Here is a 57,671-nt window from a genome sequence, read left to right as displayed (position 1 = left end):
CAGCAAGATTGTTTATAGCCACGTCTGTTTCTTCGAACGACCCTTCACCAGATAAGAATTTTTCCGCGATAAACCTGGCAAGAGAGTCAACAAGTTCTGATTTTTCTGCAATTGAATAGACATCGATCACTTTCGAAAATCGGTTAATGAGCTCGTCATCTGGTCTGGGGTGCAGGCAGATTTTGTAAAGAGTATCGAGGATGTTCGTCATGCTGCCTAACGCCTGAGTTAGGTTGCCACTCATGGAATGATCTTGAAAGAATTGCTGGTCATGCGCTCTACGGGAACTTGTGGTGAGCGGATGTCAGCGCTTTGATGGACTCCTCCGACCAGTGCTGTGTACCGCACGGTCGTGTCTAATTCCGGAGAGCCATCACTAAGTTCCACGACAAAGCTAAGTGTCGCTTTGGCTGGAATGATGATGCTTTGGGATAAGCAACCATTCGACACGCCGCCCCAAGAAATGTGCGGCGCGCCGACCGCACGCAACGAAACAACGACATGTTCATTGCAGTTGACGATGTACAGACTCTCGTCCCTTGCAGTGACCGAGATCTTCACCTTTCTCCCTGGCAATGGCTCGGCCAGGACGTTTGTAGCCGATTGGAAAGCGGTCTCGCTTTTGGAAGGAGGCGAGCAGGGCGATGGCGAGTCATAACGTGAGCATCCGGCGAGGATTGCTATAACGATGACGACAAGAAACTTCATGGCAACCTAACGCTCAAGTTCACCGGACTGGCGAAGCCAGTTCCGGTGCAACGCCTTGTTAGATGACATCTAAAACTCAGTATGAACTGTATTGTTGCCACCAAGATGTTTGGCCTGATACATAGCGGCATCGGCTTTTCTAGTAAACAAAGATGGAGTCGAGCGTGCTGGAGGAACGCCTGTGCAAACACCAAGACTAACTGTTACACACTCTGAAACTTTTGATTTCTCATGTTTAATTGCCAAATCATAAATAGCTTGGCGCATTTTTTCAGCCCGTTCAATAAATGGCGGCGCGTCGTTTTGTAAAGATGATACAATTACAAATTCTTCTCCGCCATAACGCGCAACAATGTCGGAATCACGGGAGAAAAAGCTGCTAATTTTTTGTGCAACTAATCTCAATGCTGTATCACCTTCAAGATGGCCATAATGATCGTTATAAAGTTTGAAACAGTCGATGTCAATAAACGCGACGGCAATTTTTGCTTTTAATCTTTCATGCACTGACCATGAGCGATTCAGATGCTCTTCAAAATACCGTCTGTTGTGTAGCTGTGTCAGTGGGTCACGAACAATAAGTTCTTCAAGTTGTTTATTTTTCTCTATGAGAAGTTGATTCTGACGCTCGATATGTTGCTCGTGACGGACACGTTCAGTTACATCTTTTTGAATTCCGATAAAGTGAGTAACAGCATGGTTTTCATCAAAAACAGGTGAGAGGCTTAGCTCGTTCCAAAAGGGCTCTCCATTTTTTTTGCGATTGGGCTTTGTTGCACAAAGCTGTTCTTAAGGACTCCTTCGGCAATATAATTTCCAAATGAAGAAGCCTACACACAAAATCTACCGCACAACCAATTGGCCCGCATATAACCGAGCTCTCATTAATCGTGGGAATATTGCCATTTGGTTCGATCCAAAAACACAATGGTATGCAGAACCTCAAGGCAAACAAGGTCGAAGTCAAACCTACTCCGACATAGCGATTCAATGCTGTTTGATGATCAAATCTCTATTTAGACTCACTTTACGCATGGTTACTGGTTTTGTTCAAAGCTTAATTAAACTTTGCGGATTAGATTGGACAGCACCAGACTTCACGACGCTTTGTAGAAGACAAAAGTATATTGATATTCAAATTAACTACCAGAAAAGTCGTGATGGGTTACATCTACTCGTCGACTCTACGGGTTTAAAATTTTTAGGTGAAGGCGAATGGAAGCGTAAGAAGCATCAGCCTGAATACCGTCGGCAATGGCGTAAACTGCATATTGGTATAGATGCTGAAACACTGCAAATACGTGCCGTTCAGCTTACGACAAATAATGTCAGTGATTCACAAGTACTTGGTGATTTACTCGATCAGATTCCTCAAGATGAGCATATTGACTCCGTTTATACCGATGGTGCTTATGACACAAAGCGGTGTCGCCAGTTGATCACAGATCGAAATGCCCATGCGATTATTCCACCCAGAAAAAATGCGAAGCCTTGGAAAGATACAAAAGTTCATTCGCTAGAGCGAAATGAATTACTTCGCACTGTTAAACGTTTAGGCAGGACACTATGGAAAAAATGGTCGGGCTACCATCAGCGAAGTCTGGTAGAAACCAAGATGCACTGCATCAAATTATTAGGCGATAAGCTCAGTGCTCGGAATTTTGATAGCCAAGTCAACGAGATTCATGCACGTGTGGCCATCTTAAATAAGTTTACGGAGCTCGGCCGACCTCACACCCAAGTTGTCACTTAAATTTAAACAACTTAGGAAAGCTCTATCTTTAAAATCTTTATGCAACAAAGCCGATAGAAAGTGCCAATTTAGGTCGAATGACTGAGGCTTTAAATATTGCAGATAATTATTTATTCAATGAACTCTTTTATGATTCACCTCTTGAAAAAGAAAATATCTGTGAAAAAGTTTCTGAAGTATCTGTATTCACAAAGATTCCTAAAAACTCAATTCGTATTCCTATAGCAGGTGGTGGAAGCTATTCTCCAGACTTTGCCTATATTGTTGAGTATGAAAGTGGAAAGAAAACTTTGAATTTGTTGATTGAAACGAAAGATAAGGCAAACTACACCTTATCCGAAGAAGAGCAGCGTAAAATTAAACATGCAGAACTTTTATTTCAAAATGTCAGAGATGATGTAGACGTTGTTTTTAAAACTCAATTTGAAAGTGAAAAAGTCGTTGAAATTATTAAAAATGTTATTGGTAAAAAGGCTAGTAAAGGTTAGATTAAAGGCAATATTAATGTTGGCTTGATAAGCAAGTTGAGGGGATACATGAAGTTGGTTCATATTGTTGATAAAGATCAAAATATGTGGATTGATGTGAATGTATTCTTTCAACAGTCTGAAATGGAGCTGACTCAATGGCGTAGTCAAATAAGGGAGCGATATAAACGGGATAAAAACAAGCCTCATTTTACTTGCGCTTGGTGCCAATCCCCAGTGACCCTTGCCAGACGTACAGATCACATGGAGATCAATTCCTCGGCAACATTTTTTTTTAAACATATTCCTGAGTTGGAAAATAATCCAAACTTCCAATGTCCTGTAAAGCATATCAAACAGTTATCAGAGCAAGAAAAAACTGCTCTAAAGTATCAAATTGCGAAAGAAACTCAACAACATAAATTGCTGAAAGAGAACATATATAAAAGCCTTCAAGTAGATGAAGCTTTTAGTGATATTCATATTGAGCAAGTTCGTAAAAGTATTGATCTAAAGCAATGGCGTAGACCAGATGTATCTTCATTATATAAAAAGCAATTAGTTGTTTTTGAAGGACAACTTTCTACAACTTTTTTGAATGTGATTATTGATCGTAAGATTTTTTATCAAGATAACAATGCTTGCTTACTGTGGATTTTTAATCATTTTGAACCAACAGAAAAAGCGAAGAAGCAGTCAATGCAAGATATTTACTACAACAATAATGCAAATGCCTTTGTAGTGAATGATTCTACAGTCGCTCAATCAATTAAAACAAAAGTTTTTACTTTAGAGTGTCATTATTTAAAGCCTGAAATAAAGAATAATCAAATCATTAATCAGTGGAATACTGAGTTCGTCGAATTCCAAAACTTAGTCCAGAACGAAGCTACAAAGCAAATATACTTTTTTGATTATGAAGCTGAATATCAAAAGCTAAAGCAAAAATTAGGCTTACGTCATAGTTATTTACAAGAGAGTAAGAATCAAAAAGATAAACTAAAAGTTCAGAAATATATCGAATCACTAGAACAGGTTGATCTTGATACAAAAGTTCCATCAAAAACTAAATCTGAATTATTGGTCGAGTTTACTAAACTATGGATAAAAACTCATTACCTTACCGATAGTCAATTCAACTTTCAGTGGTTTTCCATCCGTAAAGAGCTTGAGCTAATGGGTATTAGTACACCTAAATACATTTTACATGCACCCTATAAAACAGTGGTCAACTCAATTTTAAGTGCAAAATTTGGTTACGTTGTAGGTAACAATATTAATGATATGGTGAGTGTAGCTCATAACTTGATGGAACATCATCCAGCTTACATTAAGCATTTGATGCTTACTTTAAAAGTAACAGGCAAACCCGATTTATTAAACGAGAGAGATAGTTCGGGTAAATGGAAAGAGCGTTATAAAAAATATGTTCAACAGCCAGAAGAGTTTAAAATTTATAAACATGATTTAAATCAATTTATTGAATTTTTAGTTCCTGAGTTTGAAGGACGCTTAATTGCTTGGGGTGAAAGCTGTGAACTTCATTCAAAAATAAATTTACCAAAGTAGGTCTATTATGAAATACCAACCGCCTTATACCATCACCTCAAAAATCATTCATCTGATTGCTCAGATCAGTGAAAATATAGGGCGTTTGACTGTTTTAGAGGAAATTCAGGACAGCTTAAAACTCAGAAAAGCCAATCGTATCCGTACTATTCAAGGTTCTCTTGCAATAGAGGGGAATACGTTAAGTACAGAACAAATCACGGCGATTCTAAATGGTAAGACTGTGATTGCACCTCCGAAAGAAGTTCAGGAAGTACGTAATGCCATTAAAGCCTATGAAGCATTTCAGCAGTGGCAACCAAGCCAAGAAAAAGACCTATTACAAGCGCACCAAATTTTAATGACAGGCTTAATTGATGAAGTCGGTCAGTATCGTCATGGTGGTGTCGGTGTAATGTCAGGTGATCGAGTAGTGCATATGGCTCCACCTGCGAATCAGATTAACCGTTTGATGGCTGATTTACTTAATTGGTTGAATGACAGCGATATACATCCACTGATTCAAAGTTCAGTATTCCATTATGAGTTTGAGTTTATTCATCCATTCGCAGATGGTAATGGTCGAATGGGGAGGTTGTGGCAGACATTGATTTTAAGTAGATGGAATCCAATCTTTGCCAATATTCCAGTTGAAAGCTTGATTTACCAAAATCAAAAAGCTTATTACGAAGCGTTGCAAGCAAGTACAGATCGTACTGATTCAGCCCCGTTTATAGAATTCATCTTACACATGATTTTAGATGCCATTCTTAGTTCAACTGATACCGCTCAAGATAGCGATCATGTTACCGCTCAAGTTAACGTACAAGTGAGCGACCAAGTTCAGCGTTTACTTTCGGCAATGAAGCAAGAAGATTATACTTTAGCTGAATTGATGCAATTGGTTGGATTAACTCATCGAGCAACATTCCAAAGGAATTACTTAAATCCTGCAATAGAAGCTGGTCTGATTAAACGCACCATTCCTGATAAGCCGAAAAGTCCGAAGCAAAGATATAGATTAAAAAGATAACAATACTTTCAATTGTGGATAAATCAAGACATATCCGCAATCAGTAAAATCCTATTCAAATCTGCTACAATTACGCCAATTTTGAATTCCCACTTTTTCAGTTTTAGTACATATTTAGAAATGTGTACATAACTGTGTACATATTGTAGATTTTTCTCATGTTTAAAGATCAATTAGCTAGAGAGGTAAAGGCTCGTAGAACCTTTGCTATTATTTCCCACCCCGATGCCGGTAAAACCACCATGACAGAAAAACTGCTGTTATGGGGTCAGGCCATTCAGGTTGCAGGTATGGTGAAAAGCCGTAAATCGGATCGTGCAGCCACTTCTGACTGGATGGAAATGGAAAAAGAGCGTGGGATTTCGATCACCACGTCCGTCATGCAGTTCCCGTTCAAGGACAAGATGATTAACCTGCTGGATACCCCGGGGCATGAAGATTTCTCGGAAGATACTTACCGTACCCTCACTGCGGTAGACTCAGCGCTGATGGTGATTGACGGTGCAAAAGGTGTCGAGGAACGTACCATCAAATTGATGGAAGTGTGTCGTATGCGTGACACTCCTATCATTTCTTTCGTCAACAAAATGGACCGTGAAATCCGTGAGCCTTTAGAGCTGCTGGATGAGATCGAAAATGTCCTGAAAATTAAATGTGTCCCGATTACCTGGCCACTCGGTACAGGACGTGACTTCGCTGGTGTCTATAATCTGCTCGAAGAAAAGTTCTATGTCTATAAAGCCGGTTTTGGTTCAGTGATTACTGATATCGAAGTTCGTGATGGCTATGACCACGCTGATTTACGTGAAAAAGTCGGTGAGCTGGCTTGGGCGGCATTTGAAGAATCATTGGAACTGGTACAAATGGCCAATGAGCCATTAGATCGTGAAGAATTCCTGGCAGGCCGTCAAACTCCAGTGCTGTTCGGTACAGCTTTAGGTAACTTCGGTGTCGACCATGTTCTGGATACATTTAGCGAATATGCACCGCCTCCCAAAGCGCATCCAACTCAAGACCGTAAAGTAGAGGCAGATGAAGAAGGTTTTACAGGCTTTATCTTCAAGATTCAGGCCAATATGGACCCGAAACACCGTGACCGTATCGCTTTCATGCGAATCTGTTCAGGTAAGTATGAAAAAGGCATGAAAATGAAGCATGTGCGTATCGATAAAGATATCCGCATTAGCGATGCCTTGACCTTCCTGGCTGGTGACCGTCAGCATCTGGAAGAAGCATGGCCGGGTGATATTATCGGTCTGCATAACCACGGTACCATCCAGATCGGTGATACTTTCACTTCAGGTGAAAAACTGCAATTTACCGGTATTCCGCACTTTGCACCGGAAATGTTCCGCCGTGTCCGTCTGAAAGATCCGTTGAAGTCAAAACAGCTGCAAAAAGGTCTGAAAGAGCTGTCTGAAGAAGGTGCAACTCAGGTCTTCATGCCACAAAACAGCAATGACCTGATTGTTGGTGCTGTGGGTGTGCTGCAGTTCGAAGTGGTGGCGTATCGTCTGAAAGAAGAGTACAAGGTGGACTGTATTTATGAGCCGGTGAGCATCAATACAGTACGTTGGGTATCTTGCGAAGATGAGAAGAAATTTAATGAATTCAAGAAAAAAGCCCATGACCAGTTATCTGTTGATGGTGGTGGTCATTTGACTTATCTTGCACCAAGCCGAGTGAACTTACAGCTGATGCAGGAACGTTATCCGGATATCGTATTCCGTAACACACGCGAACACTAAGCCTTCAGGCTTGGAAAATGTTAAACAGCTTCTCCGGAAGCTGTTTTATTTTGTGCTACATTTAGACGACTCATTACTTATATCTCTAAAAAATCATGAAGTTTAGTAAGGAAATCCTGCTCGGTTCAGTCATTGGCTGCAGTTTGTTACTTGGTGCATGTGATAAAAATGAAAAAGAACAGCCAGTGACGGAACAGAAAAAATCTGCAGCAGTCACCCCTGAAGAAAAAGCCAAAGTTTTGCCTTATCTGAATATCCAGGAGAAATCGGCCGATATTGCTTTGCCATTTTGTGAAACTAAAAACTGTATTAATCTGGATATTCAAACCTTAAAGACAGCTGATTCCTGGCTAAACCAGTCTATTGAAAAGCAGCAAGCAAAAGTCATTCAGGATCAGATTGGCCTAAAGCAGGATATGAGTCTGCAGCAGGCGGTTAATGCGTATGTAAAAAAATCAGATGCCTGGCAAGCCCAGCTCAAACTGAATAAAGCCTATGAGTTATCGCTGTATACCCGTATTCCTTATCAGCGCAATCAATTTGTGTTAATGCAAATTGGGGTAGACAGCACTCAGGAAAATATCCGCGTCAATGAACGCTATTATTTCTTTGTGGCTGACCGTGTGCAGCAAAAAATACTCAGTCCGCTAGATATTATCAATCCTGAGCAGCAATTGCAGATGGATCAGATTGTGCAGCAGGCTTACCAAAAATGGTTAAAGGACAATAATGCAGAAGTCCAGCAGAAAGCACCAAAAAAACTGTACTGGGGGCAGGCGGACTGGTTCTTCGATCAGGAAGGAATTGGCTTACATTATCGTAGTCAGGAAATTAGCAAAGATGCCAAACAACTGGACATCTATTTAACCAAAGAACAAACACAACAAGTCTTGAAAGTGGATATTTATCAGAATATGTTCTAACAGGTAGGTCCTGCAAGGATAAATAATGATGTTGAACAAAGGTTAATGCATGTCAAATTATAAGAATGTTTTATGTCTGTCAGTATTGGCATCAGCGGTTTTGCTGAGTGCCTGCCAGCCTAAGGAAAAAGAGCCGAAAGAGCCTGCTGCGCCTGAAGTGGTACAGGCTCAGCCTGAAGTGCTGAAGCTGAGTGGTGATACTGAGAAGCTGAAACTGGCCTTGCCTGAATGTGAAGGAAAAAACTGTCCTGAGATTTCTATCGAGAGATTGAAAAGCAATCAGCCATTTATCGATGAATGGATAGATCAGCAGATTCTGCAGCAGCTACAGGGCATTTTGTCTATTGATGCGATTGAACCGGCGAAAGCATCTGCAGCAAGTGAAGCTGAAGCCGCTGCTTCCGAACCAAAAACTGCATTAGCCAATGTCAAAACTCCAAAACAGCAGCTTGAACAGCAGATTCAGCCGCATATGCAGACTTTCCTGAATCTGGATAAGGAGTTGAAAGCACTCAGTGCCAGCCATAGTATCAGCTTGATGATCAAACCGAGAATTCTACAATCTGGTGATCCACTCGCGACTGTGGTCTTAAACAGTACCCATTATCTCGGTGGTGCGCATGGCGCTTCTGCTCAAACCTACTACAATTTTGATCTTGAGCAGAAAAAGCTGATTAAGCTGGATGATATCATTCTGCCTAAACAAAAGGCTCAGCTCGAAGCCAAAGCTTATGAGGCTTTTAAAATCTGGGTGATGGAATCCAAACTGGCCAATGATGTAGCTGAATATGAACAGGCCTGGAAATTTAAGCTGACAGATAATTTTTACCTGTCTAAACAGGGACTGGCGCTGCAATATGCCGAATATGAGATTGGTCCTTATGTGGTGGGTTTGCCACGTCTGGTCATTCCTTATGAACAGCTGAATGGCATTCTGAAACCTGAATATCTGCCTCAAACAGAGAACGCTGCTTCAGAAGCCGAGCCTGCAACTCCTGCCAAAGCACGCTGATGGTTTCGTTATTTGATACCCATACCCATTTTGATGTTCCCGATTTCGATCATGATCGGGAACAGCTGGCTTATGCATCCAAAGCAGCAGGGGTGGAGCATCTGGTCTTAATTGGTTTTTTACAGAGCCGGTTTAAGGATTTATTGCAGACGCATCATTTTATTAATCAGTTAGACAATGCGCCTCAAAGTCATCTGGCACCCGGCCTGCATCCATTTTATATTGAGCAGCATCAACCTGAGCATTTACAGGATCTGGAGCAGTTATTAAGCACAGAGCCTTGTATTGCCATTGGTGAAATTGGTCTGGATACTTTCGATAAACGGCATAAACAGCCGGAACTTTTTCAGAAACAGAAAGATTTTTTTGCTGCACAGCTGGAACTGGCGCAGCAGTTTGATAAACCTGTGTTACTGCATATCCGTAAATCTCATGCCGATGTTTTACAGATTCTAAAACAGCATCAGTTTAAACAGGGCGGTATTGCCCATGCCTTTGGTGGCGGGATTGAAGAAGCCAAAGCCTTTATCAAGCTGGGCTTCAAGCTTGGAATAACAGGACAAATCACCAATCCGAATGCTAAAAAACTGCATCAGGTGGTACAACAGGTAGGGCCGGAATATCTGGTGCTTGAAACCGATTGTCCGGACATGACGCCTTTATGTTGCCAGCATTCTACTGAGCAGCGAACTCGCAATACGCCTGCCAATCTGCCTTATGTCCTGCAAGGCCTGGCCAAGAGTCTGCACATGGATCAAGATGAACTAGCACAGCAGCTCTGGAAAAATACCCATCAGGCTTTACATCTGGCGATTTAAGATAAAACCCTACATCGGTCGGAAACTGGATTCCAATTTATGATCCAGTGAAAAAAGGCGCATTATGCAATTTCTAAAATGCTTTAGACTTGGCATCATGCATATAAATTATTTTGAGTGAGATTCACATGGCACAAGGACTATTGGCGGGTAAGCGCTTCTTGATCGCAGGTATTGCAAGTAAATTATCAATTGCTTTTGGTATTGCTCAGGCATTACATCGTGAAGGTGCAGAACTCGCTTTTACTTATCCAAATGAAAAGCTGAAAAAACGTGTAGATGATTTTGCTGCACAATTCGGTTCTGAATTGGTTTTTCCTTGTGATGTGGCAGTAGATGCAGAAATTGACAATGCATTTGCAGAACTGGCAAAACACTGGGATGGTCTGGATGGCGTCGTACATTCAATCGGTTTTGCGCCAGCACATACCCTAGATGGTGACTTTACTGATGTAACCGACCGTGAAGGTTTCAAGATTGCCCATGACATCAGTGCGTACAGCTTTATCGCGATGGCACGTGCTGCGAAGCCATTACTGGCTGTACGTCAAGGCTGCCTGTTAACGCTGACTTATCAAGGTTCTGAGCGTGTGATGCCAAACTACAACGTGATGGGTCTGGCGAAGGCCTCTTTAGAAGCAGGTGTACGTTACCTGGCATCTAGCCTGGGTGCAGAAGGTATCCGTGTGAATGCGATCTCAGCAGGTCCAATCCGTACATTGGCGGCGTCTGGCATTAAATCATTCCGTAAAATGCTGGATCTGAATGAAAAAGTGGCTCCACTAAAACGCAATGTGACCATTGAAGATGTCGGTAATGCAGCCTTGTTCCTGTGCTCACCATGGGCAAACGGGATCACTGGTGAAATCATGTATGTCGATGCGGGTTATAACACAGTAGGCATGAGTGCTGAACTGATGCTGGATGCAGAATAAGTCTTTTTAAAAGATCAATTTTCAGCAAAGAAAACCCCTCATTATTGAGGGGTTTTTATTTTTAACTTTAATTGTTAATGATGTAAGTCTGATGACAAGGGATACAAGAATTCGGATCAAAATAATTTATCTTTCAGGACTTTCCCACTAAGATGTTTAATATAAAAACAATACAGGATAATAAGGATGTTTAAAAATTTTTTAATCAGCATGATTTTTGTGATGGGCACAGTGGGGATCACCACGTCGAGCATGGCAGAAGACAGTCACTATCATGACAATATGCATGAACTCGACCATCATTTAAAAAATTTCAAATCTGCCAAAGATAGCAAAGAGGCGCGGGCAGCATTGCAAGGTATGCAAAAATCTGTGGAAGTTTGCCAGAAAAATTTACCATCAGGTCTGCAAAAGCTAAAATCCAAAGATGCGAAAGTTACGGCTTATCAGGGATTGTTAACTGACTTATTGAAAGAGATTAAACAAGCTGAACAATTTGTTGCAGCCAATCAGCTAACCAAAGCCCAAACTCTCACAGTGAAAATGGATCAGATTAAAAAGCAGGGGCATCAAGCCTTTAAATAAGCCATAAAAAAGACCGCTATTGCGGTCTTTTTTAACTTCAAGATCAAGTGATTAAGCTTGACCTTCAACAGCAGCAGCTTGCGCACGTTGCATGTTCGCTTCAAATTCAGCATCGAAGTTGATTGGTGTAAGCAGTAATTGCGGGAAGCTGCCTTTAGTCACCATATCATTCACCGCTTCACGAAGGAACGGGAACAGGATGTTCGGGCAGTAAGCACCAAGAATGTATGGCAGACGCTCTTCTTCAACGCCATCAATCAGGAAAATCCCTGCTTGAGTCACGTCAACGATAAACGCTGTATCACCTTCATTGGTCGCTTGAACCACAACTTTTAAAGCCACTTCAAAATGAGTCGGATCAATTTTTTCTGCAGAAGAAGAAAGGTTGATGTTTAACTCAGGTTGCCATTGCTTGGTAAAAACTTGTGCCCCAGGAACTTCAAAAGAAATATCTTTAGTGTAAATACGCTCTAATGCCAATTGTGGTTGAGCTTGTTGTTCTTCACTCATTCTTTAATCCTTGATATGAGGTAGGTTTTAGTAGATTAAGCCAATAATTCGTCTAGTTTGCCTTCACGCTCTAGGGCATAAAGTTGATCAAAACCACCGATAAATTGTTCATTAATAAAAATCTGTGGCACGGTACGATGATTGGTGCGTTGCATCAATTCAAGACGCACTTCAGGGGCTTCATTCGATAAATTAATTTCTTTGTATGCAACACCTTTGCGCTCAAGGAGCTGTTTTGCACGGATACAATACGGACATACTGTCGTCGAATAGATAGTAACTTCAGCCATGATCAATCTCCTGTTCGCAGATTATTTGCTTTTCACCAAAGGTAAACCTTGAGCTTTCCAGTTTGTAATGCCGCCATCCAGACGGTAGGCATCTGCATGACCTACCTGTTGAAGCGCAGAACCTGCAACTTGCCCAAGATTACAAATGAACACCAACGGGCGATCAGATGCTTTTAACTCATCAACGTGTTTTGTAATTTGGCTATATGGAATGTTACGGCTACCACTGATGTGACCTTCACGGAAGTCTTTAGCATCACGTAAATCAATCAGCATGGCATTTTTTGCTTTAACTAAAATTCCCAGCGATTGCGGAGAGATTTTGCGACCATTACGTTGACCTTCGATGATGAAGAATACAACCACGAGTACCGCGAGTGTTCCAAACAAGAAGGGGTGATTCCCCATAAACTCGAACCAACGTTCCACAATTCACCTAATTACAATTTTAAAATTGCCAAGAGTATAGCTCATAAATATGGTGATCAAAATCACCGCTTCAAGGGCTAAGCCTTAAGAAAATTAATTTTTTTGCTGCGCTTCGTTAATTTCGTCAATTAAACGTAAATAGCTGTCCAGTCGGCGCGGCAAAATTTCCCCTGTTGATGCTGCCTGACGTAAGGCACACTGCTTTTCATGTTTATGGGTGCAGTTACGGAATTGGCAGTGACCGAGCAGATTTTCAATTTCCGGAAAACCGCTTTGGACTTTGTCCAAGGTCAGATGCCAGAGACCAAATTCACGGATTCCCGGTGAGTCGATGAGAGCAGCGCCATCACCAAAGGAAATCAGACGTGTGGAGGTCGTGGTATGTTGCCCCAGTGCTGAGTTTTCAGAAATGACATTGGTTTTCTGTGCAGCATCCGGGACGATCGCATTAATCAGCGTGCTTTTACCGACACCTGACTGACCGACAAACGCTACAGTTTCCTCATTCAGACGAGCGGACAGTTCTGTCAGATCGCCATCGGACTGGGTTTGCATCACTTCATAACCCAGATCTTTATATTCTTTAAGCAAATCCAGAATTGGATCATTTTCCTTAAGCAAATCTGATTTATTCAGAACTAAAAGCGCTGGAATCTCTGCATCTGCGCAAGCCACCAGATAACGGTCAATCAGACCCGGAGCTGGTTCAGGCAATGGCGCAAACACAATCACAATCAGGGAAATATTGGCGGCAACCGGTTTAACCTTGTGGTAACGGTCAGGACGGGTCAGCAAAGAAGTGCGCGGATGAATCGCCGTAATAATGCCGAGTCCGGTATTTGGATCAGCCTGCCATCTGACTCGGTCGCCTGTTACCAGCAATTCCAGGTTGGTTCGGGTATGGCAGCGCCAGACACTACCCAGTTCAATCGGCTTCCAGAAGGGCTCAGGTTCGCCTTCAGCCACGACCGGTTTTTCAGGATGCTGTTCAGGTACGGACAAGGCCTGGACTTCAAGCTGGCGGCCATAATGCTGCACGACCAGCCCTTCCAGGTCTTGAGAGGTATCGATCTCTTCCTGACGCGTTTTATGCTGTTTTTGAATACGACGTTGTTGTTGTTCAGTTAAACGACGTTTACGTATTAAAGCCATTCAAATCCTAAAAAACCATGGGAGCGAGATGGCAAAAATAGCATGAAGCGGGGTGTCAGTTACAGCATCGACGTAATAAATTTGCTACTATAAATGTTTTATAGCCTAATAAGATTGCACATTTATGAGCAGCACCCCGGATAGCCGCCTGATTTGGATTGACCTGGAAATGACAGGTCTGGATACAGACAATGACCAGATTATTGAAGTTGCCACGATTGTAACGGACGATAACCTAAATATTCTTGCCGAAGGGCCCGTGCTAGCTGTGCATCAATCTGACCGTATCCTGAATGCGATGGACGAGTGGAATACTCGCCAGCATGGTCAGTCTGGCCTGATTGAGCGCGTACGCCGCAGTAAATTGACTGCTCAGGATGCAGAACGTGAAACCATTGAATTCCTGAAAAAATGGGTGAATCCAAAAGTATCGCCTATGTGTGGTAACTCGATCTGTCAGGATCGTCGCTTTCTGCACCGTTTAATGCCTGAACTGGAACAGTATTTCCATTACCGTAATCTGGACGTATCTTCAGTAAAAGAGTTGGCAAAACGCTGGCGTCCTGAAATCATGAGTGGCCTGAAGAAAAATGCTTCGCATCTAGCCATGGATGACATTCGTGATTCGATTGCTGAACTGAAATATTATCGTGAATATTTCTTCATTATGAATAAATAATCCGAACAGTGAAAAAGAGGCGAAAGCCTCTTTTTTATTTGCTCGCAGAAAGTTTCTTGCGATAAAAGTTTTCACTACTCTCAAACAGTACCCAGGTCAGAAGCACCAGAGCAAGATGGGTCTGGGTTTCATATTGATCCAAAATAATCAAGGCAAATAATCCCAAAGTCAGGATACGGATCATGATACTAAGATAATAGTTTTTCTGCTTTTTAAAGGTTAAACCGTAAAGATAGAGCAGGAACAGTAAAACCATCAGGGCAAAAAGGGCGTTAAATAGCATGCTGATCTGACTCCCTTTAAGGTAATCCTAATTGAAATATTGTGAAGTTTATTATGGTTGTAATTTGATCGATTTTACGTGTTTTAGCGATGGCGCAAGAAGGCTTTTTTGACTGATTTTGTATCTGGATTTTAGTGGCAGTAAAGTGCCCATGATTTTGCTAAAATACTCTGGTGTTTTTCTTGCTATTGATGACCTATGACTGATCTGCTTCAAGATGATGAGTATGACCGCCGCTTTGCGGGTGTAGCCAAAATTTATGGTGACGATAGCTTTCATCATTATGAAAACAGTCATGTGATGGTGATCGGAATTGGTGGTGTTGGTTCATGGGCAGTCGAAGCACTGGCACGTACCGGGATTGGCGAGCTCACACTGGTCGATATGGATGTGGTCGCAGCATCGAATATTAACCGTCAGTTACCAGCCATGACCGCAACACTGGGATGTGAAAAAATCGAGATCATGGCAGAACGCTGCCGCTCGATTAATCCTCGAATTAAAATCAATCTGATTGATGATTATCTGACGCCAGAAAATGTGAAAGAAATTCTGTCAGGAAATCCTGACATCATTCTGGACTGTATCGATGACGTCAAAGCAAAGTTTGCCTTGATGCTGCATTGCCGTTTTAACAAGATTCCATTGATTGTATCCGGTGGAGCAGGCGGTAAACTGGATCCGTTAAAAATCCGGGTAGCCGATTTATCCAGAACCGAACAGGATCCAATGCTTGCAAAATTACGTGCGCAATTACGTGCTAAAGGCATCCGTAAAAAGCCAAAAGAAAAATTTGGGATCACTTGCGTCTACTCTATCGATAATCCATTCTCGAGTGCAGATGTTTGTGCAAGCGCAGGCTTGCGCTGTGGTGGTTATGGTTCTGCAGTGGTAGTGACTTCTAGCTTCGCCATGGTTGCGGTATCGGAAGTATTGAAAAAGCTTGATAGCAAAAGACTGAAAGCCTAATTGAGTCAACAAAAAAAGCACACAATTTGTGCTTTTTTTTATGCTAAGTTTAAAATGAATTTTTATACATATAACAAAAACAATCTTTTGGTTTTGGAGCAGCTATGTGGTTTTTGCTAGTGCTGGTTTTGGGGATTGGGGCTTTAGCAATCTGGATGTGGAAACGTCCTGATCCGGTGAAACGTGATCAGGCCAAAGCCGTGCATCATGATCTATGGATTGAGCAGATTGATGCTCAATTGAAATATGCAACCCGTCTAAGTACGGATCCACATTATCCGGATTATGAACGCGCCTATCAAATTTATCAGGGGCTGGCCCAGCAGCAGGAATTGCCACAGGCTTATGTGGGTATGGCCTTGATGCATTTAAACGGACAGGGGCGTGAGCAGAGCACGGAAAAAGCGATTAGCTTTCTTGAAAAAGCTTATAGTTTAGGTGGGGAAGATGCAGCCTATCATTTAGGTCAGATCTATGATGGTCATCAATACCAATTAAATAATCCTGAAAAAGCCTTGTACTGGTATCGGTATGCGGTCGCGCGCGGTCATCTGGATGCGCAGTATCGCATCACTGAGCTGTCCGAATCTGATCATGACACTGCAGAACAGCAACGTCTGCAACTGTTAATTCGAAATGCCGAGCAGGGACATGCCAATTCACAGTATCAGTTAGCCCAATATTATTTGGCAGATGGTGCAGCGCAAGATTTAAGTTTGGGGATCCATTATCTGTTTCTGGCAGCACAGCAGGATCACTTGGCAGCCAATCAGGATATTGCCGAAGCCTATGCAAATGGCAAAATCTTGCCCAAAGATCAACAGCAGGCTTTGAGTTTCATTAAACGCTGTATTCATCTTGGTGATCAGAGTGGTTTATATGATTACTATGCTGGCGTGTTACTCGGCACTATTGATCCTGATCAACGTCAACGGGTGTTTCAGCATCTATTACAGCAGTCTAAAGAACATAAAGATGCACAGGCCAAAACTCTGATCGGTCTGGCCTATTTTCATGGTTGGTATGTGCAAAAAAATGAAACCATGGCATTTCGTTACTGGTCTGAAGCAGCACAAACTCAGCATCCTCAGGCCTTGAGTCTGATTGCCGCACTATATTTTGAATCCTATCTGGTCGCACATGAACCGGAGAAAGCATTTGAACTCTATCAACATGCCTTGCAAAGCGATCCTGGTCATCGATTTAGTCATATGGGTCGGGCACTCTGCTATTTAAACGGAGTGGGGGTAGCCAAAGATACGACTAAAGCTACCCAAATGATTCAGGCAATCGCACAGCAAGAGCAACTTGCAGCACAGTCTGAAGCTGATCTGATTTATATAGTGGGACGTTTTTATGGCTTGCCTGAATATCCACTACCGACACGAGAAAAAGCAATTCAATATTTGAATCAGGCGGTGGCGAAAGGTTCAAGTAAGGCTGCCTGGTATTTGTATCAGGCTTATAGTGATTTTTATCCAGTCTTTGCAGTGAATGAGGAACAGGCCAAACGTTATCTGCATCAGGCAGCTCAATTGGGAAATGCACAAGCACAGGCCGAATTGGGCATGATGCATTTAAAGGGCAAGAAGGTGGAGCAAGATACGGCTTTAGGACTGAAGTATCTGCAACAGGCTGCGAGCCAGCATAATGGTCTCGCACTAAATGCTTTAGGTGAAGCTTTGGAACAAGGAATTGGTATTGAAGCCAATTTGGATCAGGCAATCCAGTGCTATCGTAAAGCGGCTGCGCAGGTGAATGCCGATGCTTATAGTCATCTGGGGTGCTTATATACCAAAGGCATTGGTGTAGAACGTGATATTGCAATTGCCCGTCAATGGCTGGAAAAAGGCAGTCTGTTAGGACATGAGCCTTCTATTGAACAGCTCAACAATGTAAATGCTTATCTGCATATGTAAACTTCAAAAAAAGCCGCTGACTAACAGCGGTTTTTTATTGAGTTAAATGTATTGCTTAAGGCAGTTGCTTGATCGGGCTACCCCCCAAAGCTTGCATCAGGGTCACATAAGCATTGTATTGGCTTTGTCGGGTTTGCACCAAAGACAGACGGGCATTACGTGTAGTCTCTTGTGCATCCAGCAGATTTTTCAATGCCACTGCACCATTACGATAACGCACTTCAGTCAAACGTTCTGTACGTTCAGCCAGTTCAACATTACGTTGTTGTAACGCAACCTGTTTGGTGAGTTCAGTGCGATTAGACAGGGCATTCTCTACATCGGCAAAAGCTTCGTACATGGTCTGACGATACTGGATAATTGCCTTTTCGTATTCCAGTTCATTCACCTGTAAATCACGTTTCATATCATTCCATTGCAGGAATGGCAGGCTGAGTCCTGCGCCTAAGGTCGCCACCGGATTTTTAAGTGCATCTGACAATGATGAACTGGTGCCTACGCCAGTACTTAGGCTGCCAGTCAGGCTGATCGAAGGATAATAACTGGCCTTGTTGGCATCCTTGTTGGCCAAGGCTTTACGCAAACGCAGTTCAGTGGCTCTCAAGTCAGGACGGCGGGAGAGAAGGCTAGCAGGCAAGCCAGCTTCAATCGACGGTAAGGCAATATTCGGTAAACGTTGAGGTTCCTGAATCGAAAGCTGTTGCACAGGCATATTCATGAGTACTGCCAGTGCCGTACGTGTTTCCACACGCTGCTGTTCAATTTGGCTTAAGGTCGCTTGCTGGCTTTGAATGGCCTGTTCAGCTTGAGTCAGATCGAGACCAGACACTGCACCGGCACGATACTGGACATTGACCAGATCATACGTACGCTGTGCAGTCGCCAGGTTTTGTTGAACCACGCTATAACGTTCATTTAGATAACCCAGCTGCCAGTACAGTTGAGCAGTCGTACCAATCAGACTTTGTGCAGTCGCCTGTAAGTCCTCTTCAGATGCCAGGGCCTCCCAACGCGCTGCTTCAGTCTGATTGGCCAGTTTACCGAACAGATCCAGTTCATAGCTTAAGCCAGGGAAATTAACCCCAAAACCGGATGAACTGCTGCCATCTTCCAGATCAAAGCTTCTACGTGTGGTTAAACCAGCATCACTGATACGTACACCTTGCTGGCTTTGTGTCTGTCTGGCTTGAATACGGGCTTGCTGCAAATTGATCCCGGCCACGGCCAGATCACTATTGGCTGCCAGTACGTCATTCACCAGACTATTTAATTGGGGATCTTTAAATAGAGTCCACCATTGATCTGCGAGAATATCAGCATGAATTTGCTGACTTACAGCTTTACTGTTTTGAAAGTTATTAGGTACCTGTACAGCAGGTTGTTCATACGGCGTTTTCACCACGGCCGCACAGCCGACCAATGAACTCCCTAGAATCAGGGCACTGGCAAGTTTGGTAAGAGTATGCATATCAGATTCCTTATTCTCGAGAAAGTGCATCGACCGGATTCAAACGGGCTGCATTACGTGCCGGGATAAAGCCGAACACAATACCGATCAGACTTGAGCAGACAAAGGCCGCGACAATCGATGTGGTTGAGTATGCCATCTGGAAGGTTCCTTCAGCAAAATGGGTAATCAGCTGACCGATACCGAGTGACAGCAATACGCCTAAGATACCGCCCAGAATACAAACCAGAACAGCTTCAATCAGGAATTGCTGCAGAATGTCACTTTGGCGCGCACCGACCGCCATCCGTACCCCGATTTCTTGCGTACGTTCAGTCACCGAAACCAGCATAATGTTCATCACACCAATACCACCGACCACTAGGGAAATGACGGCGATAGCCGAAACCAGAAGCGTCATGGTCTGAGTGGTTTCTTGAATGGTTTCACGAATACTGTCGGAGTTTTGCGTAAACACATCTTGAGCACCATGGCGTTGTACCAATAGGCTTAAAATGGCATTTTCCGCAGCCGCACTTGGGTATTCATCTTTAATACGCACAATGATACTGCGTACATTGGATTGTCCCAGCATACGGCTCATGACGGTTGAATAAGGCAAATACACATTCAGGCTGTCTGAGTTGCCCATCATGCTTTTTTGTTCTTCAATGACGCCAATCACCCGACTCGGTACACTACCCAATAGAATGACTTGACCGACAGGATTAGTGCCATCCGCAAAGAAAGTGTTTTTGGTATTGCTATCAATCACCACGTCCTGAGCTTGTTCGGTCACACTTTCTTTATCAAAGGGCTGACCTGACTCGAAGTTCATACCTTTGACATAGAAGAAGTCTTCACTGACACCGTTGACCGTGGTCGATGCTTCGATCTCTTTGAAGCGTCCGGTGACACTACTGTTGACCGATGGACTGACACCATCGACATAAGGTTGTTCCGATAGGGCAGTAGCATCATCAGGAATCAAGGTTTTCACTTGTGCAGTTCGGGAATTATCCCCAAAGCCCCGGCCTTGGAACACGGTAATGGTATTGGTCCCAAGACTGCTGATATTTTCCAGAATCTGCTTTTGTGAGCCATTACCGAGGGCAACGACTGAAACCACCGACGCGATCCCGATAATGATGCCGAGCATGGTCAGGAAGGTCCGCATCCGGTGTGCATTCATGGCCAATAAGGCCATACGGAAAGCTTCACCGAGACGGTCTACTGCAGAACGCCAGCTCGAGATTTTCTTTTGTTCATTTCGAACCAGATTTTCTTTCTCGAAACCATCATCAACTTCAGGCACATTCGGTTTGTCTGAAATGATATTCCCGTCTGAAATTTCGATAATGCGCGTGGCATTTTTAGCAACGTTATGATCATGGGTAACCAAAATAATGGTATGACCTTTGGCATTCAGTTCACGCAAAATGCGCATGACCTCAATACCACTGTTTTTGTCCAATGCCCCGGTGGGTTCATCGGCCAAGATCACATCACCACCATTCATTAAGGCACGAGCAATCGATACACGTTGTTGCTGACCACCAGACAGTTGGCTCGGACGGTTTTGGGTTTTGTCTCCCAGTCCTAGATCGGTCAGTAATTGCTTGGCACGAGCATTACGCTCGGTCGCATCGGCACCGGCATAAATTGCGGGTACTTCAACGTTGCCCGTAGCATTTAAATCACCCAATAAGTGATAGCGCTGGAAAATAAAGCCGAAATACTCACGACGCAATTGAGCTAATTCATCAGGCTCAAGCTCGCGGGTTTCACGTCCTTTAACTTTGTAGCTACCGTTGGTGGGTTTGTCCAAGCAACCTAAAATATTCATTAAGGTTGATTTACCTGAACCCGACTGACCTACGATTGCCACTAATTCACCGGGATAAATCTCAAGATTAATCCCTTTAAGAATCTGAACAGTGCTTTCACCGGCGGGGAATTCACGAGTCAGATTCTTAACCTCAAGTAGAGGTGTTTGATTTTGACTCATAATTACATTCTCATTGGGCCGCCAGCACCACCACGATTGCTGCGTTTAGCTGAATCATTTGAAGTATCTGAACCATCTGCAATCACCACTTTATCGCCTTGATTTAAGCCGCGGATGACTTGAGCTGTGACGCGGTTATTCAGACCAATTAATACAGGTTGAGGTTTTGCAGAACCATCTGCTTGTAATACACGAACCATCGATACAGTTGCTTTTCCTTGTTTAACCAAGGCTTTTTCTGCTTCAGTGAGTTCTAAGCGTTTAGGTCGATCCGTTTTATTTTCACCTTGTTTCGCATCAGCAGGAGCGGCAGCATTATTGGCTTGTGTTTTATCGCTATCGGGACTTTGTGCACGGCGCTGCGGACGGTTTGAGGTTTGCACCGCTGCGGCAGGAATAGTCAGCACATTTTTCGCTTCATCTAAAATGATGTAGACCTGAGCAGTCATATCAATACGTAATTTACCATCTTCATTCGGTACATCAAATAGGGCGTTGTAATACACCGCAGTACTTGATGATGAAGTCGATGTGCTGTTGCTTTCGGTATTGATCGAGTCCGGTGCAGGTTCAACTTGACGTAATGTTGCATAGTGTTTGGTTTCACTGTCACCTAAAGTGGTGAAGTAAACACTTTGACCTTCCTGAACTTTCATCACATCGGCTTCAGAAATTTCCGCTTTAATGGTCATGGTATCCAGCTGCGCCAGTTTCACAATCGTTGGTGCACTTTGATTGGCGTTTACAGTCTGACCTTCTTCAGTCACGATCGCTACAATGGTTCCGTCCATTGGCGCCACAATTTGGGTATAACCGAGATCTTCTTTCGCAGTGGCTAGAGTTAAACGTGACTGTTCGATCTGTGCATTAATCGCGGTGATATCTGCCTGAGCGGTTTTGTAGCTGGCTAATGCAGATTCTAGTTCTGAACGCGAGGTTGCATCTTGGGCATACATGGCTTGCTGACGCTTATACTCGGCTTCCACCTTAGCGAGGTTGGCCTGTTTCACGGCAAGCTGTGCCATCTGGTTTTTAATACTGGCTTCAGCAGTCTTTAAATCATTTTCCTGACGAACAGAGTCAATTCGGGCAATCAGTTGGCCTTGTTTGACCTGATCGCCAAGTTGCACATACATTTTTTTAACCTGACCCGAAACCTGGGCACCGACACTGACCATTTTGGTGGCTTCAAGTACACCAGTTGCCAGTACCGAATTTTCGATATCCCCTTGGGTCACTTCAGCTGTAATGTATTGTGGCTGCTGCTCTTTAGGTTTCAGAAAATACCAGGCAGTGGCTGCCACCAGGATGGCAATTACAATCGCCATAATGAGTTTCGTAGGTTTTATTTTTGGCATATGGATTCAGATTTGGGTCGTAGGATAACAGTTGATTATAAAAGCGAAATTAGGATAAAACGTGAATTTTTTTTATTTAAAATGAGAACTATTTTCCACTGCCTGGTTTAAAAAAACATATAAGATAAAACCTGATTTTATATAAGGGATTCATTGAACTACTCCTATTAAAATCATCTTTTTTAGATGAAATTTTATACGATTTAGTTATCTGAAAAATATTGATCATATGATTAATCAATTAAAACTTCATGGGAGTATAAAGTACGTCTTAGATAGACTACATGCAAAAACCTGGCCACTAAACTGCTGATAAAAATACGCCATAATGCTGCTAATGAGCGAAAAAATAATACGACTTTACTAAGAAAATTGATGAGGTTCATAGATGGAATGAAAGTTACAATATTGGAATTGAGGTGATTGATCATCAACATCGCTAGATTCTGGACTATATAAATGCTTTAGAGCAGGTCAAAAGTACCGGAGATCGCGATAAAATCAGGGAGGTTTTAGACGATTTAATCGACTATACCCAGTCACATTTCAGCTTTGAAGAAAACCTGCTGGAACAGGTGAGTTATCAATATTTGACTTCACATCGCGGTATACATGAATTATTTGTCAAAAAATTAAATGATTATCGCCTGAAGTTTGAGCAAGGTCAGTCCATTGAAAAAGATTTGCATTGTCTTCTGTCCAAATGGCTCATCAACCATATTCAGCACGATGATCAGGATTATGTCGAAGCAGTACGGGACAATATGTTGAGTTATCTGCGAACACAGGAAAAGAAAAAAGGCAAAGGCTGGTTCGCGCGTTTCTTTAGTTAGGCACTCGGGGATGTAAACAAGCTTTGACCACACATTTCAGCAATGGCCTGCAAGATCAGATGTTCAGGGTTCTCTCTGGACATCCCTTTGATTGCAGCGTCGATCCGGATCAAAAGCTGAGGCCAGTTTAAAAAGCGCTGTGGACTTAAACGACGCAAGGCTTGCTGATATAAGCTCACTTTAGTCTTCCAGATACCGATTTGTAAGGCATTTTGTGGCTGTTCAAATAATTGCATCAATAGACGCATTTCTTTGCTGATACTCCACAAAATCAGGCTCATTGGCTCGCCTGATGCAATCAGATACTGGAAAATCTTAATTGATTGCGCTAGATTCCCATTGAGCAGGGCATCACTCAGGTCATAGGTGTTGTAACGGGACTGGTCCTGCAAGCAGGCATACAGATGGTCAATCTGGATAATATCTACTTCAGCAAAGGTATCCGCCACTCGCATCAGGCTATTTTTGGCAGCTAGTAAATTGTGTTCATGATGCTGCTCTAACCATTGCCAGGCATCATTGGCCAGCTTAATTCCCAGTTTTTCCGCTTCAATCCCGAGGATCTGTTGACGATCTTTTGGGTAGTTCGCTACCAGTGATACATTCACGCCATTGGCATCAATGGTCTGGAAAAAGCTGGATTTCAGACTGCTGGAATCCTGCTTCGGCATGACCACCAACAGCAGGTTATCACTGTCCTGTTGCAGATAGTTTTTTAACAGTTTGAGACCGCTGGCATCAGGTTTGATATTGCCATGCACTTCAATTGCCAATTGGCTAGAAAATAATGACAGGCTGTTTAAAGCATTGAAGACATTTTTCCAGTCAGAGGCAGAGCTAATATCATAACGCTGGCGTTCAACTTCACGGCTTTGCCAGCTGCTACGAAAGGCATCTACCAGATTCTGTTCCAGCAAAGGTTCCTGACCATGCAACACCCAGGCACCGCGAGCTTCATTGACACGTTTTAATGCCTGGAGGTAATCAAGTTTCATTGGGTCGTCTTATTTGGCTGGTTGAGTCGAAGTTTCTGGTTTTGCCAATGGCAAACGATTCGATGAAATTTGACGGGCAATCTGCTGGGCCACATCATCAATCAGGACCTGATTTAAGAATTTTTGTTCCTGGTCATCCGTATTCACGGTTTCAATATCATATTGATAGGTACGGGTCGCGATTACTGTACGAGGTTCAGTCACCGGATTGCCTTGTGCATCTTCAATTCGGAAAGTAACATTCAGACGCAATAAGGTTTCTACCAGTTTGCCATTCAATTCTAGACGGCGAGGGGTGTAATCTAGGACACGTAAGACATAAGCATTAGGTGCATTACTCAGCTGTACTCCGGCAGCACCCAGATAAACGGCTAGTTTTTCCTGAAGATCTTCAGTATTGTCAGGCAAGGCCAGACTCATGACTGAGTAAGCTACAGGTGCGGAACTCGGATTGGTTCCTTTTAAATGAAAGCCACAGCCAACGAGGCCTGCACTTAGACCACAAGTTAAAACAATTGCTGCTAAACGTTTGCCTAAATGCATGAGTATCCTCTTTTTCCCTCAGGGAAATATTTGAAATCCTGAACCGGATTGTAAAGTCAAAGCCCGTTGGCTGGCAACGGGCTTTGTTTGGAATTGTGAAATCCTTTCCCTCATCCTAACCTTCTTCCAAAGGGAGAAGGAATTTCCCTCTCCTACAAGGAGATGGTTAAGGATAGGTTAAATTTAATCCCTCCCGACCTCCCTTTAAAAAAGGGAGGAGACTTCATTTTTTATTTGAAGTGGGAAGTCCCTCTTTTGCAAAGGGGGATTTAGGGGGATTAAATTAAACCACCAAGTTCACTAGCTTATTCGGCACCACAATTTCTTTCTTGGTTGGACCAGTCAGGAATTGTTGAACTTCAGGCAAGGCTTTCGCTTGCGCAAGAATGTCATCTTTAGATGCATCCACAGACACTTCAAGTTTGCCACGAAGTTTACCGTTGACCTGAACCACGATGGTTTGGGTATTACGAGTCAATGCAGATTCATCCACTTGTGGGAACTGCGCTTGAGTTAACTCGATTCCAAACTGAGCCAATAAAGTCTGACTTAAATGTGGTGCAAATGGCGCAAGTAAAATTAAAAGCGTAGTGATCGATTCACGTGCTACAGCAACGTCATTATCATCTTTCGCTTCAAACTTGTTGTTCGCATTTAACAGTTCCATCATTGCTGCAATCGCAGTGTTGAATGCGTGACGACGTTCGATGTCATCACCCACTTTCTGGATGGTTTCGTGAGTCTTACGGCGTAAGTCTTGCGCAGCTGTAGAAAGAGCGGCTTTATCGAATTCAGTCGCAGTATTACCTTTTTCAAGGAAACCTGTTGCCAAACGCCATACACGTTTCAGGAAGCGGTTTGCACCTTCAACACCGGCATCAGACCATTCAAGTGATTGATCAGGTGGTGCAGCAAACATCATGAACACACGTGCAGTATCTGCGCCGTATTGGTCAATAATCGCTTGCGGGTCGATCCCGTTGTTTTTCGATTTCGACATCTTCTCTTGACCGCCAACGACAACGTCTTGACCATCTTCTTTGTATTTCGCAGAAGTGATACGACCTTTTTCGTCTTTTTCAAGCTCGATGTCCGCAGGGTTGAACCATGTTTTCTTACCTGATTCCGCTTCGCGGTAATACGTATCAGCAAGCACCATACCTTGGGTTAACAAGTTAGTGAACGGTTCGTTACCTTGTACCACACCTTCATCACGCATCAATTTGTGGAAGAAACGTGCATAAAGCAAATGTAGAATCGCGTGTTCAACACCACCGATGTATTGATTGACAGGAAGCCAGGTTTGACCCGCTTCAGGTTTCACCATGCCATCGGTAAAGTCTGGAGATGCATAACGTGCATAGTACCAAGAAGATTCTACGAATGTGTCTAGCGTGTCTGTTTCACGACGCGCATCGCCACCACAGCAAGGACAAGTGGTTTCGTAGAATTCAGGCATTTTGTTCAGTGGGTTACCTGAACCATCTGGAACCACGTCAGTTGGCAGTACAACAGGAAGCTGGTCTTCAGGCACTGGAACTTGACCACACGTGTCACAGTTGATCATTGGAATTGGACAACCCCAATAACGTTGACGAGAAACACCCCAGTCACGTAAACGGAATTGAACTTTCACGTTGGCAAGACCTTGTGGTTCTAGTTTTGCCAAGAAAGCATCAAATGCGCCTTGGAAATCTAAACCATCAAATTCACCTGAATTAACCAGTTTACCTTCTTTAGAACCGTACCATTCTTGCCATTGTTTTGCATCAAACTCGCTATCATCAGCACCTTTGGCATCAATCACTTGCTTGATGGTTAAGCCATATTTATTGGCAAATTCGAAGTCACGTTCATCGTGTGAAGGCACCGCCATCACCGCACCTGAACCATAAGACATCAATACATAGTTTGCAATCCAAACAGGAACTTCTTCACCTGTTACAGGGTGCTTTACAGAAAGACCTGTTGCCATGCCTTTCTTCTCGGCAGTCGCTAGATCCGCTTCTGCCACAGAACCCATACGGCATTCTTCAATGAATGCTTGAAGCTCAGGATTATTTTCTGCTGCTTTCAATGCCATTGGATGTTCTGCTGCAACTGCAACATAAGTTACACCCATTAAAGTGTCAGCACGTGTGGTGAATACTGTTAAACCATCTGCATAGATGTCTGGATTCGCTGAAGGGAAGGTAATGTCCATCCCTTGTGAGCGACCAATCCAGTTACGTTGCATGGTCAAGACTTGTTGTGGCCAACCGTCTTTGAGTGTGTCTAAGTCATCCAATAATTCTTGCGCATAGTCAGTAATGCGGAAGTAGTACATTGGGATATCACGTTTTTCAACCAATGCACCTGAACGCCAGCCGCGACCATTTTCAACCTGTTCATTGGCAAGAACGGTCTGGTCTACTGGGTCCCAGTTGACTGTAGAAAGTTTACGGTAGATCAGGCCTTTTTTATAAAGCTGAACGAATAGCCATTGTTCCCAGCGATAGTATTCTGGTGTGCAGGTTGCGAATTCACGATCCCAATCTACAGACAGGCCAAGTTTCTTCAACTGATTACGCATGTAATCAATATTTTCGAACGTCCATTTTGCAGGAGCGACCTGGTGTGCAATAGCAGCGTTTTCTGCAGGAAGACCGAAAGCATCCCAGCCCATTGGTTGTAATACAGTTTCACCTTTTAAACGGTGGAAACGACTGATTACATCACCAATAGTATAGTTACGCACATGACCCATATGCAGTTTGCCACTTGGGTAAGGGAACATCGAGAGGATATAACGACGTGGACCTTCTATAGTGTCGGCAACTTTAAAGGCTTTGCGAGATTCCCAGTCCTGTTGGACTTGAGGCTCAATCGCACTGGCTTGGTATTCTGAGTCAATGTGAGTAGTCATATACGTAATACAAGAGAACGGTTAAAAAATTATGAGGCACAGCATAGCGCAAAATGCACTTATAGTGAATTTTGCGGATGGGATTCTGCAGGAAAAATCTAAATTGACAGACGAGTATGATTAGAAAGCTACACGCTCAGACTGACCACGTTGTAAAGCTTCATTGGCTTCACGCTGTTGCTGCTCATTTTCAGAAACGACAGGCACAGGTGCAGATGAATTTGAGTTACCCGTTTCGGTCTGGTTCTCATTTTCGGTTGTTCTTGATGGTGTAGGCGCGGAATTGGTCCAGCCATAGGTTTCTACTTTGCTTTTGTGCTTGGCATTTTTAGGAGGCGGGGTTTTAGTGTAGTGAGTCACGCCTTTGGCATCTACCCATTTATAATATTCAATCGCTAAAGCAGAGCTGCTCGCTACACCTAAAACAAGCGTAGTAGCAAAATTTAATGCGGTCAGGAAAGATCTTTTCATCAGTAAAAGTCCTGAAAATTTCAAGCGGTTAAATAGAGTTTTTATTGTAGAGAGTTTTTTGCCATAAGATGATTTTTAATTCAATAGGACTTACGCATTGACGGATTCAAAAAAGTATTAAAATACTTTATAAAGTATCTGTGATTAGACGAATTAAACATGCTTCTACAGCAACTTGTACATTACCCATTTATATGGGCTTTCTCATGACAGAACCGAACTCTATTAGCTGCACACAACTTGCCGAGACTTATAATATCTCGCATGATAGTGTAAATCGCTTTCTAGAGCGTGAAGACTACACACCTCACGACCTATATCAAGAATCAATTCAACATATTGATAATAATAAACTTATAGTCAGTATTGATGATACTGTTTTAGATAAACCATATAGTCAACATATGGACTTGGTTAGCTATTTTTGGTCAGGCAAACACCACCGATCCGTCAAGGGTATTAATCTCATTACCTTGTATGCGACAGATCAAAATGGTCAAAATATTCCAATTAATTTCCGAATTTATGACAAATCTGAAAGTAAAACCAAGAATGATTACTTTATGGATATGTTAAGTGAAGTACTCAGTTGGGGTGCAAAGATTCAATTTATTACAGGTGATAGTTGGTATTCATCGACTGGAAATCTAAAAACCATAAGAAAATATGGTATTCGATTTATGTTTGGTATCGACTGTAACCGTAAGGTTTCCCCAGAAAAAGGACAATGGTTTCAACTGCGTTTATTGCCAGATTTCCATCAGGGTCAAGTGGTCTGGCTCAAAGATTTTGGCTTTGTACAATTATTTAAGGGCAGAGTAAAACTTGAAGTGCGACATAAACCACCTAATTAATTTAAAGGGTTTATGGAGTATATAAAATTGTCATACCATCATCTTAACTTTGAAGATCGTACTGCATTAATGCTTGAGTCAAGAAAAGAAGGCTTTTCAGCCAGAAAATTTGCTGAACTCATTAAAAGACATCCTAGTACGATCTATCGTGAGCTTAAAAGAAATAGCATCAATGACGTTTATCAAGCTCGATATGCTTCTGATAACACCTTCGCTAGACGTAGACGTGGTCACAGAAAACTCAAAATCGATTCAATCCTCTGGAAATTTATTGTTGAAGCGATCCGTTGTTTATGGTCTCCTCAGCAAATAGCAAAGCGTTTAAAGACATTTCCTGATTTGGATCAAACAATGAATGTAAGCCATACAACGATTTATTCAACGATACGCGCATTACCAAAGGGTGAGTTGAAAAAAGACTTATTATCCTGTCTGCGTCATGAAAATAAAAAGCGAAAAGCTAACGGTGAACCTAAAAAAGATTCTATATTACAGGATATTAAAACTATTCATGAGCGCCCAGCCGAAGTTCAAGAAAGAAAAATACCGGGTCATTGGGAAGCTGATTTAATTAAAGGTAAAGACAATAAAAGTTCGATAGCAACACTTATTGAACGAAATACACGGCTCTGTATCTTGGCAACATTACCTGATGCAAAGGCAGAATCAGTGCGCAAGGCTTTAACTGAAGCTCTGAAATATTTACCTGCAGAACTGCGTAAAACGTTGACCTATGACCGTGGACGCGAGATGGCAGAACATAAAATACTTGAAGAAGATTTAGGCATAGATGTATATTTCTGTGACCCACATTCACCCTGGCAAAAAGGCACATGCGAAAATATGAATGGTTTAATTAGGCAATATTTACCTAAAGGGATTGATTTAAATCAGGCAGATCAGCATTATTTAAATCAAGTTGCCATGTCACTGAATACTCGTCCTAGAAAAGCGTTAGATTGGCTTACACCATTAGAGAAATTTGCTCAGCTTGTTGATTATCATAAGACTTTTCAAACTGTCGCACCTCATGTTTGAATTCGCCAAGACTCAGTTAAAAGAACAGCAGAGGTTTTATATTGTGCATCAAGATGAAGATGATTTATTGTCCTTTGAGGGTTTTCATGAATTACATTCAAGTCATTGGAAAATAGAGCAATATCACCGGGTGATTAAACAGGTTTGTCATATTGAAAAGTTTCAAGTAAGACGATCTAAACTGATTTTGAATCATATTTTTTCAGCCTTGATGGCCTACGTTGAGATACAAAAGAACCAGTTTGAGCGGATCTTTGAAAATGTATATCGTTGGCAGAAGAAATTATTTAGACCAGTTATCAAAAACTTCATTGATGACTTTATTCTCGATAAAAATCATCTGCTACCACAGAGAATCTATAAATAATAGTGCGTAAGTCCTATTCAATTAATTTTGTGATCAGTAGTGGTTTTATGTTTCAAGCTAATGCTAAAAAAGAGTAATTTTATATAAAAAGAAATTTATTTATAAACAGTTGCATTGAATTTCTTAAAAATTCATTCAATTTTTTTATATAAGACATATTAAAAATTTATAAAATTAAAGTTTTAAGTATATGAAATTTATTGATTTAAATTAAAATTTTAAAGCTAAAAACTAGAGTTAAAGTCGAAATTGTCTGTAAAAGCAGCAAATTTTAGACGTATAAACAATAATAGCCTGTTTTTTAAACTTGACTTTACAGACTGAAAACACAAGAATGCTGCAGTAGTTTTATATGCCTTAGATCGATCACCCTTCGAACAAGTGTCATTTCATGCAGTGGGCGATTTCTCTAGCCGAGAAATTGAACAAAGCTAAGCAAAATATGTTTATCCCAACATGTTTTAGGTCTTGTATTGCTCGAACAGTAAAGAGACCAGATTTTTTTTCCTATTGCTATGAAAACTATGAAATTTATGTGCTATAACAGTGCAGACAGTTAATGAATGAACACTGCAAATGCCTCCCATTTGTGCAGTGAATAATATTAGGGTGAATCACGTTGGAACTTTTATCTGGTGGTGAAATGCTCGTTCGCGCATTAGCGGATGAAGGCGTTGAACATGTTTTTGGATATCCAGGCGGCGCAGTTCTACATATCTACGACGCGCTATTTCAACAAGACAAAATTAATCATTACCTCGTACGTCACGAACAGGCTGCCGGCCATATGGCAGATGCATACTCGCGCGTAACAGGTAAAACTGGTGTCGTGCTTGTGACATCAGGTCCGGGCGCAACCAATACCGTAACTCCAATTGCAACAGCTTATATGGATTCCATTCCAATGGTGATCCTGTCTGGTCAGGTTGCAAGCCATTTGATCGGTGAGGATGCGTTCCAAGAAACTGATATGGTCGGTATTTCTCGCCCAATCGTTAAGCACAGCTTCCAGGTTCGCCATGCCAGCGAAATTCCGGCAATTATCAAAAAAGCATTCTATATCGCGTCATCTGGCCGTCCAGGTCCGGTGGTTGTTGATATTCCTAAAGATGCAACTAACCCGGCAGAGAAATTTGCTTACGAATATCCTGAAAAAGTGAAGATGCGTTCGTATCAACCACCATATCGTGGTCACTCAGGTCAAATCCGTAAAGCGATTGATGAACTGATTCATGCGAAACGCCCAGTGATTTACTCAGGCGGCGGCGTGGTTCAGGGCAATGCTTCAGCACAATTAACTGAGCTTGCACATCTATTGGGTTACCCGGTTACCAATACCCTGATGGGCCTTGGTGCATTCCCGGGCGATGATCCACAATTCATCGGCATGTTGGGTATGCACGGAACTTACGAAGCCAACATGACCATGCACAATGCAGACGTGATTCTGTGTGTAGGCGCGCGTTTCGATGACCGTGTAACCAATAACCCGGCGAAATTCTGCCCGAATGCGAAAGTCATTCACATTGACATCGATCCGGCGACCATTTCTAAAACCATCATGGCGCACATTCCAATCGTGGGTGCAGTAGAACCTGTGCTGAACGAAATGCTGAACCAGTTGAAGCAAATGAATGTGTCCAAGCCAAATCCTGAAGCGATTGCGGCATGGTGGAAACAGATTGATGAATGGCGTCAGGTTCATGGCTTGAAGTTCGATGTACCGACTGATGGTTCGATGAAGCCTCAGCAAGTGGTTCGTGCTCTAGACAAAGTCACCAATGGCGAAGCGATCATTACCTCTGACGTTGGTCAGCATCAGATGTTCGGTGCATTGCATTATCGCTACAAGCGTCCTCGTCAATGGATCAACTCTGGTGGTCTAGGTACCATGGGTGTGGGTCTGCCATATGCAATGGCGGCTAAGCTTGCATTCCCAGATCAGCAAGTGGTTTGTATTACTGGTGAAGCGTCTATTCAGATGTGTATCCAGGAACTTTCTACCTGTAAGCAATATGGCTTGAACGTTAAAATTCTATGCCTGAACAACCGTGCCCTGGGTATGGTGAAACAGTGGCAAGACATGAACTACGAAGGCCGTCACTCTAGCTCTTATGTAGAGTCTTTACCTGACTTTGCAAAATTGATGGAAGCTTATGGTCATGTAGGTATTCAGATTGACCATGCAGACGAGCTTGAGTCTAAGCTTGAAGAAGCGATGGCGATCAATGACAAGTGCGTATTTATTAACGTAATGGTTGACCGTACAGAACACGTATATCCAATGCTGGTTGCGGGTCAATCGATGCAGGATATGTGGTTAGCAAAAGGGGAGCGCACGAAATGAGACATATTATCTCTGTACTCGTAGAAAACGAAGCAGGCGCGCTTTCTCGCTTGGTAGGTTTATTCTCACAACGCGGCTACAACATTGAAACATTGAACGTTGCGCCAACTGAAGACCCAACACTTTCACGTCTGACTTTGACGACTTATGGTGATGATCACAAGATCGAACAGATCACTAAGCAGCTGAACAAGCTGGTAGAAGTGGTTAAAGTGGTGGATCTGTCTGAAGGTGCGCATATTGAACGTGAATTGATGTTGATCAAAGTGAAAGCTTTAGGCGCAACCCGTGATGAAATCAAACGTACGACCGATATTTTCCGTGGTCAGGTGGTTGACGTAACGCCAACAACTTACACGATTCAAATCGCGGGTACGACTGAGAAAATCGACGGTTTTATTGATGCATTAGCGGAAAACACGATTCTGGAAGTGGTGCGTTCAGGCGTATCAGGTATCGCACGCGGCGAAAAAGTACTAACCATCTAAATTTTCTAAATTATTTCCTCATTCTAATAAGAAGGGGGCTTCAGGCAATGTGATCAAGGATCATTGCCTGATGAAACGGACACACAAGCATTTAAGCGGAGACAGCAATGCAAATTTTTTACGATAAAGACTGCGACTTATCTATTATCCAATCTAAGAAAGTAGCAATCATTGGTTACGGTTCACAAGGTCACGCACACGCGCTTAACCTTAAAGATTCTGGCGTTGACGTAACTGTTGGTCTACGCGCGAATTCTACTTCTTGGAAAAAAGCTGAAAACGCTGGTCTTAAAGTTGCTGAAGTTCCTGCTGCTGTAGCTCAAGCTGACGTAGTAATGATCTTGACTCCAGATGAGTTCCAAGCTCAACTTTACCGCGACGTGATCGAGCCAAACATCAAAGAAGGCGCGACTCTTGCATTTGCTCATGGTTTCTCTGTTCTTTATAACCAAGTTGTTCCACGTAAAGACCTAGATGTAATCATGGTTGCGCCTAAAGCTCCTGGTCACACTGTACGTTCTGAATACCAACGTGGTTCAGGTGTTCCTGACTTAATCGCGATCCACCAAGATGCTTCTGGTAATGCTCGTAATGTTGCGCTTTCTTACGCTTCAGGTGTAGGTGGCGGCCGTACTGGTATCATCGAAACTTCTTTCCGTGAAGAAACTGAAACTGACTTGTTCGGTGAGCAAGCAGTTCTTTGTGGTGGTGCTGTTGAACTGGTTAAAATGGGCTTCGAAACTCTGGTTGAAGCTGGTTATGCGCCTGAAATGGCTTACTTCGAATGTCTACACGAACTTAAACTGATCGTTGACTTGATGTTCGAAGGCGGTATCGCGGACATGAACTACTCAGTATCTAACAATGCTGAATACGGCGAATACGTAACTGGCGTTGAAGTAATCAACGAACAGTCTCGTGAAGCAATGCGTAATGCGCTTAAACGTATCCAATCTGGTGAATACGCGAAGATGTTCATCCAGGAAGGTGCGTTGAACTACCCATCTATGACTGCTCGTCGTCGTCAAAACGCTGCACACGGTATCGAACAAACTGGTGCTAAACTGCGTGCGATGATGCCTTGGATTCAAGCAAACAAAATCGTAGACAAAGAAAAGAACTAAGTTCTAATTTCTGAGTCACAAAGCCCTTGTTTTATAACAGGGGCTTTTTTATGTCTTGTAAAAATGACTAACATCATTGGTTAAAATTGTGTGCCTCAAAGAAAGGAAAACAGTGGTTTTCATTCCTTGCGCTTCATTCAAAGTAATGCTTTGCTTCCTTGCACTTCGTACAAAACAGTGTTTTGTACTCGTTCATACCTTGGATTCAAGCAAACAAAATCATAGATAAAGAGAAAAACTAATTTCTTGAATCATTTGATTTGACTGCGAAAACCCACTCACTAGAGTGGGTTTTTTATATAGTCAAATAATAATTTAAATAAATATAAAAAGATAAGATGAAAGATCGAACTGAATTTTTAATATGGAAAATCATATCTATGCTTGGACTGAAGTAGGAGTAGGTGATTAAGAGCTTGAGCAATGTGGAGTCGAATTTAAAAATACCGAAAATTTATAGCAACAAATCCAAACGATTATTTATCGTGATGTATAGGGGATTTAGCTGGTTTTCATTAAGTTTATTGTTAGCTGTCTTAATTCCAATTTTATGTTTATTGTTTGGAGTAGCTTTGTTGCCTGACTGGGAATTTGAGGATAAAAGGTGATCTCAAAAAATAAATCATATCCCAAAATGGCAACTATTTTATAAGTTAAATCCATCGGCATGAATCACGTATTTAATCGGTTATTAGTTGAGCAGAAGTATAGTAAAGAAATTGAAAAGGCAGATAGAACAGGCGTAAAGCATCAGCAAGTTTAATAATGTAAGAAATATTCAGCTCCCATAAATCAATTCATAAAACAGTCACACCTTAATTTCATACTTGATCAAAAGTATGGATAGTTACTCTGTACACGACAAATTTCACAGAACCCTTATCCTATCAGGGTTCTGCCTTCTTAAAATTGCCAAAATTTCCTTAAACTCTTCTTTTTTCCCAAAACCAATTAAACGCTGAATCGCCATTTGAACATAGTCTAAACCATAGCGAAATAAACTCATTGAGAGTCGTCCATGCTTCTTTATTTTTATCGCTTTTTTTTGATCATGTTGCCATTCACCCGTTAAGTAACACCAACAGAAGCTTATAGCTAACACCGCAATCAATTTTTTCACTCGTCTAGGGTCTGTCAAGCGCGTATTTTCAAGATTAAACCCGCGTCCTTTGAGACAACTGAATAAGGTTTCAATTTCCCAGCGTAATGCATAATCCTGAATAGCATTGGCATTAAACTGAGGAGAAACGACGAGTAAAAGCTCTCCATTTTCTAACTGTAGTGCACTTATATATAGTTTCACCCGACCAACCAAAATCCGTCGTTTACGACATTCAATTTGACCAACTTTAAGATGGCGAAATAAATCACTAATTTTATGATTCTTTCCTAAATGATTGGTGACAATGAAGTTTTTTTAACACGAATGCAGAAGTTGATGTCTTGTTCAATTAACCATGTAAACCACTGCTCACCGATAAACTCTCTGTCTGCGAACACATTCACAATACGGTCTTTACCAAAAATGGCTATAAAGCGTTGAATCAAAGCAATACGCTCTTTCGTATCTGAATTTCCACGTTTATTAAGCAATGTCCAAAGGATAGGTATCGCTATTCCACGATAAACGATTGCGAGCATCAGGATATTAATATTTCGTTTTCCCCATTTCCAATTGGTTCTATCTAAAGTCAGTTGCACTTGGTCGAATGAAAACATATTGAAAATCAACTGAGAAATTTGACGATAATCAAAATACTGACCTGCAAAGAAGCGCTGCATACGTCGATAAAATGATTGTGGTAAGCACTTGATGGGCAAGGCTTTAGATGCAGAAGAAAGATTACATGTTTGCTTTAAAATAATCACAAGCATGATGAGCGCAAAGCACTTTAAATGTGACTTGTTCCATTTTAGATATTTGTTTAAGATAAGATATAACTCATTGAGATGTGTCATAGTATTCGTCGTTAGAAAACAATTATTATGACATTATTTCAATGAGTTATCTATTTTTGTCGTGTACAGAGGGATAGTTATATCTCTTTAACTTTTAAATGCTTTGAAATAACCAAATTTTGAGTAAGAGCAAGGCAAGAAGCGGCTTCCAGATACATTTTCACCAAAGTCTTGGGCGCTATAACTGCACTATACTCGAAGCACATTCGATCCTTCTCAGGTTTTGTTAAAGGCTAGATAATTATTCTCAAAGAATGAATTGAATGTGGTAATTCAGACTTATTTCACTGAATACCAGTATAAATAAATTATCTATTAACAGTTCAGGGATAGGTCGGATTGAAAGGTTAGAATAGTGCAGGAGGCGATGGCCAGCGGTGGAGCAATGATCGCTAATGATCATGGATGTACTTGTTTACAGCTGCAACATGATCGGAAAAGTTGGCTGAGTAGGTTGGGATAGTAGTAAGAATTCATCTGTTAGATGTTTGAATTAGGCGATTTATAACGATTACAGAAGGATGCAGGTATTAAGAAACTAAAAAAGGTGAATAGCGATTATCTCATGCGTCAATTTGAACAAGCTCTATTTTTCAGTCGTACAAAACCTGAAATGCAGGGCATAAAACAATAAGAGCTCTACAATGAAATTTCAGAATGCAAAATTAAAGTTTTTAGAAATTGATTTAAAAGGCTGTATTTATCTTAATCATTTTTCACATTCAGAACGCATTGCGGCTTTTTTTAAAATCATTAGCCGGTTAGGTAATGGCGTATTCTGGTATTTGATGCTGATTACCGTCTGGCTGATTCAGGGCCTGATGTATACCTTACAGATTGTTTATCTGGTGTTTGGCAGTATGGTTGGAACCCTGATTTATAAACTATTAAAAACCAAGACCGTACGGCCACGTCCTTATCAGGTGCATCAGGTTGTTCGGCTCTGTGAGCATCCGCTGGATCATTTTAGTTTTCCTTCGGGACATACCTTGCATGCAGTGATGGTCACAATCGTACTGGGTTATATCGTGCCTTTTTTGCTGTTTTTAATGTTGCCATTTGCCATTCTGGTCGCAATCTCAAGAATGGTCTTGGGTCTGCATTATCCAAGTGATGTGGCGGTAGGGGCCATATTGGGCGCTCTGGTGGCGACCATGATTGTATTTACGGCACCTTTTTTTAATATCATGTTGTAAAAAATTACGAGATGATCTGGCAAAAGCTCGCAGAAATTTGCAGATTTGCTAAAGTACTACATCACAGTAAATAGGCTTAGGAATAGACATGGGTTTACGTTGGACTGATACCCTCGATATCGCGATTGAATTGTATGAAGCGCATCCAGACGTGGATCCGCAATGGGTTCGCTTTACTGACCTGCATGCCTGGGTATGTGCACTTCCTGATTTTGAAGATGAACCAACCAAATCAACCGAAGGGCTTCTGGAAGCCATTCAAATGGCATGGATTGACGAAGCACGTTAATTGCCAATTGAAAAAAGCAATTTTTTTACAGTTTAAAGGCAGAAAAAAGTCCATTATTCGGTATAATGCGGCAAATTTTCATGTCAACAATTGACTTAAGGAGCCAATCATGGCTATTGAACGTACATTATCTATCGTAAAACCAGACGCAGTTGCTAAAAACCACATTGGTGACATCTTTGCTCGTTTCGAAAAAGCAGGTCTTAAAATCGTTGCGACTAAAATGAAACACCTGACTCAAGCTGAAGCTGAAGGCTTCTACGCTGAGCACAAAGAACGTGGTTTCTTCGGTGACCTAGTTGCATTCATGACTTCTGGCCCAGTTGTTGTTTCAGTTCTTGAAGGCGAAAACGCTGTTCTTGCTCACCGTGACATCCTTGGCGCGACTAACCCTAAAGAAGCTGCTCCTGGTACAATCCGTGCAGACTTCGCTGTAAGCATCGACGAAAACGCTGCTCACGGTTCTGACTCTGTAGCATCTGCTGACCGCGAAATTAACTACTTCTTCGCGCAAACTGAGATTGCTCCACGTACTCGTTAATACGCAGTATTCAAACCAGATAAGTGTTATTATACTTATCTGGTTTTTTTATTCTCTGAATAATTCTTTGCTCAGATATTGAGCTTCTCCTTTCATCTTTAGACATGGTTTAGGTATACACATGAGTACTGAAGTGGTCGCTACATCAGCAGTTTCTGATGCACAGCAACAATCTCCGTCCACTCCTGCACAGCAAAATTCTGTGGAAAAAGTGAACTTACTAGGCATGTCACGTCCGCAAATGGAAAAATTCTTCGAAGATATGGGCGAGAAGAAGTTCCGTGCCGGTCAGGTGATGAAATGGATTCATCAGTATTTCGTGACTGATTTTGCCGAGATGACCAATATCTCGAGCAAGCTGCGTGAAAAACTGGAAAAGATTTGTGAAATTAAAGCGCCAGAAGTGGTGCATAAAAACTATTCCAAAGACGGTACCCGTAAATGGGTGTTCCGTGTCGGTGATGGTGACGGCTCTCTGGTTGAAACTGTCCTGATTCCCGCAGAAGACAAAACTGGCTCACGTAAGACCCTGTGTATTTCTTCACAAGTGGGCTGTGCTCTGGACTGTTCATTCTGTTCAACCGGTAAGCAAGGTTTCCAGCGTGACCTGACTCAAGCTGAAATCATCGGTCAGTTGTGGATGGCCAACTATTCCTATATGGAAGAAGTGCCTGTGGCTGAGCGTGAGCGTTCAGTGACCAATGTGGTGATGATGGGCATGGGCGAGCCATTGCTGAACTATGACGCTGTATTAAATTCCATGCGCATTATGCTGGACGATTTTGCTTATGGCATGTCTAAACGCCGCGTGACGCTTTCAACGTCTGGTGTCGTGCCGAAAATTGACCAGTTGGCACAAGATATTGATGTGGCTTTGGCGATCTCATTACACGCAACCAATGATGAACTGCGTAATGAACTGGTGCCAATCAATAAAAAATATCCGCTAGAGCAGCTTATTGCCGCTTGTCAGCGTTATATCACTAAAGATGGTAATGAAAGTGCGCGTAAGCACGTAACCATCGAATACGTAATGCTGGATGGCGTAAATGACAAGCCTGAACATGCTCAGCAGATGATCAAGCTGCTCAAAGATCTGCCAAGCAAGATTAACCTGATTCCATTTAACCCATTCCCGCATGCGCCATATGGCCGTTCAAGCCGTAACCGGATTATTTCTTTCCAAAAAACTTTGTCTGATGCCGGTTTTGTGTGTACGATTCGTCAGACACGTGGGGATGATATCGACGCTGCGTGTGGACAACTGGTAGGACAAGTCGCTGACCGTACCCGTCGTGCGGAACAGTGGAAAAAGAAAATTGCGCAGTCCAACGAGATTATGCGCTCACAAGGATAACAAGAGGTCGCCAATTGAGTAATCTGACATCTAAACTTGCTTTGGTTTCAGTAGTATGTGGGTCTTTGGTTTTAACTGCGTGTCAAACGCCAGATCTGGGTCAGAAGGACCCGGAAAAAGCCACCAAGGTTCGTACTCAGTTGGCGGTTGAATATCTTAAAAACGGTGATCTGGATTCAGCTAAACGTGCGCTGGATCAGGCACTGGAAACTAATCCGCGTGATTCGCAAGCCAATATGATGATGGGCGTGCTGCTTCAGCAGGAAGGCAGCAAACCTAATCTTGAAAAGGCCGAAGGTTATTTCAAGCGTGCAATTTCGGCAGATCCAAAAAATGCCCAGGCACGAAATAACTACGGCACCTATTTATATCAGCTTGAGCGCTATAAAGATGCGATCGAGCAGTTCGAAATTGCCGGCGCAACTTTAGGTTATGACCAGCGATTTCGTGCCCTTGAAAATATGGGACGGATTTACCTGAAACAGGGTGATTTGGTGAATGCTGAAAAATCATTCAAACAGGCACTACAGGCTAATCGCGCTTCGTATATATCAATGTTAGAGTTGGCAGAAATTTTTTATCTGAACCAGCAGTTCCCGGCCGCGACTCAAATGTATGAACAGTTTGTACGTGGCGTGGGGCAGAAAAACCAGAGTGCCCGTGCGCTCTGGATTGGCATTCGCACTGCGCGTGCCAGTGGCGATCAGTTAGGCATGCAGGTATTGGTCAATCAATTACGTGCATTGTTCCCTGAAAGCCCGGAATACCAACGTTATTTGCAATTACAGTACAGTACTGAGGCCGTATGGAAGTAAATCCTAATTCAGATTCGAATAATTCGAGCGTAGCTCCAAACGCGTTAGGAAATGTTCAGCGTCCAGGCGAGTACTTACGCAAGATTCGTATTAATCAACAACGTGAGCTTGAAGATGTTGCCAAAGAACTCAATATTCCGGTAAAGACCCTGAATGCCTTGGAAAAGGATGATTATAAATCCTTGCCTGAAGCGACCTTTATCAAGGGCTATTACCGCACCTATGCCAAATATCTCGGTGTCGATGCTTCTAGCCTGATTCAGCGTTTTGATGAAATTTATGCCAATGATACCGGTATGGTTGCAACGCATGCCCTGAAAGATTCTCCAATCAAGATCATGGGTAAATTACCAGGTTCAAAGCGTGATCGTAACCGTAAATGGTTAAAGCGTGGCCTGATTGCACTGGTTGTAGTACTGATCTTGGGTGCACTGGTGGCCATGATCCAGAACTGGTCAGAGAGCAGCGAGAATAGTGCTGAAGTTGCTGACACCTCTTCTGATGTTGAGATTTTAAATCTGGATGCCGGTGCTGCCATGTCCGGTGATCAGCTCAAGCTTGATTTTAGCCGTCCGACCTCTGTGCATATTGTAGATGCAGGCGGTAACGTACTGGCCACTGGCCGTCAAGCATCTACTTTAGAGCTGAACGGTGAAGCGCCATTCCAGATCCGACTGGATGATGCGACAGCAGTATCACTCAGTTTAAATAATGAAAGTATTGCATTGTCACCTTATACGGTTAACGGAAAAGCAGATTTCCGTTTATCACGTTAATGGTGAGCAGATAGGGCGAAATCATGATCGTAAATCCAATTCAGCGCCGTCCAACACGTAAAATCCGTGTCGGTTCTGTCTATGTCGGTGGTGATGCACCGATCACTGTTCAGTCAATGACCAATACTGAAACCTGCAATGTCGCAGCAACTGTTGCTCAAATTCAGCGTTGTGTGGATGCAGGCGCAGACATCATGCGTGTCTCTGTTCCAAGTATGGAAGCAGCGGCCGCATTTGGTGAAATTCGTAAGCAAGTTGACGTACCACTGGTCGCAGATATTCACTTCGACTATAAAATTGCGCTGGCTGTTGCTGATCTGGGTGCAGACTGTCTGCGTATTAACCCGGGGAATATCGGTTCGGAAGCCAAGATTCGTGAAGTCGTGGCAGCAGCACGTCATAACGACATTTCTATGCGGATTGGCGTGAATGCCGGTTCACTGGAAAAAGATATCCAGAAAAAATATGGCGAGCCAACAGGTGAAGCATTGCTGGAATCCGCGATGCGTCATATCGACATTCTAGATCGTCTGAATTTCCATGAATTTAAAGTATCGGTTAAAGCTTCAAATGTGTTTTTGACTATGGATGCTTATCGTCTGCTGTCTAAACAGATTGATAATCCATTGCATCTCGGTGTGACTGAAGCAGGCGTATATCGTACCGGTTCAGTAAAATCAGCGATTGCTTTGGGTGGTCTGCTGATGGAAGGCATTGGCGATACCATGCGTATTTCTCTGGCAGCTGAGCCTGAAGAAGAAATCAAGATCGGTTTTGATATCCTGAAATCGCTGGGTCTTCGTTCTAACGGAATTAATTTCATTGCCTGCCCAAGCTGTTCACGTCAGGAATTTAACGTGATTAAAGTGATGCAGACCCTGGAAGAGCGTCTGGAAGATGTTCGCGTGCCGATGGATGTGTCTGTGATTGGCTGTAAAGTGAATGGTCCGGGCGAGGCCAAAGAAGCCGATATTGGTGTAGTAGGTGCAAGTCCGCGCTCACTGGTGTATCGTAATGGTGAAAAGAGCCATTTAATCGATACCAATCAACTGGTTGATGAAATCGAATCAATGGTTCGTCAACGTGTTTCCGAGCTTGAAGAAGCCAAATCAAAAGAAATTATTCGCACAAGTTTTTCTGAGTAGATCATGAGTTCAATCGTCGCAATCAAAGGTTTTAATGACATTCTCCCAACGCAAACCCCAGCTTGGAGACGTCTTGAACAGCATCTGTCAGGTCTGATGGATGCCTATGGCTATCAACAGATCCGTTTGCCGATGGTTGAACAGACCAATCTGTTTAAACGTTCGATCGGTGATGCCACAGATATCGTTGAAAAAGAAATGTACACCTTCCTGGACAAAGGTAATCCGCCTGAGTCTCTGACTTTACGTCCTGAAGGAACGGCGGGCTGTGTACGTGCGATGCTGGAACATAACCTGCTTCGTGGTGCAACACCGAAAGTGTGGTATATCGGACCGATGTTCCGTTATGAAAAACCGCAAAAAGGCCGTTATCGTCAGTTCCACCAGTTTGGTGTGGAAACCTTTGGTGTGGCAACACCTGATCAAGATGCAGAGCTGATTCTGATGACTGCGCGCCTTTGGAAACGTATGGGCGTTGCTGACAAAGTTCAACTTGAACTGAATACACTGGGCGAGTCTGATGAACGTGCGGCGTATCGTGCGGCACTGGTAGAGTTCCTGCAAGCGCATAAAGCGGATCTGGATGAAGATTCTCAGCGCCGTCTGACGACTAATCCACTGCGTATTTTGGATTCGAAAGATGCCAAAACTCAAAGTATCCTAGAAAATGCGCCAAAACTTCATGACTTTATGGGTGAAGAAACACTGGCACACTTTAACCAGTTGCAACAGTATTTGTCAGATGCCGGTATTAGCTTCGTCATCAATCAGAAACTGGTACGTGGTCTGGACTACTACAACAAAACCGTATTTGAATGGACTACGACTCATTTAGGTTCACAAGGTACTGTGTGTGCCGGTGGTCGTTATGATGGCTTGGTCGGTCAATTGAAAGGCAAAGCGGATCAATCTGTGCCTGCAGTTGGTTTCGCAATGGGGATGGAGCGATTATTGCTTCTGCTGGAACAGGTGGGAGACAATACGCCAGTACGTGATTGCGAAGTATTCCTGGTTGCCGATCCTGCTTCTCAGGGTAAAGCGTTGGTATTGGCCGAACAGATTCGTGATCAATTGGAAGCTGCAGGCAGTAATATTCGTCTGAAAGTCGGCTCACAAGGTTCAATGAAGTCGCAAATGAAAAAAGCCGATCAGGCCGGTGCTTTATATGCGGCCATTATCGGTGAGCGTGAACTTGAAGCACAAAGCTTTACGGTGAAAGAGCTGGCGACTGCAGAGCAATCTACTGTGCCATTTGCTGACTTTGTCGCATTTTTCAGTACTAAAATTTCTTCAAAATAATCGATAAAACATTAGGAAAAAGGTAATCGCATGAGTGCAATGACTGATGATGAACAACTTGAAAGTTTAAAATCCTTCACGAAGAAATATGGTTCTTCGATCATTATCGGGATTCTGGTTGCGCTGATTGCCTTTTTCGGATGGGAATATTGGCAGAAGAAAAACCTGGCGGAATCGCAAATGCAGACTGCCAAGGTTCAGCAACTGATGGATGAAGCGCAGGCCGCTGACGGTGATGCTTTTGCCAAGCTGTCTGAAACTGCAGACAAAATTGTTAAAGAAGCACCGGATTCGGCCCAAGCGATTCAAACCCAGTTGGTCATGGCGAAACTGGCTTATGACAAGCAGGATTATGCTGCTGCTGAGAAAGCACTACAAAAAGTTGAAAACTCTAAAGTTGATGATAAAGGCTTGGTTCAGGTCGTTAAATTGCGTCTGGCTTATGCACAATTAGCACAGAAAAAATATGATGCAGCCCTGAAAACTTTAGATGCAGTCACTGAACCGGCATTTAAAGCAACCGCTGATGAAGCACGTGGCGATATCTATGTTGCCAAAAATGATATTGAAAATGCCAAAAAAGTATATCAAAGTGCATGGGATGCTTTGATTGAACGTAAAGAAGAACGTCAAATTTTACAAATTAAGCTCGAAAGCGTAGGCGTGTTGGTCGATGACCCGGAAATCGAACGCCCAATTATAGAAACACAAGTGGAAGAAGCTGAATGAACAGAACATATAAAATCACCTGTGCTTTAACTGTTTTAACTCTTGCACTCGCTGGCTGTGCGGGTAAGACCAATAAAGTACCAGAAGTAAAACCGAATCCACTTCCAAAAATCAGTCAGACTAAAACACTTGTTCCTGTATTTTCGACCAGTGTTTCTTCAACAGAGAAGGCTGATCCGCTACGTTTACGTCTGGATGCGGATAACGGAGTCGTATTTGCGATCGACCCTAAGGGTGAAGTCACTGCTTTTAATGGCAAGCAGCGCCTGTGGCAGAAAAAAGTCAGCAAAGATACTTTAAGCTCTGGCGTTGAAGCCGCTGATGGGATCGTGGTGGTTGGCAGTAATAAAGGCCAACTGATCGCACTAGATCAGCAGACTGGCGAACAACGCTGGACTGCACAATTGACTGGTGCCATTTTGGCGCCTTCACTGGTTCATGCAGGTCGCGTAATTACTGTTACTAATGATGGTACTGTATATGCCCACGAAGTGGCTTCAGGCGCTCAGGTATGGACCTACGATTTACCGAATGTCCAGTTTAGCCTGCGTGGCATGGCGGCTCCGGTGCCTTTAGATGCACGTAATGTATTGATTGCGACTTCAAATGCTTATATTTATGCAATCGATGCCCTAAGTGGTGTGCCTAAATTGCAGCGCCGTGTTGCGATTTCTGATGGTCGTTCAGACATTCAGCGTTTGATCGATATTGATGGTGATCCTGTCGTAGCAGGTCAGTTTATTGTGACCACCAGCTATCAAGGTCAGGTGACTGTATTTGATCTGGCTTCACAACAGGTAATCTGGAGTGAAGATGCTAGCAGTATCCAGCGACCGGAAGTGGTTGGTAATGGCGTGTTTGTTGCCCAAACCGATGGTAAAATCAGCGCTTATGAAATTACCACTGGTCAGCCTTTATGGGAAAATGATCAGTTGTTGAATCGTCAGCTGAGCAATCCGGTAATGCTGGGAACTGAACTTGTCGTAGGTGATCTGGACGGAGTATTGCACCTGCTGGATCCGTCAACAGGGCAGATTATTGGCCGTGCTAAAACTTCTGGTGAAGTGCGTCATTTACGCGTAATTGACAACCAGCTCTATGTTTCTACACGCAAGGGTGCATTAAGCATCTGGCAGAATCGTTAATTTTTGTTTGGCTTATGCTAAAATAAGCCAACCGTATTTTTTACGCGGGGTGATTGAATGTTCAATGCCCCGTGTTTTTATTTATTTTAGGCTTTAATCCTATTCCCTTTTTCTTCCAAAACTTTCTGATGTTCAGGCCATTTTTAGACAGCCTGATATTGAATAAAGGTTAATCTATGAAACCCGTAATTGCGCTCATTGGTCGTCCGAACGTCGGAAAATCAACTCTGTTTAACCAGATAACCAAGAGCCGTGACGCATTGGTGGCAGACTTTGCAGGTCTGACACGCGACCGTAAATATGGTGATGCGATCTATCAAAACAAATCTTTCATTGTCGTGGATACTGGTGGTATCGGTGAAAATGAAGGCGGTATTGACTCCTACATGGCTGAGCAGTCTAAAACTGCAATCCATGAAGCTGACATGATCATTTTTGTGGTCGATGCGCGTGCCGGACTGCTGGCATCTGATGAACAGATCGCTCGTGAACTGCGTACTTTGGGCAAGAAAGTTTTCCTTGTAGCTAACAAAGTTGATGGTGTACATGCTGAAGCTGCTCTGGTTGAGTTTTATAAACTCGGTATGGGTGAGCCTATGCAGGTTGCTGCTAGCCACGGCCGTGGCGTACAGCAAATGCTGGAAGAAGTACTTGAAGATGTGCCTGAAGATGAAAGTCCGGAAGAACATGACAAGAATACTGGTCTACGTCTTGCAATTATTGGTCGTCCAAACGTAGGTAAATCGACACTGGTAAACCGTCTATTGGGTGAAGAGCGTGTTGTAGCGTTTGACCAGCCAGGAACGACGCGTGACTCAATCTATATTCCTTTTGAGCGTGATGGTCGTCAATACACCCTGATTGATACCGCTGGGGTACGCCGTAAAGGTAAGGTTGATGAAATGATTGAGAAATTCTCAATCGTGAAAACCTTGCAGGCGATGAAAGATGCGCACGTAGTGGTGATCGTGGTGGATGCCCGTGAAGGTATTGTAGAGCAGGATTTGCACCTGATCGGTTATGCATTGGAAGCTGGCCGTGCCATGGTGATTGCGATCAATAAATGGGACAACATGTCCGAATATGATCGTAAACAATGTAAGCTCGATGTGGAGCGTCGTTTTGACTTTATTCCTTGGGCGAAAATCCATTTGATTTCTGCGCTACACGGTACAGGTGTCGGTGAGATGTATCCATCGATTCACCGTGCTTATGATTCTTCACATCTGAAAGTATCACCAGCAAAGTTGACCCAGATCCTGAATGATGCCACTGAAGCGCACCAACCGCCTACTGTACAAGGTCGTCGCATCAAGATGCGTTATGCGCATATGGGCGGACAGAATCCACCGACTATCGTGGTTCATGGTAATAAGGTAGATAAGACCCCTGCGGACTATCGCCGTTACTTGGAAAACGTATTCCGTAAAGTGTACAAACTTGAAGGTACACCAGTAAAAATTGAATTTAAAACCTCAGAAAACCCATTTGAAGGTCGCAAGTCACAGCTGGATGAACGTACTGCTGCGCGTCGCCGTCGTTATGTACAGAAATTCAAGAAAGCCGAGAAAAAATTTAAACGTGGTTAATTGCCATATTTAAATAACAAAGCCTGCGAAAGCAGGCTTTGTTATTTATTCATTTTTTAGATTGAGCATTTTTTTGCTTTTTGATAAATACGGATATTTTCAAGATTAGCTAAAGCTACGTCAGCATCGGCTTGAGACGCGGCAATATTATTTTGATTATTATTGCCAGTAAAAGCATTGGTAATTTCAGTTGCGCGCGCAACTGTTTGTGATTGACCTGCAAAAGCAGATAGTGCACCACTTGCAATACCTGCCAATTTAGAAACAGGATTATTGGCTTGAGCATTCGCTTGGTTGAGTGCATTTTGACTTGCTTCTAAGGTGCGTTCAAAACTGCGTGCTTCTACTGCCAAATCTGTACAATCTAAACCTTTTAAGTATGTTGTTGAGTAGACACCGTTATTTTGATTTGAAGCATTATTATAATTAGAAGCATAAGCACGATCTGCACGTGCAACAGCAGCATTCGCCTGTGTGCGGCTACGCTCCATATTTGCTTCAGCCTGATCCATGATTGCGCCGTTTCTAGCTCCCATCACTGCAGTAGCAGCTTCTAGCCAGGAGCCAGCTTGCGTTGAAAATGATAGTGCAGCAATTGTCGTACTGAATATGATTCGCTTAAACATATGACCCTCTATTTTTCTATGTATAAAATTGTAGTTGGATTGTAACTATTTTTTATTCGATTAAAAATAGCTTGAAAGCTCAATTATTTATTATGGCTGATAGTATATTTGATTGTTTTATTTAAGTTTTATTAAAATATATTTTAAGATATTACCTATAGTTTGTCAGAGAGGCAATCAGGTTGATTTATACTGAAGGCTCTAAAAGTAACATTTTTTATCCGTTGGAGCGTAAAACCTCGGGGTTCAGCCCATAGGTATCTACACAATTTCCGAGCTTTGCGTTAAATTGAAGAGCATGCTCTTCAATTTAACATCTCTGGTCTGGATCAGCGTCTTGTCAAACGCTATAACGGCCTTGTAAAACTCAATATGAATCCTCTTGCTTCACTTGCTCCCGCAATAAAAGACCTAGCCTCTACCCAAAAGTCGAGTTTCTCAACTACACAGGCAGTTTGGCGATTCCTGAATAATGATAAAATCTCTTTTAGTCAATTAAACCAGCCGATTAAGCTTCTTGCATGCGAACAGATCAAGACATCATCGCATCAGTATGCATTAATCGTTCATGACTGGTCTCAGCTGCAGTATGTAAAGCACAATCATAAGGTTCAGCGTCTTCAAAGAACACAGGCGAATTCAGGCTATGAATTGCAAAGCAGTTTACTTGTCGATGCGTCATCAGGGCTCCCGATTGCGCCATTAGCTCAGACGCTAACAGATGCATCCGGCTGTTACTCTACATTCAGTGAACAATACAGCGAGCGCAAGTCCCATTTGGACTCACTCGCAGAACAAATTAAAACGATTGAACAGTATCCGATTGAGAAAACAAAAGTCCATATCATTGACCGTGAAGGAGACTCAATTGCCCACTTGAGGGAAATCAGCAGCCATGGTTTTAAATGGTTGATCCGGGCCAAAGAAAGCCATCGGATTGAGCATCAAAGGGAAATCTACAAAGTTGCAGAAGCCGCAGAAAAAGTAGTAACTCAGCAGGTTAAGCCGATTGCTTATAAAGGAAACCGGCATATGCTGCATGTTGGAGAAACCGATATTCGGATAACGCGTGCAGCAAAGCCGAAGAGAAAAGATGATTCAGGCCAACGGGTTGCTCCCCAGCCAGGCAAGGCGGTTACAGCCAGATTAATTGTTGCTGTGGTGAAAGATGCTCAAGGTAAAGCAGTCGCGAGATGGTCACTGATCAGCAATGTTTCTTCAGAAATTGATGCGGTTGAATTAACCACCTGGTATTACTGGCGCTGGACAATTGAGTGCTATTTCAAGCTTATCAAGCAGGCAGGCCATGACGTTGAATCATGGCTTCAAACCACACCTACAGCGATTTTAAGACGGCTCCTGATCAGCAATGGCGTGTGTGCTGACTTGGCGAATACAGCGTTCTGAAGATGAACAAAATCAAAAAATTCGTATATTTCTGACCCGTCTTTCAGGCCGACAGCAGAAGAGAGGTAAGTTGGAAAGTGCACCTGCAATATTGGCAGGACTTTCGATTTTACTGAACACTCTTCAACTGCTCTCAGAATATTCAATAGATGAACTGAATGAAATCGCAACAATTGCATTAGGTACCTCAAGATGTGTAGATACCTATGGGTTCAGCCCGAGGATATAAGCGACTGGTGTAAGCCATTAATGCGGTGTTTGCTGTTGCTGAATATAGTGTTTAATAATTCCGATTGGCGCACCTCCGCATGACGCAGCGAAGTAACTTGGAGACCACAGGGCATTGCCCCATAATTTGCTCTTAATTTCAGGATGCTTAGTGCGTAGAATGCGACTAGACGCACCTTTTAAGCTATTCACTAAACTAGAAATAGCGACTTTAGGTGGATAATTGACGAGCAAATGTACATGATCATGTTCACCGTCAAATTCTATCAATTCAGCTTCAAAGTCTAAGCAGACACGTTCAAATACTTCACGCATCGTTTCAAGCATGGCATTGGTGAAAACATCTCTACGATATTTCGCCACAAATACCAAGTGAACGTGCATATTAAAAACACAGTGACGACCTGTTCTAATTTCTTGACTATTGTTCATAGACTAAATATATTCTAATGATGAAAACACTTAAATTACGTATAAGAGACAAACATTGCAAGGTGCTAGACCAATTAGCATTTGAGGTGAATTTTGTTTGGAATTATGTGAATGATTTAGGATTTAAACATCTCAAGCGTAAGGGTGAATTTCTATCGGCATATGATATTGCAGAATACACCAAAGGTACTTCTAAAGAATGCAACCTGCATAGTCAAACTGTTCAAGCCATTACAGAAGAACTTATTACCCGAAGAAAGCAATTTAAAAAAGCAAAGCTGAAATGGCGTGTAAGCAACAAAAAATCAGCAAGACGATCTTTGGGTTGGATACCATTTAAAAAATCAGGATTCAAGTATGCCGATGGCTGGGTTGAGTACAGGAAAACTAAATTCAACTTATGGGACAGTTATGGTATAGGCAAATACAAGGTTAAAACTGGCTCATTTGTTGAAGATAGTCGTGGGCGCTGGTATGTGTGCCTCGTGGTTGAATCACCTAAACAAGAAAAACCAATAGCAACCAAAGCCATAGGCATTGATTTAGGTTTAAAAGATATTGCTACCTGCTCTGATGGCACAGTGATCACAAACCCTAAATTCTATCGGAAGTATGAGCAGAAATTAGGGATTGCTCAACGATCAAGGAATAAAAAGCGTGTTCGTGCATTACACGCTAAGATTGCAAATTGTCGTAAAGATCATTTGCACAAAGCAAGCACCATGCTTGTAAAAAACAATGCACTAATTGTTGTGGGTGACTTAAGTGCCAGGAAACTAATCAAAACTAAAATGGCAAAGTCTGTTTTAGATACAGGGTTTTCGGCACTAAAAACATTGCTCAAGTATAAATGCGAGAACGCAGGGGTATTGTTTGAGGAAGTCAATGAAGCCTATACCACCCAAATCTGTTCGTGCTGTGGTGAGATCACCTCAAGTAGTCCGAAAGGTAGGACGGGTCTTGGAATAAGAGAATGGGAGTGCGTGAGTTGCGGTACAGCTCACGATAGAGATAGAAACTCAGCTCTAAATATTCTTGCGCTCGGGCATGAGCGTCTAGCAGTAGGAATCACCCTCCTTTAGGTGGGTGAGGATGTCAAAAGGGCGACTATTTTTGAAGTCTATTATTCATATTGATTGGATCGCGCTGGCACCACGACTTAGGCATTTACAAGACTTAGATCGGAAAACTTATATTCAGCAGCGTAAACAATTAATTTATAGCTATCGTAATCAGTTACTTTCAGATCAACTCAATCAACCGGTCCAGTCTTCAAATTTTGCTGCCACCGAATACGGCAAACCCTATCTTCCAGCCCATCCAGACTTTGGCTTTAATCATACGCATAGCCAGAATTTTTATGCATTAGCAACAAGCAAACATATTCAGAATTTGGGAATTGATATTGAAGAGCTGAATCGAAAAGTAAGATTTGAATCTATGACTCAGCATGCTTTTCATCCTGAAGAGCTGAAGCAGTGGCAGGCATTAGATTATGATCCTGAATACTGGTTTAAAGTCTGGACCACCAAAGAGGCAGTCCTAAAAGCGTCAGGACTTGGAATCCGGATGAATCTGAATGAGCTGAATACCCAGATTCATCCACATCAGGATGGGGGACGTTGTGAACATCCAGAAATTGGAATTTATGCCTATCAAAATTATATCTTAGCGGGTTGCATGCTCACTGTGGCCTGGCAAAGTGAGCATTCCTGTAAAGGTTTAAGATTTCCAGCGATCCAGATTCATCAAGCTGTTTGAAAGTAGAGTAAGCCCAAAATATTTCTTATTGTTTGGCAATCATTAAATTACTCAGCCGGTTAACGAACTGTGTGCTCATTCGAGATAAGTGGAATAAAAACTTGCTCTTGAATCCGACCGGATGATGCGTCACTTGCCAGATTGAATCTTTTAGCTGTGCCAATTTGAAAATATCTTGTGCAACATCCTCAGCTTTCAAATGTACGCCCATTTTTTTGATACTTTCAGCCTGCATATCTTTCACCATTGCGGTGCTAACAAAAAGCGGCATCACATCGAATACCCGAATGCCATATTTTTGCCATTCGATATCTAGTCCTTCAGTCAAACCACGAACCGCAAATTTGCTGGTTGCATAGGAAGCTAGATCCGCTTGGCCGTAAATCGCCGATGCTGAAGACAGGTTAATGACCCGGGCAAAGGAAGCCTGCTGTAAATAGGGTAAAGCAGCATGACAGCCATTCAGGACACCTTTGATATTCACGTCAAGGGTGCGATGGTGATTGGTAATATTGGTTTCTTCAAAAGGACCGGAATATAAAATTCCGGCATTATTTACCAGAATATTGATTTCACCGGCCCAAGATGCGAATTCAGATAGAGCGGCTTCCCATGAAGCATAATCGGTTACATCCAGAAAGCCGGCTTTGGCATGCTCACCGAGTTGCTGGGCCAATTGTTCTGCCTGCTCAAGATTAATATCATAAATTCCGACTTTATAACCTTGTTGGTAAAATAGCTTGGCTGTCGCGGCCCCAATTCCTTGTGCTGCACCACTAATCAATATACTGTGCATGTGCTTGATCTCTTTATTGTCTTTTTTTCTTGAGCATAGCAAGAAACAGGCAAAATAATGCGGCTATTTGGTAAAGAAGAGGTTTTACAGTGGAACAATTACTCCAAGTCATGCGTGAGTTACGTGAAAAATGTCCATGGGATCAGCAGCAGACTCCCGAATCTCTGACCAAATATGCGATTGAGGAAGCCTATGAGGTTGAAGCAGCGGTGCGCTCTGGCCAAACCAATGAAGTGCGGGATGAGTTGGGTGATTTGCTGTTACAGGTCGTGTTTCAGTCGCAAATGTATAGCGAGCAGGGCGCTTTTGATTTTCAGGATGTAGTTCAGGCGATTACGGATAAGCTGATTCGTCGTCATCCGCATGTATTTAAGGCTGAACAGTTTGCACAGCTGAGTCCTGAAGATGTCTCGGTGCTCTGGAAAGAAATCAAGCAGAAAGAAAAACAGGGTAAACCACGTTCACGTTTGGATGAGGTTAAGCATGCACCCGCACTGCAACAGGCGGATGAGATTCAGAAAAATGTCGCCAAAATCGGTTTTGATTTTCCAGATGTCGCGGGTGCCTATGGCAAGCTGGAAGAAGAACTGGCTGAGCTAAGAGAAGCCGTTGCTGGACAAAATTCCGATGAAATACTCGAAGAATTTGGCGACTGCTTATTTTCACTGGTGAACGTTGGTCGTAAACTTGGTGTCTCAAGCGAGATGGCATTATTGGGCATGATCCATAAATTCCGGACCCGCTTTGCCCTGATGGAAGATCGGGCAGAACAACAGCAACTCAATCTGGAAAGCCTGTCAGTGACTGAATTGGATCAGCTCTGGGAACAGGCCAAATTAGAATTAAAACAAAGAGCCGCTCATGAACAAAGTACAACATCGCATAGGTCCAGCATGGATTAATACTGTCCTGCTAGGCATTTGGCTGACCTATACTTCAATTGGAACAGTACACGCAACTGCAACCGATTATGCAGAATGGAAAGTACGTCAGCAGCAACATGATGCACGCCTGAAGAAGAAAGTTGCTGCTACATCACCTTCTGAAAACAACCATTATCTGGCTAAACCTGCATTATCCGCCTCTTCAGCTGCTGATAAAATCAGTCTGGACCAGGCCAGTATTGAACAGTTACAGCAGTTAAATGGCATCGGGCAGAAGAAAGCGGAAGCGATCATTGAATACCGGCAGAAAAACGGTAAATTTAAAACAATTGAAGATATTCAACAGGTCAAAGGGATCGGACCGGCCTTATTTGCTAAAAACAAGGATAAACTGGCTTTGTAACCCTGCTGAATTTATTGTAAATAAGCCATCCATCTGAACCATGAGAATGACATAATCAAATTGCCCTTTAGCGGTGTAAGCGATATGATTAGCGTCATCTTAGAATTTTACGTTCAGACGTAGGAGACAGCGTCTTTTGCAAACTTTGCGCGCGTCAAAATGTGGTTTATCAACCGCTCAATTACCTTCTTATATTCTCGATGTGATTGATGCCTTAACCAAGGCAGGCTATGAAGCTTATATCGTAGGTGGTGGTGTCCGGGATCTGATGCTGGGTTTAAATCCCAAAGATTTCGATGCAGTGACCAATGCTACACCAGCTCAGGTTAAAGAAGTGTTCGGACGGCGTTGTCGGATTATCGGACGACGTTTCGAGCTGGCGCATGTCTATTCGGGCCGTGAACTGGTTGAAGTGGCAACTTTCCGTGCACCTCCTAAAAAAGCGGTGACCTCTGCAGCAGGGATGATTCTGCGCGATAATAACTGGGGCACCATTGAGCAGGATTTTGCTCGTCGAGATTTTTCGATCAATGCCATGTATTACCAGCCACGCAAAGGTATCGTGCTGGATTTTTGTAATGCAGTAGATGATATTAAACATAAAACCCTGCGTTTACTGGGTGATCCAACTCTAAGATTTGAGGAAGATCCGGTTCGGATGTTGCGAACTTTACGTTTTGCAGCCAAACTCAATTTCAGTATTGATGAAGCCATTCTGGATATTTTTACTCCGGAAATGACCCAGCTTCTACGTGATGTATCTCCGCATCGTCTTTATGATGAATCGCAAAAGCTGTTCACTATGGGACATTTGAATCGTGTGTTGCCAATGCTGATTGATTTTGGCATCTGGCGTCAGTTGTTTGCGGATATCAAACCAGACATTACCGCGTTTATTGAACTGGCAGCGAAAAATACCGATCAGCGTATTTCGATTGGTAAGACCATCAACCCGGCATTCTTCTATGCAGTATTATTATGGCAACCGTTCCTGGAGCGCTGTGATTTTTATCTGTCTAAAGGGGTAGTGCCTGCGGAAGCACGTGCGCAAGCAGGACTGGATGTACTGAAACGTCAGGCTACCCGTACTGTGATTCCACGCTTTGCGGAAACTTTCATTCGTGAAGTCTGGGAAATGCAAACCCGCTTACTCAATCCAAAACCGCAACAGATTGAAGCATTATCAGGTCATGCACGGTTCCGTGCCGGCTTTGACTTTTTGTTGCTGCGTGAAAAATCAGGCGATGAAACTGCAAAGGGTATGGGAAGCTGGTGGGAAGCCTATCAGCAAATGGGCAGCGATGAAAAAGAGCGTGCCATTGCCCAATATAACCGTCAGCGTGCCAAGAGCCGTCGTAAGGCTTCTCAGGAAGAACATCTGGAACAGCGTCTGGCTGCACAAGATGTAGCAACCGAGATTGAGCCTCTGGTGAATGAACCGGAACCACGTAGCCGTCGTGCACGTAAAGCCAAATTTGAGAATGAGCGTAGCAAACCGGTTTCTCATGTGGCGGCCAGTGCCAGCGGTGACATTGGTGCAGACCATCCAATTACCAAGCGTAAACGGGTGCAGCGTGATTTAAGCCAGGTTATTTTTGGGCCTACACAATGACAGTGACCTATATCGGTTTAGGAAGTAACCTGGGCGATTCGCGCCAGATTCTGGCTGAAGCCGTGCAAAAGTTGGCAAGTCTGGGGCAGGTCAAAACCTCCCATCTATATCAAAGTCCACCTATGGGGCCACAAGATCAGCCGAATTATTTTAATGCTGTCGTACAGTTAATTACGGATCTGGCACCGCTGGATCTGCTGAATCGGTTGCAAGCCTTCGAACAGGAAGCTGGGCGTGTACGTCTACGTCATTGGGGTGAACGTACCTTGGATCTGGATCTGCTTATTTATGGTGATGAACAGATTCAAAATGAACGGTTAACCGTACCGCATGTTGGCGTGCTGGAACGTGATTTTGTATTGGTGCCATTACTGGATATTGATGACAACTTGCAGCTGGATGGAAATACATTAAAAGACCTGGACATCGTCAAGCAATCAACCTTAACGGTTTTTGACTGCACGAATTGGGCAAATATTTAATTTTTAATTATTGGCATGTTCGAGAGAACTTCAATAATAGAGGAACATCTTCATGATCAGTCTCAGTGATTTAAGACGATATAAAGCGGAAGGACGCAAATTTTCTTGCCTGACTTGCTATGATGCCAGTATGGCCAAAGCCATGGAAATTGCTGAAGTTGACAGTATTCTGATTGGCGACTCTTTGGGTATGTCGATTCAAGGTCGTGATTCAACCTTGCCTGTGACTGTAGAAGATATGGCTTACCATACCGCAGCGGTTCGCCGTGGCAATCAGCATGCACTGATTATGACTGATCTGCCATTTATGAGTTATGCCACTCTAAATGATGCGTTACAAAGTTCAAAAACGGTGATGCAGGCCGGTGCACAAATGGTCAAGATGGAAGGTGGTGCATGGCTGGCAGAAACCGTTCAGGTTCTAACCCGTAACGGGATTCCAGTCTGTGTTCACTTGGGTCTCACTCCACAGTCGGTGCATGTCTTTGGCGGCTATAAGCTACAGGCCCGTACTCGTGAAGCGGCCGATCAACTGATTGCTGACTGTAAGGCAGTGGTTGAAGCCGGTGCAGCAGTGCTGTTGCTGGAATGTGTGCCTGCACAATTGGGTCAGGAAATTACTGAACTATTCCCGCATATTCCGGTGATTGGCATTGGAGCAGGGGCAGCCACTGATGGTCAGGTACTGGTCGTTCAGGACATGCTCGGTCTGACTTTTGGCCATACCGCGAAATTTGTACGTAACTTTATGAAAGAACAGTCTGGTGCGACTGCAATTCTGGATGCATTTAAAGCCTATCATGCGGCTGTTTTAGATGGTTCATTCCCAGCACCTGAACAAACATTCCAAGTCGAGTTGTAACATGAAAACAGAAACAACCATCCAAGGATTATCTGCTTCGCTCAATCCTGCACGTTCTGCGCGTAAAATTATTGGTTTTGTCCCGACCATGGGTAACCTGCATCAGGGTCACCTGAATCTGGTGCGTGAGGCGCGTAAACTGTGTGATGTCGTTGTTGTGAGTATTTTCGTTAATCCGATCCAGTTCGGACCAAATGAAGATTTTGATAATTATCCACGTACTTTAGAACAGGATCAGCAGTTACTGGCAGATGTAGGTTGTGACATTGTCTTTGCCCCGACTGTAGAGCAGATGTATGGTAACAAGCCACGTCTGACCAATATCAGTGTGTCTGGTATCACCAATGATCTATGTGGCTTGCAGCGTCCAGGTCATTTTGATGGTGTAGCGGTCGTGGTGACCAAGTTATTTAATATTGTTCAACCTAACTATGCTTTCTTTGGTCAGAAAGATTATCAGCAATTGGCTGTGATTCGTCAGTTTGTTCAAGACCTGAATATTCCGCTGGAAGTGATTGGTGTGCCAATTGCCCGCTCTGAAGATGGTCTGGCACTCAGTTCGCGTAATGGCTATCTAAGCGAGCAGGAACGTGCGACAGCACCGGTTATTTTCCAGAGTCTGAAAACTGCTGAGCAGCAGTTACATGCAGGTAAAACTTTGGAGGAAGCACTGGCTGGTATCCGTCAGACTTTGACAGATGCAGGTCTGGTAATGGACTATGTAGAAGCCCGTACACCGGAATTGCAGAAAATTGATGAATTTAATCAGGATGTCGTGATTCTGATCGCGGCGAAATTA

At 42.9% G+C, this 57,671-nt stretch carries 56 protein-coding genes and 3 pseudogenes (2 of these 59 cut by a window edge); 40 read left to right on the top strand and 19 right to left on the bottom strand.

Features of this window, described 5'->3' with window-relative positions:
- The 3 genes from C3F22_RS12125 to C3F22_RS12115 form a co-directional block, all read right to left on the bottom strand.
- Nucleotides 1–244, bottom strand: the 5' portion of a protein-coding gene (locus C3F22_RS12125; RefSeq protein ID WP_104426622.1) for a hypothetical protein. Its footprint begins 137 nt before the window's first position; only the first 244 of its 381 coding nucleotides appear in the window; it begins with the start codon at nucleotides 242–244; its stop codon lies beyond the left edge, outside the window.
- Nucleotides 241–450, bottom strand: coding sequence for a hypothetical protein (locus C3F22_RS18595; RefSeq protein WP_228203547.1), 210 nt, complete (start codon nucleotides 448–450; stop codon nucleotides 241–243). Before C3F22_RS18595 ends, C3F22_RS12125 begins: the two co-directional genes overlap by 4 nt.
- A 327-nt stretch (nucleotides 451–777) precedes the next feature.
- Nucleotides 778–1,272, bottom strand: a complete 495-nt coding sequence (locus tag C3F22_RS12115) for a diguanylate cyclase (protein ID WP_265735220.1) — start codon at nucleotides 1,270–1,272, stop codon at nucleotides 778–780.
- Nucleotides 1,273–1,528: 256 nt separating this feature from the next.
- On the opposite strand from C3F22_RS12115, the gene C3F22_RS12105 reads away from it, so the two are divergent.
- From C3F22_RS12105 to C3F22_RS12060, 10 genes are all read left to right on the top strand, one after another.
- Nucleotides 1,529–2,461, top strand: coding sequence for an IS5 family transposase (locus C3F22_RS12105; protein ID WP_004811110.1), 933 nt, complete (start codon nucleotides 1,529–1,531; stop codon nucleotides 2,459–2,461).
- Between the two features lie 77 nt (nucleotides 2,462–2,538).
- Nucleotides 2,539–2,949 (top strand): hypothetical protein, encoded by a 411-nt coding sequence (locus C3F22_RS12100; RefSeq protein WP_228203546.1) that lies wholly within the window; start codon nucleotides 2,539–2,541, stop codon nucleotides 2,947–2,949.
- A gap of 48 nt (nucleotides 2,950–2,997) precedes the next feature.
- The gene (locus C3F22_RS12095) at nucleotides 2,998–4,497 is read left to right on the top strand and encodes a DUF6035 family protein (protein ID WP_026444247.1); all 1,500 of its coding nucleotides are present in this window, start codon (nucleotides 2,998–3,000) and stop codon (nucleotides 4,495–4,497) included.
- 7 nt (nucleotides 4,498–4,504) lie between these two features.
- The gene (locus C3F22_RS12090; RefSeq protein WP_005232180.1) at nucleotides 4,505–5,509 is read left to right on the top strand and encodes a Fic family protein; all 1,005 of its coding nucleotides are present in this window, start codon (nucleotides 4,505–4,507) and stop codon (nucleotides 5,507–5,509) included.
- Between the two features lie 158 nt (nucleotides 5,510–5,667).
- Nucleotides 5,668–7,257 carry a peptide chain release factor 3 gene (locus C3F22_RS12085; protein ID WP_004782060.1) on the top strand — a complete coding sequence of 530 codons (1,590 nt, stop codon included), beginning with the start codon at nucleotides 5,668–5,670 and terminating at the stop codon, nucleotides 7,255–7,257.
- Nucleotides 7,258–7,352: 95 nt separating this feature from the next.
- Nucleotides 7,353–8,180, top strand: coding sequence for a hypothetical protein (locus C3F22_RS12080; RefSeq protein WP_005232178.1), 828 nt, complete (start codon nucleotides 7,353–7,355; stop codon nucleotides 8,178–8,180).
- Between the two features lie 49 nt (nucleotides 8,181–8,229).
- The gene (locus C3F22_RS12075) at nucleotides 8,230–9,192 is read left to right on the top strand and encodes an RsiV family protein (RefSeq protein WP_005232176.1); all 963 of its coding nucleotides are present in this window, start codon (nucleotides 8,230–8,232) and stop codon (nucleotides 9,190–9,192) included.
- Nucleotides 9,189–10,010 (top strand): TatD family hydrolase, encoded by an 822-nt coding sequence (locus tag C3F22_RS12070; protein WP_034169895.1) that lies wholly within the window; start codon nucleotides 9,189–9,191, stop codon nucleotides 10,008–10,010. Before C3F22_RS12075 ends, C3F22_RS12070 begins: the two co-directional genes overlap by 4 nt.
- 128 nt (nucleotides 10,011–10,138) lie before the next feature.
- Nucleotides 10,139–10,945: an enoyl-ACP reductase FabI gene (locus C3F22_RS12065; protein ID WP_005232173.1), complete on the top strand. Its 807-nt coding sequence runs from the start codon at nucleotides 10,139–10,141 to the stop codon at nucleotides 10,943–10,945.
- Between the two features lie 186 nt (nucleotides 10,946–11,131).
- Entirely contained in the window at nucleotides 11,132–11,530 is a 399-nt protein-coding gene (locus C3F22_RS12060) for a cytochrome b562 (RefSeq protein ID WP_034169896.1), read from the top strand.
- A gap of 51 nt (nucleotides 11,531–11,581) precedes the next feature.
- Here the strand turns inward: C3F22_RS12060 and secB are convergent, their stop codons facing one another.
- The 4 genes from secB to rsgA form a co-directional block, all read right to left on the bottom strand.
- Complete coding sequence (gene secB / locus C3F22_RS12055) at nucleotides 11,582–12,040, bottom strand: protein-export chaperone SecB (protein WP_004782070.1); 459 nt, start codon at nucleotides 12,038–12,040, stop codon at nucleotides 11,582–11,584.
- Nucleotides 12,041–12,075: 35 nt separating this feature from the next.
- Nucleotides 12,076–12,330, bottom strand: coding sequence for a glutaredoxin 3 (grxC, locus tag C3F22_RS12050; protein ID WP_034169897.1), 255 nt, complete (start codon nucleotides 12,328–12,330; stop codon nucleotides 12,076–12,078).
- Between the two features lie 21 nt (nucleotides 12,331–12,351).
- A complete protein-coding gene (locus C3F22_RS12045) occupies nucleotides 12,352–12,759 on the bottom strand; it encodes a rhodanese-like domain-containing protein (RefSeq protein WP_005232169.1) in 408 nt (135 codons plus the stop codon).
- A 93-nt stretch (nucleotides 12,760–12,852) separates the two neighbouring features.
- Nucleotides 12,853–13,911 (bottom strand): small ribosomal subunit biogenesis GTPase RsgA, encoded by a 1,059-nt coding sequence (gene rsgA, locus C3F22_RS12040; RefSeq protein ID WP_034169898.1) that lies wholly within the window; start codon nucleotides 13,909–13,911, stop codon nucleotides 12,853–12,855.
- A gap of 124 nt (nucleotides 13,912–14,035) precedes the next feature.
- On the opposite strand from rsgA, the gene orn reads away from it, so the two are divergent.
- Nucleotides 14,036–14,590, top strand: coding sequence for an oligoribonuclease (gene orn, locus C3F22_RS12035; protein WP_004782074.1), 555 nt, complete (start codon nucleotides 14,036–14,038; stop codon nucleotides 14,588–14,590).
- Between the two features lie 34 nt (nucleotides 14,591–14,624).
- Here orn and C3F22_RS12030 read toward each other — a convergent pair whose 3' ends face one another.
- On the bottom strand, nucleotides 14,625–14,873 hold the full coding sequence (locus C3F22_RS12030) for a hypothetical protein (RefSeq protein ID WP_005232166.1): 249 nt from the start codon (nucleotides 14,871–14,873) through the stop codon (nucleotides 14,625–14,627).
- A gap of 198 nt (nucleotides 14,874–15,071) precedes the next feature.
- Between C3F22_RS12030 and C3F22_RS12025 the strand changes: the two genes are divergently transcribed.
- Nucleotides 15,072–15,842, top strand: a complete 771-nt coding sequence (locus C3F22_RS12025) for a ThiF family adenylyltransferase (protein ID WP_104426619.1) — start codon at nucleotides 15,072–15,074, stop codon at nucleotides 15,840–15,842.
- A gap of 104 nt (nucleotides 15,843–15,946) precedes the next feature.
- Nucleotides 15,947–17,761, top strand: coding sequence for a tetratricopeptide repeat protein (locus tag C3F22_RS12020; protein WP_104426618.1), 1,815 nt, complete (start codon nucleotides 15,947–15,949; stop codon nucleotides 17,759–17,761).
- A 55-nt stretch (nucleotides 17,762–17,816) separates the two neighbouring features.
- Here C3F22_RS12020 and C3F22_RS12015 read toward each other — a convergent pair whose 3' ends face one another.
- From C3F22_RS12015 to C3F22_RS12005, 3 genes are read right to left on the bottom strand one after another with little or no spacing between them, the layout of a single operon-like run.
- Nucleotides 17,817–19,229 carry an efflux transporter outer membrane subunit gene (locus tag C3F22_RS12015; RefSeq protein WP_005232159.1) on the bottom strand — a complete coding sequence of 471 codons (1,413 nt, stop codon included), beginning with the start codon at nucleotides 19,227–19,229 and terminating at the stop codon, nucleotides 17,817–17,819.
- A gap of 10 nt (nucleotides 19,230–19,239) precedes the next feature.
- Complete coding sequence (locus tag C3F22_RS12010; RefSeq protein ID WP_005232157.1) at nucleotides 19,240–21,216, bottom strand: MacB family efflux pump subunit; 1,977 nt, start codon at nucleotides 21,214–21,216, stop codon at nucleotides 19,240–19,242.
- Between the two features lie 2 nt (nucleotides 21,217–21,218).
- Nucleotides 21,219–22,574 (bottom strand): MacA family efflux pump subunit, encoded by a 1,356-nt coding sequence (locus tag C3F22_RS12005; protein WP_034580270.1) that lies wholly within the window; start codon nucleotides 22,572–22,574, stop codon nucleotides 21,219–21,221.
- A gap of 443 nt (nucleotides 22,575–23,017) precedes the next feature.
- On the opposite strand from C3F22_RS12005, the gene C3F22_RS12000 reads away from it, so the two are divergent.
- Nucleotides 23,018–23,407: a bacteriohemerythrin gene (locus C3F22_RS12000; RefSeq protein ID WP_224214010.1), complete on the top strand. Its 390-nt coding sequence runs from the start codon at nucleotides 23,018–23,020 to the stop codon at nucleotides 23,405–23,407.
- Here C3F22_RS12000 and holA read toward each other — a convergent pair.
- The 4 genes from holA to C3F22_RS11980 form a co-directional block, all read right to left on the bottom strand.
- Nucleotides 23,404–24,402, bottom strand: a complete 999-nt coding sequence (holA, locus tag C3F22_RS11995) for a DNA polymerase III subunit delta (RefSeq protein WP_104426617.1) — start codon at nucleotides 24,400–24,402, stop codon at nucleotides 23,404–23,406. The genes C3F22_RS12000 and holA overlap by 4 nt on opposite strands.
- A 9-nt stretch (nucleotides 24,403–24,411) precedes the next feature.
- A complete protein-coding gene (locus C3F22_RS11990) occupies nucleotides 24,412–24,945 on the bottom strand; it encodes a hypothetical protein (RefSeq protein WP_005232148.1) in 534 nt (177 codons plus the stop codon).
- A 283-nt stretch (nucleotides 24,946–25,228) separates the two neighbouring features.
- A complete protein-coding gene (gene leuS, locus C3F22_RS11985) occupies nucleotides 25,229–27,850 on the bottom strand; it encodes a leucine--tRNA ligase (RefSeq protein ID WP_005232146.1) in 2,622 nt (873 codons plus the stop codon).
- A gap of 120 nt (nucleotides 27,851–27,970) precedes the next feature.
- Complete coding sequence (locus C3F22_RS11980) at nucleotides 27,971–28,321, bottom strand: DUF4124 domain-containing protein (protein WP_005232144.1); 351 nt, start codon at nucleotides 28,319–28,321, stop codon at nucleotides 27,971–27,973.
- A gap of 140 nt (nucleotides 28,322–28,461) precedes the next feature.
- Between C3F22_RS11980 and C3F22_RS11975 the strand changes: the two are divergent.
- From C3F22_RS11975 to ilvC, 6 genes and pseudogenes are all read left to right on the top strand, one after another.
- Nucleotides 28,462–29,157, top strand: a pseudogene (locus C3F22_RS11975) (transposase); the annotation flags it as partial.
- Nucleotides 29,158–29,244: 87 nt separating this feature from the next.
- The gene (locus C3F22_RS11970) at nucleotides 29,245–30,213 is read left to right on the top strand and encodes an IS30 family transposase (RefSeq protein ID WP_014538385.1); all 969 of its coding nucleotides are present in this window, start codon (nucleotides 29,245–29,247) and stop codon (nucleotides 30,211–30,213) included.
- A 7-nt stretch (nucleotides 30,214–30,220) separates the two neighbouring features.
- A pseudogene (locus tag C3F22_RS11965) lies at nucleotides 30,221–30,580 on the top strand (transposase); the annotation flags it as partial.
- 619 nt (nucleotides 30,581–31,199) lie between these two features.
- Nucleotides 31,200–32,927 carry an acetolactate synthase 3 large subunit gene (locus tag C3F22_RS11960; protein WP_034580267.1) on the top strand — a complete coding sequence of 576 codons (1,728 nt, stop codon included), beginning with the start codon at nucleotides 31,200–31,202 and terminating at the stop codon, nucleotides 32,925–32,927.
- A complete protein-coding gene (ilvN, locus tag C3F22_RS11955) occupies nucleotides 32,924–33,415 on the top strand; it encodes an acetolactate synthase small subunit (protein ID WP_004782091.1) in 492 nt (163 codons plus the stop codon). Before C3F22_RS11960 ends, ilvN begins: the two co-directional genes overlap by 4 nt.
- A 107-nt stretch (nucleotides 33,416–33,522) precedes the next feature.
- Nucleotides 33,523–34,539 carry a ketol-acid reductoisomerase gene (ilvC, locus tag C3F22_RS11950; RefSeq protein WP_005232140.1) on the top strand — a complete coding sequence of 339 codons (1,017 nt, stop codon included), beginning with the start codon at nucleotides 33,523–33,525 and terminating at the stop codon, nucleotides 34,537–34,539.
- Between the two features lie 868 nt (nucleotides 34,540–35,407).
- On the opposite strand, the gene C3F22_RS11945 is transcribed toward ilvC, so the two are convergent.
- Nucleotides 35,408–36,498, bottom strand: a protein-coding gene (locus C3F22_RS11945; protein ID WP_085940413.1) for an IS4-like element ISAba1 family transposase whose coding sequence is annotated in 2 segments (ribosomal slippage) — nucleotides 35,408–35,958 and nucleotides 35,958–36,498 — 1,092 coding nt in all. Because the reading frame shifts where the segments join, the coding sequence is not laid out codon by codon here.
- Between the two features lie 644 nt (nucleotides 36,499–37,142).
- Between C3F22_RS11945 and C3F22_RS11940 the strand changes: the two genes are divergently transcribed.
- The 11 genes from C3F22_RS11940 (at nucleotide 37,143) to der (ending at nucleotide 47,379) form a co-directional block, all read left to right on the top strand.
- Complete coding sequence (locus C3F22_RS11940) at nucleotides 37,143–37,694, top strand: phosphatase PAP2 family protein (protein ID WP_104426616.1); 552 nt, start codon at nucleotides 37,143–37,145, stop codon at nucleotides 37,692–37,694.
- Between the two features lie 88 nt (nucleotides 37,695–37,782).
- Entirely contained in the window at nucleotides 37,783–37,983 is a 201-nt protein-coding gene (iscX, locus tag C3F22_RS11935; protein ID WP_104426615.1) for a Fe-S cluster assembly protein IscX, read from the top strand.
- 109 nt (nucleotides 37,984–38,092) lie between these two features.
- Nucleotides 38,093–38,524, top strand: coding sequence for a nucleoside-diphosphate kinase (ndk, locus tag C3F22_RS11930; RefSeq protein WP_004782097.1), 432 nt, complete (start codon nucleotides 38,093–38,095; stop codon nucleotides 38,522–38,524).
- Nucleotides 38,525–38,645: 121 nt separating this feature from the next.
- On the top strand, nucleotides 38,646–39,881 hold the full coding sequence (rlmN, locus tag C3F22_RS11925) for a 23S rRNA (adenine(2503)-C(2))-methyltransferase RlmN (protein WP_104426614.1): 1,236 nt from the start codon (nucleotides 38,646–38,648) through the stop codon (nucleotides 39,879–39,881).
- Nucleotides 39,882–39,895: 14 nt separating this feature from the next.
- Entirely contained in the window at nucleotides 39,896–40,696 is an 801-nt protein-coding gene (gene pilW, locus C3F22_RS11920) for a type IV pilus biogenesis/stability protein PilW (protein ID WP_005232134.1), read from the top strand.
- A complete protein-coding gene (locus tag C3F22_RS11915; RefSeq protein ID WP_034703520.1) occupies nucleotides 40,687–41,472 on the top strand; it encodes a helix-turn-helix domain-containing protein in 786 nt (261 codons plus the stop codon). Before pilW ends, C3F22_RS11915 begins: the two co-directional genes overlap by 10 nt.
- Nucleotides 41,473–41,495: 23 nt before the next feature.
- A complete protein-coding gene (gene ispG, locus C3F22_RS11910; protein WP_005232130.1) occupies nucleotides 41,496–42,617 on the top strand; it encodes a flavodoxin-dependent (E)-4-hydroxy-3-methylbut-2-enyl-diphosphate synthase in 1,122 nt (373 codons plus the stop codon).
- Between the two features lie 3 nt (nucleotides 42,618–42,620).
- Nucleotides 42,621–43,916, top strand: coding sequence for a histidine--tRNA ligase (hisS, locus tag C3F22_RS11905; RefSeq protein WP_104426613.1), 1,296 nt, complete (start codon nucleotides 42,621–42,623; stop codon nucleotides 43,914–43,916).
- 30 nt (nucleotides 43,917–43,946) lie between these two features.
- Nucleotides 43,947–44,645 (top strand): YfgM family protein, encoded by a 699-nt coding sequence (locus tag C3F22_RS11900; protein WP_005232125.1) that lies wholly within the window; start codon nucleotides 43,947–43,949, stop codon nucleotides 44,643–44,645.
- Nucleotides 44,642–45,790, top strand: coding sequence for an outer membrane protein assembly factor BamB (gene bamB / locus C3F22_RS11895; protein ID WP_005232124.1), 1,149 nt, complete (start codon nucleotides 44,642–44,644; stop codon nucleotides 45,788–45,790). The genes C3F22_RS11900 and bamB overlap by 4 nt, the downstream gene beginning before the upstream one ends.
- A 176-nt stretch (nucleotides 45,791–45,966) precedes the next feature.
- Nucleotides 45,967–47,379: a ribosome biogenesis GTPase Der gene (gene der / locus C3F22_RS11890; protein WP_004782108.1), complete on the top strand. Its 1,413-nt coding sequence runs from the start codon at nucleotides 45,967–45,969 to the stop codon at nucleotides 47,377–47,379.
- A gap of 56 nt (nucleotides 47,380–47,435) precedes the next feature.
- On the opposite strand, the gene C3F22_RS11885 is transcribed toward der, so the two are convergent.
- On the bottom strand, nucleotides 47,436–48,005 hold the full coding sequence (locus tag C3F22_RS11885; protein WP_004782110.1) for a hypothetical protein: 570 nt from the start codon (nucleotides 48,003–48,005) through the stop codon (nucleotides 47,436–47,438).
- Nucleotides 48,006–48,377: 372 nt separating this feature from the next.
- On the opposite strand from C3F22_RS11885, the pseudogene C3F22_RS11880 reads away from it, so the two are divergent.
- A pseudogene (locus tag C3F22_RS11880) lies at nucleotides 48,378–49,641 on the top strand (transposase).
- A gap of 17 nt (nucleotides 49,642–49,658) precedes the next feature.
- On the opposite strand, the gene tnpA reads toward C3F22_RS11880, so the two are convergent.
- Nucleotides 49,659–50,072: an IS200/IS605 family transposase gene (tnpA, locus tag C3F22_RS11875; RefSeq protein WP_004782114.1), complete on the bottom strand. Its 414-nt coding sequence runs from the start codon at nucleotides 50,070–50,072 to the stop codon at nucleotides 49,659–49,661.
- Nucleotides 50,073–50,092: 20 nt separating this feature from the next.
- On the opposite strand from tnpA, the gene C3F22_RS11870 reads away from it, so the two are divergent.
- Entirely contained in the window at nucleotides 50,093–51,154 is a 1,062-nt protein-coding gene (locus tag C3F22_RS11870) for an RNA-guided endonuclease InsQ/TnpB family protein (RefSeq protein WP_034589888.1), read from the top strand.
- 31 nt (nucleotides 51,155–51,185) lie between these two features.
- Nucleotides 51,186–51,833 (top strand): 4'-phosphopantetheinyl transferase family protein, encoded by a 648-nt coding sequence (locus tag C3F22_RS11865; protein WP_228127234.1) that lies wholly within the window; start codon nucleotides 51,186–51,188, stop codon nucleotides 51,831–51,833.
- Between the two features lie 25 nt (nucleotides 51,834–51,858).
- Here C3F22_RS11865 and C3F22_RS11860 read toward each other — a convergent pair whose 3' ends face one another.
- The gene (locus tag C3F22_RS11860; protein ID WP_104426612.1) at nucleotides 51,859–52,629 is read right to left on the bottom strand and encodes an SDR family oxidoreductase; all 771 of its coding nucleotides are present in this window, start codon (nucleotides 52,627–52,629) and stop codon (nucleotides 51,859–51,861) included.
- Between the two features lie 89 nt (nucleotides 52,630–52,718).
- Between C3F22_RS11860 and mazG the strand changes: the two genes are divergently transcribed.
- From mazG to panC, 6 genes are all read left to right on the top strand, one after another.
- Nucleotides 52,719–53,531, top strand: a complete 813-nt coding sequence (gene mazG / locus C3F22_RS11855) for a nucleoside triphosphate pyrophosphohydrolase (RefSeq protein ID WP_004782122.1) — start codon at nucleotides 52,719–52,721, stop codon at nucleotides 53,529–53,531.
- Entirely contained in the window at nucleotides 53,491–53,916 is a 426-nt protein-coding gene (locus tag C3F22_RS11850; RefSeq protein ID WP_004782123.1) for a ComEA family DNA-binding protein, read from the top strand. The genes mazG and C3F22_RS11850 overlap by 41 nt, the downstream gene beginning before the upstream one ends.
- 136 nt (nucleotides 53,917–54,052) lie before the next feature.
- A complete protein-coding gene (pcnB, locus tag C3F22_RS11845; protein ID WP_004782125.1) occupies nucleotides 54,053–55,528 on the top strand; it encodes a polynucleotide adenylyltransferase PcnB in 1,476 nt (491 codons plus the stop codon).
- Nucleotides 55,525–56,010: a 2-amino-4-hydroxy-6-hydroxymethyldihydropteridine diphosphokinase gene (gene folK / locus C3F22_RS11840; RefSeq protein WP_004782126.1), complete on the top strand. Its 486-nt coding sequence runs from the start codon at nucleotides 55,525–55,527 to the stop codon at nucleotides 56,008–56,010. The genes pcnB and folK overlap by 4 nt, the downstream gene beginning before the upstream one ends.
- Before the next feature lie 52 nt (nucleotides 56,011–56,062).
- Nucleotides 56,063–56,872 carry a 3-methyl-2-oxobutanoate hydroxymethyltransferase gene (gene panB, locus C3F22_RS11835; RefSeq protein WP_004782128.1) on the top strand — a complete coding sequence of 270 codons (810 nt, stop codon included), beginning with the start codon at nucleotides 56,063–56,065 and terminating at the stop codon, nucleotides 56,870–56,872.
- A 1-nt stretch (nucleotide 56,873) separates the two neighbouring features.
- Nucleotides 56,874–57,671, top strand: partial view of a pantoate--beta-alanine ligase gene (panC, locus tag C3F22_RS11830; protein ID WP_004782130.1) — the 5' portion only. 51 nt of this gene lie beyond the right edge of the window; 798 of the gene's 849 nt are visible here — the first part of the coding sequence; the start codon lies at nucleotides 56,874–56,876; its stop codon lies beyond the right edge, outside the window.

This window comes from Acinetobacter sp. ACNIH1 (assembly GCF_002934695.1).
Lineage (GTDB): Bacteria > Pseudomonadota > Gammaproteobacteria > Pseudomonadales > Moraxellaceae > Acinetobacter > Acinetobacter variabilis.
This window is presented reverse-complemented; position numbering and strand designations above follow the sequence as displayed.

What these genes read in the sequence shown, in the direction of transcription:
- C3F22_RS12105 (WP_004811110.1), top strand. Translation starts at nt 1,529, where the DNA reads ATGAAGAAGCCTACACACAAAATCTACCGCACAACCAATTGGCCCGCA.
- C3F22_RS12100 (WP_228203546.1), top strand. Translation starts at nt 2,539, where the DNA reads ATGACTGAGGCTTTAAATATTGCAGATAATTATTTATTCAATGAACTC.
- C3F22_RS12095 (WP_026444247.1), top strand. Translation starts at nt 2,998, where the DNA reads ATGAAGTTGGTTCATATTGTTGATAAAGATCAAAATATGTGGATTGAT.
- C3F22_RS12090 (WP_005232180.1), top strand. Translation starts at nt 4,505, where the DNA reads ATGAAATACCAACCGCCTTATACCATCACCTCAAAAATCATTCATCTG.
- C3F22_RS12085 (WP_004782060.1), top strand. Translation starts at nt 5,668, where the DNA reads ATGTTTAAAGATCAATTAGCTAGAGAGGTAAAGGCTCGTAGAACCTTT.
- C3F22_RS12080 (WP_005232178.1), top strand. Translation starts at nt 7,353, where the DNA reads ATGAAGTTTAGTAAGGAAATCCTGCTCGGTTCAGTCATTGGCTGCAGT.
- C3F22_RS12075 (WP_005232176.1), top strand. Translation starts at nt 8,230, where the DNA reads ATGTCAAATTATAAGAATGTTTTATGTCTGTCAGTATTGGCATCAGCG.
- C3F22_RS12065 (WP_005232173.1), top strand. Translation starts at nt 10,139, where the DNA reads ATGGCACAAGGACTATTGGCGGGTAAGCGCTTCTTGATCGCAGGTATT.
- C3F22_RS12060 (WP_034169896.1), top strand. Translation starts at nt 11,132, where the DNA reads ATGTTTAAAAATTTTTTAATCAGCATGATTTTTGTGATGGGCACAGTG.
- secB (WP_004782070.1), bottom strand. Translation starts at nt 12,040, where the DNA reads ATGAGTGAAGAACAACAAGCTCAACCACAATTGGCATTAGAGCGTATT.
- grxC (WP_034169897.1), bottom strand. Translation starts at nt 12,330, where the DNA reads ATGGCTGAAGTTACTATCTATTCGACGACAGTATGTCCGTATTGTATC.
- rsgA (WP_034169898.1), bottom strand. Translation starts at nt 13,911, where the DNA reads ATGGCTTTAATACGTAAACGTCGTTTAACTGAACAACAACAACGTCGT.
- orn (WP_004782074.1), top strand. Translation starts at nt 14,036, where the DNA reads ATGAGCAGCACCCCGGATAGCCGCCTGATTTGGATTGACCTGGAAATG.
- C3F22_RS12030 (WP_005232166.1), bottom strand. Translation starts at nt 14,873, where the DNA reads ATGCTATTTAACGCCCTTTTTGCCCTGATGGTTTTACTGTTCCTGCTC.
- C3F22_RS12025 (WP_104426619.1), top strand. Translation starts at nt 15,072, where the DNA reads ATGACTGATCTGCTTCAAGATGATGAGTATGACCGCCGCTTTGCGGGT.
- C3F22_RS12020 (WP_104426618.1), top strand. Translation starts at nt 15,947, where the DNA reads ATGTGGTTTTTGCTAGTGCTGGTTTTGGGGATTGGGGCTTTAGCAATC.
- C3F22_RS12015 (WP_005232159.1), bottom strand. Translation starts at nt 19,229, where the DNA reads ATGCATACTCTTACCAAACTTGCCAGTGCCCTGATTCTAGGGAGTTCA.
- C3F22_RS12010 (WP_005232157.1), bottom strand. Translation starts at nt 21,216, where the DNA reads ATGAGTCAAAATCAAACACCTCTACTTGAGGTTAAGAATCTGACTCGT.
- C3F22_RS12005 (WP_034580270.1), bottom strand. Translation starts at nt 22,574, where the DNA reads ATGCCAAAAATAAAACCTACGAAACTCATTATGGCGATTGTAATTGCC.
- holA (WP_104426617.1), bottom strand. Translation starts at nt 24,402, where the DNA reads ATGAAACTTGATTACCTCCAGGCATTAAAACGTGTCAATGAAGCTCGC.
- C3F22_RS11990 (WP_005232148.1), bottom strand. Translation starts at nt 24,945, where the DNA reads ATGCATTTAGGCAAACGTTTAGCAGCAATTGTTTTAACTTGTGGTCTA.
- leuS (WP_005232146.1), bottom strand. Translation starts at nt 27,850, where the DNA reads ATGACTACTCACATTGACTCAGAATACCAAGCCAGTGCGATTGAGCCT.
- C3F22_RS11980 (WP_005232144.1), bottom strand. Translation starts at nt 28,321, where the DNA reads ATGAAAAGATCTTTCCTGACCGCATTAAATTTTGCTACTACGCTTGTT.
- C3F22_RS11970 (WP_014538385.1), top strand. Translation starts at nt 29,245, where the DNA reads ATGCTTGAGTCAAGAAAAGAAGGCTTTTCAGCCAGAAAATTTGCTGAA.
- ilvN (WP_004782091.1), top strand. Translation starts at nt 32,924, where the DNA reads ATGAGACATATTATCTCTGTACTCGTAGAAAACGAAGCAGGCGCGCTT.
- ilvC (WP_005232140.1), top strand. Translation starts at nt 33,523, where the DNA reads ATGCAAATTTTTTACGATAAAGACTGCGACTTATCTATTATCCAATCT.
- C3F22_RS11940 (WP_104426616.1), top strand. Translation starts at nt 37,143, where the DNA reads ATGAAATTTCAGAATGCAAAATTAAAGTTTTTAGAAATTGATTTAAAA.
- iscX (WP_104426615.1), top strand. Translation starts at nt 37,783, where the DNA reads ATGGGTTTACGTTGGACTGATACCCTCGATATCGCGATTGAATTGTAT.
- ndk (WP_004782097.1), top strand. Translation starts at nt 38,093, where the DNA reads ATGGCTATTGAACGTACATTATCTATCGTAAAACCAGACGCAGTTGCT.
- rlmN (WP_104426614.1), top strand. Translation starts at nt 38,646, where the DNA reads ATGAGTACTGAAGTGGTCGCTACATCAGCAGTTTCTGATGCACAGCAA.
- C3F22_RS11915 (WP_034703520.1), top strand. Translation starts at nt 40,687, where the DNA reads ATGGAAGTAAATCCTAATTCAGATTCGAATAATTCGAGCGTAGCTCCA.
- ispG (WP_005232130.1), top strand. Translation starts at nt 41,496, where the DNA reads ATGATCGTAAATCCAATTCAGCGCCGTCCAACACGTAAAATCCGTGTC.
- hisS (WP_104426613.1), top strand. Translation starts at nt 42,621, where the DNA reads ATGAGTTCAATCGTCGCAATCAAAGGTTTTAATGACATTCTCCCAACG.
- C3F22_RS11900 (WP_005232125.1), top strand. Translation starts at nt 43,947, where the DNA reads ATGAGTGCAATGACTGATGATGAACAACTTGAAAGTTTAAAATCCTTC.
- bamB (WP_005232124.1), top strand. Translation starts at nt 44,642, where the DNA reads ATGAACAGAACATATAAAATCACCTGTGCTTTAACTGTTTTAACTCTT.
- der (WP_004782108.1), top strand. Translation starts at nt 45,967, where the DNA reads ATGAAACCCGTAATTGCGCTCATTGGTCGTCCGAACGTCGGAAAATCA.
- C3F22_RS11885 (WP_004782110.1), bottom strand. Translation starts at nt 48,005, where the DNA reads ATGTTTAAGCGAATCATATTCAGTACGACAATTGCTGCACTATCATTT.
- tnpA (WP_004782114.1), bottom strand. Translation starts at nt 50,072, where the DNA reads ATGAACAATAGTCAAGAAATTAGAACAGGTCGTCACTGTGTTTTTAAT.
- C3F22_RS11870 (WP_034589888.1), top strand. Translation starts at nt 50,093, where the DNA reads ATGAAAACACTTAAATTACGTATAAGAGACAAACATTGCAAGGTGCTA.
- C3F22_RS11860 (WP_104426612.1), bottom strand. Translation starts at nt 52,629, where the DNA reads ATGCACAGTATATTGATTAGTGGTGCAGCACAAGGAATTGGGGCCGCG.
- C3F22_RS11850 (WP_004782123.1), top strand. Translation starts at nt 53,491, where the DNA reads ATGAACAAAGTACAACATCGCATAGGTCCAGCATGGATTAATACTGTC.
- folK (WP_004782126.1), top strand. Translation starts at nt 55,525, where the DNA reads ATGACAGTGACCTATATCGGTTTAGGAAGTAACCTGGGCGATTCGCGC.
- panB (WP_004782128.1), top strand. Translation starts at nt 56,063, where the DNA reads ATGATCAGTCTCAGTGATTTAAGACGATATAAAGCGGAAGGACGCAAA.